We start from the raw sequence: 55,765 nt of genomic DNA, 5'->3' as shown, positions 1-55,765 counted from the left end.
CTCAGGATCAGATCGATTTCGTCACGCAGCCACAGGCGAATATCGGTGGCCACCTGATCGTTGCGGCTGCGACCGGTGTGCAGCTTCTTGCCGGTGATGCCGATGCGATCGGTCAGGCGTGCTTCAATGTTCATGTGCACGTCTTCCAGATCGACGCGCCACTCGAAGCTGCCGGCCTCGATTTCTGCCTGGATGGCGTTCAGACCGTCAATGATGGTATCGCGCTCGGCGTCGGTCAGAACGCCCACCTTGGCCAGCATTGTGGCGTGGGCGATGGAGCCCATGATGTCGTGGCGATACAGGCGTTGATCGAAGGTGACGGAGGCAGTGAAACGTGCGACGAATGCGTCGACGGGTTCACTGAAGCGGCCGCCCCAGGACTGGTTGGTCTTGTCGGTGCTCATGGATTCGCTCGTTGCTCAACAGTAAGTGGCGTGCCCGATACCTGGCACAAGGGCGGTAGCGATGATAACAGGGTTGATGCTTTTTTATTCCCGGATGGCTTGCTGCCGACGAGGCCAGGGCAGAGACTGAGGCCATGCAGACCGAACCGTTGAAACACCCTGCCAGGCCCGTTCCCGGCAAAGACTTTTTCCTCCCCGAACTGTGCCTGCCGCAGGCATTGCTGGTGCTTGTGGTACTGGCCGAGCTGCTGGTGGTGATTCTGGTGCTGGTAGAACCGATGCGCAGCGGGTTCGACTGGGTGCGCCTGGCGCTCATGTCACTGTTCGTGCAGTGGATCGTGCTGCTCTCGGCGGCGCTGCTCTGCGGGCTGCGGCCTTGGCTGGCGCGCCTGACGCCCGGGCTGGCCGGCATGCTCAGCTGCCTGTTGGTGGTCGGTTTGACGTTATTGTGCACGGCCGTCACCGATGTGTGTCAGCTTACCGGCAGAATCTCGGTCAGCGGGATGGTCGAGCGTTATCTGCGTTACTCGACCATCGCATTGATCATGTCAGCCCTGATGCTGCGTTATTTCTATCTTCAGAGCCAATGGCGCAAGCAGCAGCAGGGCGAGCTGCGGGCGAGAATCGAATCATTGCAGGCACGCATCCGCCCGCACTTTCTGTTCAACACCCTCAATAGTATTGCGAGCCTGGTCGCCAGCGACCCGGTCAAGGCGGAGCAGGCGGTACTGGATTTGTCTGACCTGTTTCGCGCCAGCCTGGCCAAGCCCGGCAGCCTGGTGACATGGGGTGAAGAACTGGCGTTGGCAAAACGATATTTATCGATTGAGCAATATCGTCTCGGCGAGCGTCTACAGTTGGACTGGAGGGTGAGCGCAATTCCCGATGACTTGCCGATTCCCCAGCTAACCTTGCAGCCATTACTTGAAAACGCTTTGATCTATGGCATTGCTCCGCGAGTCGAAGGGGGCGTAGTAACAGTCGAAGCAGATTATGAAGAGGGAGAGTTCATATTGAGCGTCAGCAATCCCTATGAAGAAGCTGCCACTCGGCAGACTTCCAACGGTACTCAGCAAGCCCTGACAAATATCGGTGCACGCATTGCGGCACTTTTTGGTCCGCACGCCAGTCTGAGCGTGGAGCGCCGTGACGGTCGTCACTACACCTGTCTACGCTATCCTTGTGCGAGACTCACGCAGGAAGCCAGAGCTATATGAATGTCCTGATCGTTGATGACGAACCCTTGGCCCGCGAGCGACTCAGCCGCATGGTCAACGAAATCGAGGGTTACCGAGTACTGGAATCCAGCGCCTCCAATGGTGAAGAAGCCTTGGCGCTGATCGAAACCCACAAGCCGGATATCGTGTTGCTCGATATTCGCATGCCGGGCCTTGATGGCCTGCAAGTCGCGGCGCGGCTGTGCGAGCGTGAAGCACCGCCAGCCGTGGTGTTTTGCACCGCACACGACGAGTTTGCCCTGGAAGCTTTTCAGGTCAGCGCGGTCGGCTACCTGGTCAAGCCCGTGCGCTCCGAGCATCTGATCGAAGCATTGCGCAAAGCCGAGCGCCCGAATCGCGTTCAGCTGGCCGCCATGACTCGCCCTGCTGCCGAAAGCGGCTCAGGCCCGCGCAGTCATATCAGCGCCCGGACCCGCAAGGGCATCGAGCTGATTCCGCTGGACCATGTGATCTATTTCATTGCCGATCACAAGTACGTCACCCTGCGACATGAAGGTGGCGAGGTCCTGCTCGACGAGCCACTGAAGGCGCTGGAAGACGAGTTCGGTGACCGGTTCGTGCGTATTCACCGCAACGCACTGGTGGCGCGTGACCGAATCGAGCGCATGCAACGCACGCCGCTTGGGCACTTTCAGTTGTTCGTGAGGGGCCTTCAGGCCAGCGACGCGCTGACTGTCAGCCGCCGTCATGTGGCGGGTGTTCGCAAAATGATGCAGCAGCTCTAGGGTTTTCACCCGCTCTGGGGCCACGAATGCCAAGGCCGAGTCACAGCACTGATCGACATCTCAGGACTGTGCGTTTTCCGGCTTCTGCATCGCCAACCCTTCTTGTCAGACCCCTCAGCCACTGGCCGATTCGCTGCCCGGAAACGGTGGACTGACGCAAGTTTTCAGGCAGCACTGAAGTCGTTCCGGCTGAGCTGTTATTATCCGTCGCATCTATTCAGTACGGATTGTTCAATGTCCTCTCGCGAAATCCGCATTGCCACCCGCAAAAGCGCGCTGGCCCTCTGGCAGGCCGAATATGTAAAAGCGCGCCTGGAGCAGGCTCATCCGGGCCTTATCGTCACTCTGGTGCCCATGGTCAGCCGTGGCGACAAGCTGCTGGACTCGCCATTGTCGAAAATCGGCGGCAAGGGCCTGTTCGTCAAAGAGCTGGAAACAGCGCTTCTGGAAGACCGTGCCGACATCGCCGTGCATTCGATGAAAGATGTGCCGATGGACTTCCCTCAGGGGCTGGGTCTGTTTTGCATCTGCGAACGGGAAGACCCGCGCGATGCATTTGTATCCAATACCTTCGCCAGCCTCGAAGCGCTGCCGCCCGGCAGCGTGGTCGGCACCTCCAGCCTGCGTCGCCAGGCCCAGTTGCTGGCGCGGCGCCCGGACCTGCAGATCCGCTTCCTGCGCGGCAACGTCAATACCCGGCTTGCCAAGCTGGATGCCGGTGAGTACGACGCAATCATCCTCGCTGCGGCCGGCCTGATTCGCCTGGGCTTCGAAGACCGTATCACCTCGTCGATCAGCGTCGACGACAGCCTGCCCGCCGGTGGGCAGGGCGCGGTCGGTATCGAATGCCGCAGTGTCGATGCCGAAATTCACGCGCTGCTTGCGCCCCTGCATCACGAAGACACTGCAGTGCGCGTGATTGCCGAGCGCTCGCTGAACAAGCACCTCAACGGTGGCTGCCAGGTGCCCATCGCCTGCTATGCCGTGCTGGAGGGCGATAATGTCTGGTTGCGAGGCCTGGTCGGCGATCCGTCCGGCAGCCTGTTGCTGCATGCAGAAGCCCGCGCACCGCAAACCTCGGCCCAGGCGCTGGGCGTGGAAGTCGCCGAAGCGTTGCTGGCGCAAGGTGCAGCCGAGATCCTCAAGGCGGTCTACGGCGAGGCCAATAACCCATGAATGGCTGGCGTCTGCTGCTGACCCGTCCGGCCGAAGAATCGGCGGCGCTGGCCAGACTGCTGGCCGACGCCGGAATCTTCAGCAATTGTCTGCCCTTGCTTGAAACCGAGCCTTTACCCTTGACGCCTGCGCAGCGTTCGATCATTTTCGAGCTGCTCAATTATTGTGCAGTGATCGTGGTCAGCAAGCCGGCGGCGCGTCTGGCCATCGAACTGATCGATGAAGTGTGGCCGCAGCCACCCATGCAACCCTGGTTCAGTGTGGGTTCAGCTACCGGACAGATACTGCTCGATTACGGCCTGGACACAAGCTGGCCGGAACAGGGTGACGACAGCGAGGCCTTGCTCGAACTGCCGCGCCTGAAGCAGGCGATTGCCACGCCCGGAAGCCGGGTGTTGATCATGCGTGGTGACGAGGGACGCGAACTGTTGGCCGAGCAATTGCGCAAGCAGGGAGCAGATGTCGAGTACCTGCCGTTGTACCGGCGTTACCTGCCGCAGTACGCTGCTGACACCCTGCTGCAACGCGTGACGTTGGAACGCTTGAACGGGCTGGTGGTCAGCAGTGGGCAGGGTTTTGAACATTTACTGCAAATGGCAGGTGACTCATGGCCGGATCTGGCCGGTTTGCCGTTATTTGTACCGAGCCCCAGGGTTGCCGACATTGCGCGAGCAGCCGGTGCCCGAACCGTTATTGATTGCCGTGGCGCCAGCGCCGCGGCATTGCTGGCAGCGTTGCGGAATCAGCCTCAGCCTGCCGTGAAGGCGTATTAATCGACACCTGTCGTTTACGCTATTACGCCAATATGCAAAGGATGGGATACGTGAGCGAAACAGCCTTGCCTAAAGACGAAGAATCGGTCTTGAAAACGTCGAATTCCACGCCCGACCCCGTGCGCGTCGAGCGTACCGGCAACCGCAGCAGTAGCCTGGTGATCCTTGCATTGCTGCTCGGCATCGCCGGCGTCGCCGTGGCAGGCTGGGGAGTCTGGCAACTGCGCATGCTACAGGCCGGCCACCAGCAACAGCGCGGACAGGTGCAAGACATCGCCGAACAGACGCTGGTGCTGGCTCAGAACGACCAGCAACTGAACGCACGTCTTGCGCAACTTCCGCCTGCCGACCAACTGGAAGACAGCCGGCGTCTGGTAGCGCAGTTGCAGGGCGACCAGCAACGCCTGAGCCAGCGTCTTGAAACCGTGCTGGGCGCCAGCCGCAAGGACTGGCGTCTGGCCGAGGCCGAACATTTGCTGCGTCTTGCCAGCCTGCGCCTGTCAGCGCTGCAGGACATCAACAGCGCCCAGGCGCTGGTTCAGGGTGCCGATGAAATTCTGCGCGAGCAGGACGATCCGGGGTCTTTCGCCGCACGCGAGCAACTGGCCAAGAGCCTGGCAGCCCTGCGCAGCGTCGAGCAGCCGGATCGTACCGGTCTGTTCCTGCAACTGGCCGCGCTGCGCGAGCAGGCCGTCCAGCTCAACACACTGGCCCCCGAGTACGAAGACAAGGGTCAGTCGCTATTGGGCCTGACCGAAGACAAGACTGAAAACAGTCAGTGGTCGCGCTGGTGGGATCAGATCTCCCATTACTTCCGTATCGACTTCAACGCCGACAAGGACATCCGCCCGGTGCTGGCAGGTCAGACCCTGTCGCAAGTGCGCCTGGCCCTGAGCCTTGCGCTGGAGCAGGCGCAATGGGCGGCGCTCAACGGTGAGCCGCAGGTTTACGCCAAGGCCGTTGCCGAAGCTCAAAGCGTGCTCAAGGCCAATTTCAATCAGGAAGACCCGCAGAGCAAAGCGTTGAGCCTTGGCCTAGACGACGTGGCCAACAAGCCGGTGTCGGTCAAGACTCCTGATCTGGCGCCAACGCTGAGCGCGGTGCAGGCCTACCTTGAGCGCCGTCATGCCGTCAGCCAGCCAGCCGAGGCGCAGCAGGGGACCAGCCGATGAAGCGCTTCTATGTGCTGTTGTTCATCGCTATCGTTGCGGCAGCGCTGATTGGCGTCGCCATAGCGGATCACTCCGGTTATGTGCTGATCGCCTATAAAAACTTCCGCTACGAATCGAGCCTGTGGGCAACCTTGGCACTGCTGCTCGCGGTGCTGCTGGTGATCTTCCTCGTCAGGTTGTTGATCACCTTGCTGACCACCTCCGGCCGCGTGGTCAACCCTTGGTCACGGCGTAACCGTCATCGTCGCGTGCAAATGGCCATTGAGCAAGGCCAGATGGACCTCGCCGAAGGCCGCTGGGCCAGCGCGCAGCGTCATCTGCAACGGGCAGCCGAAGCGGATGCGCATCCACTGCTGTACTACATCGGCGCCGCACGCGCCGCCAATGAGCAAGGGCGTTACGAAGACTGCGACAGCCTGCTGGAACGCGCGCTTGAGCGTCAGCCACAAGCCGAACTGGCGATTGCCCTGAACCACGCCCAGTTGCAGCAGGACCGTGGCGACACCGACGGCGCGCTGACCACATTGCAGGCCATGCACCAGCGTCATCCGCACAACCCTCAGGTGCTTCGCCAGTTACAGCGTCTTTATCAGCAACGGGGCGACTGGTCCGAGCTGATTCGTCTGCTGCCCGAGCTGCGCAAGGACAAGGTACTGCCCTCCAGAGAACTGGCCGAACTGGAACGCCGCGCCTGGGGTGAGAACCTGACGCTGGCGGGTTATCGCGATGACAGCGAAGGGGCGTTGACCGGTCTGCCGTCGCTGGAACAGGCCTGGCAGAGCCTGAGCTCCGCGCAGCGTCAGGAACCGCAACTGGTATTGGCCTATGCCGATCAGCTGCGCCGACTGGGCGCCGAGACCCAGGCTGAAGAGGTGCTTCGCGCAGCACTCAAGCGCGACTACCACAGTCATCTTGCACGTCTGTACGGACTGGTGCGCGGCAGCGACCCGCTGAAGCAGCTACAGACGGCTGAAGGCTGGCTCAAGCATCACCCGAGCGACCCGAGCCTGTTGCTGAGTCTGGGCCGCATTTGTCTGCAGGGACGGTTATGGGGCAAGGCGCGGGATTATCTGGAGAGCAGCCTGCGCCTGGAACGTAATCCTGAAACCTGCGCGGAGCTGGCGCGACTGCTTGCGCAACTGGGCGAAACGGATCGCAGCAACCAGTTGTTTCAGGAAGGTCTCGGCCTGCTGGACGAACGCTTCCTGTCCCGCCCGCTACCGGCACTGACCCAAGGCTGAATCTGTCGAGAGCCCTGAATCAGGGCTCTCTCGGCCCTAAAGCCAGCAAACATCGGCATGTGGGAATTCTCCTACGTAGATGTGTAAAAGAACCGCACTGCAGTGTGTTTGTTTTCGTGGTTAAACAGCGAAGCATCCGCACGCCGTCACCTTGAAAGCCCCGCATCCTTTCCTCTACCGTAATCGCCTCGTCCTTTGTTACGGATTTGCCATGTATCTGGCTCGCACACGCTTCCTGTATTTCCTGGCATCGCTGGCCTGCACACTGATCATCGGCACCGCCATTTACGTCCAGCATGCCTTTCGCCTCGAACCCTGCATCCTGTGTATCTTGCAACGTGCCGCCTTTGTCACCTGCGCTGTTCTGGCCCTGGCCGCTGCCTGCCACGCGCCTGGTGCCGAGGGTTTGCGTCGCTACAGCCTGGGGCTGCTGCTGTTTACCCTGGCAGGCATGGGCACCGCAGGCCTTCAAGTGTGGCTGCAAACCGCCTCGGTCGATCAATTGATACCTTTCATTTCAAGGCTCGAACATTTACTGAGCTTTCTGTCGCTGGACATGTGCATAGACCGCCTGCGCAGTGATGCAATATTTTGCGCCGAAATCACCTGGTCCCTGTTCGGCATGAGCCTGCCGGAGTGGAGCCTGCTGGCTTTTGCGGGCCTGGCAACGGTGGCGCTGTATCCACTTTCCAGCGAATTACTTGCCTGGCTGGCGGCCAAAAACCGGCAAGGGTATTAAACGCTTGTATGAACTTTATCTCCTGCGTACCTTGATGGCCTTACCGAGCGGGCATAATCTGGGCCGCACGCGTCACTGGAATCATGCTGTCCTGACGCATCATCAAGCCAGCTCCTTGTGCATCATCAAGGCTGGCACAGGACCGCACGCCCCCGAAGGGAAGAGAGAAGACCATGCTGGAAAGTTGTCAGAATGCTCAGGAACGCTGGGGCGGGGTCAACAAGCTGATTGATCGCTGGCTGGAAAGCCGTCTCGAACTGATCGAAGCCTACGATGCGCTGGGTGACACACCCGAAGCCCTGGCAGCCGATCTGGAAGGTTTACAGAATCTGTGCGGAATTCTGGTGGATTACGTTTCAGCCGGGCACTTCGAAGTCTACGAACAGCTTGGCGATGAGGCCAGGGCATTCAATGACGAGCGCGGGCTTGAGCTGGCGGACACCATCTACCCGCGTCTTGATGTCATCACCAAGTTCGCGCTGGCGTTCAATGACCGCTGCGACAAGGGCGATTGCTCGGACGCAGCAGTGGTCGCCAAAGAGTTCAACCAGCTGGGCCGCTTGCTGCATGAGCGTTTCGAGCTGGAAGACTGCCTGATCGAGGTACTGCATACCTCGCACAAGGAAGAACTCGCCGCGCAGGTGTGATGCTGCATATACACATGCCTGGGGTGCTTTTTGCACCCCTTTGCATGTCTGCCACAGGGCTTGTTGACGCTTACTGTGAGACAGCGACCAGCTCGATTTCGAATACCAGCGGCGTGAACGGGTCGATCAGGTCACCGGCACCTTCGGCCCCATAGGCCTGATCCGAAGGGATCACCAGCCGCCATTTCGCACCCGTCGGCATGTTCTGCAGGGCGCTGGTCCAGCCGCTGATCACGCTGTCGAGCCTGAACCACTGCGGTTGGGTACTCTGGTCGAAGATCGTGCCGTCCGGCAGACGCCCCACATAGCGCACTTCCACCCGGCCATTCGCGTCCGGTTTGGGGCCGCTGCCCGGTGTCAGCTCGGTCATGAGAATGCCGTCAGCCAGCACCTTGACGCCCGGTTTGGCCTTTTCAGCCTCCATGAAACGACGCTCCGCGCCCAGGGCCGCCTCGGTGGGCGCGTCTGTACCTGTTGTTTCGGCTTGCGCGATTGCCGCGTCATGCTCACGCAGAATCTGGTCGATGCGCTCCTGCTTGAGGGCCAGCGGCTTGCCTTGATAGGCCTGCCTCAAACCGTCTACCAGCGCCTTGAGATCAAGGTCCGGAACTTCCTGATGCAGACGCTCGCCAAGGCTTGCGCCCAGGCTGTAAGCCAGGTCGTGACTGTCACTGGAGGGCGGCGCTTCGGCAGCCTGGGCCAGGGGTAGCAAGAGGAACAACGACGTTAACAGGTAGCGCGACATTAATGCTCTCCGGCCTGGGAAGTTGGCGATTATGCCAGTGCCAGGACGTGTAGTGGCCAGTCTTGAGATGTGAATTTCACGATACCTGCGCATCGTCGTGCGGTAATCATTTTTTGCAGTATGCAACAGCGCCCCGTTAGTGGTGTCAAGATGCCCTAGCGGCGATGCGCGCAGAAGCCTAGTATGAGCCGCAATTTCGTCACCCAGGAGGTAAGTCATGTCGGCCAAAAAGAAGCCAGTAAATACTCCGTTGCATTTGCTCCAACAATTATCGGGCAGCTTGCTTGAACATCTGGAAGACGCCTGCTCCCAAGCTCTGGCTGATGCCGAGAAACTGCTCGCCAAGCTTGAGAAACAACGCGGCAAGGCGCAGGAAAAACTGCACAACGCCCGTATCAAATTGCAGGATGCTGCCACCGCAGGCAAATCCAAGGCCCAGAACAAGGCCAAAGGCGCTGTGTCCGAGCTGGAAGAATTGCTGGATGCGCTCAAGGAGCGTCAGACAGAAACCCGCACTTACATCCTGCACCTCAAGCGCGATGCTCAAGAGAGCCTGAAACTGGCCCAGGGTATCGGCCGGGTGAAAGAGGCGGTAGGTAAAGTTCTGAGCACTCGCAATGCCAAGCCTGCTGCGCCTAAAGTCGCTGCCAAGGCACCTGCTGCAAAAGCGCCGGTGAAAGCTGCCGCCAAACCCGTCGCCAAAACGGCGGCCAAGCCTGCTGCCAGCGCTAAAGCGGCGTCCGGCCCTGCCGTGACCAAGGCATCGGCTGCAACCAGAACGCCTGCAAAACCAGCCGCTAAACCGGCTGCCAAGCCCGCTACCCGGTCGACTGCCGCCGCCAAGCCAACCGCTGCGAAAACAGCGGCTGCCAAGCCAGTTGCAGCCAAATCGACTGCCGCCAGACCGGCTGCCAAACCTGCCGCGAGCAAAGCACCTGCTGTTGCCAAAACCACCGCAAGCAGTGCTGCCAAACCCGCAGCCAGCAAAGCTCCCGTTGCCAAGCCAGCAGCAAAGGCTCCTGCCAAAGCGCCGCTGAAAGCAGCGGCCAAGCCAGCCGCTAAACCGGCTGCGAAGCCTGCAGCCAAACCCGCTGCAAAACCGGCTGCCGCCAAAGCTGCACCGGCACCGGCAGCCACTGCGCCAGCCGCTGCACCGGCAACACCGAGCAACAGCGTAACGCCAACCAGCGCTTCCTAAGCCTGGTCAACGCTGAGATTGGCCGCGATGCGCAACACCAGTAGCGCATCGCGGTTCTCTGCCACATCCCCCTCCGCAAGTCCTTCAAGCCAGTCGCCTGTGTTACCTGCCTCGCCACCCGGCCAGCCATCAGTCAGCGTCTCAAGCCTCAGCAGCAGATTCTGCTCGGCCTCCAGTTCCAATGCCTTGACCCTGGTTCGCAAAGCGTTCAGCGCGGCATCCTGATGTGCCGAATCACGCCATTGATTGCGTAAATCCCGCAGTGGACGCACCACGTCATCGTGCCAAGGCGTGGCCAATTGTCCGATTTGCATTAATCGTTGCGCATTACAGGCCACGCCGCGCGACTCCAGCCAGACGCCGCAAAGCACCATGCACACGTTGGCCCCGTTGGCTTGTAGCGCAAGACAAGCCTGTTCCACACCCGGCCGGGCGTAGAAATCGAGGGTGAAACTCCAGAGCGCTGAAGGCATAGTGATCCACCTGTTCAGGACGAAGCTGGTAGACTCCGCCGCCATTATGATTCGACTTCAAAGCCTTACCTTACAGCGTGGTCCGCAACGTCTGCTAGAAGACGCCGAGCTGACCCTGCACGCCGGCCATAAAGCCGGTCTGATCGGCGCCAATGGCGCCGGTAAATCCAGCCTGTTCGCTTTGCTGCGCGGCGAGTTGACGCCTGACGCCGGAGACTGCCTGCTGCCCGCCGACTGGCGCATCGCACACATGCGTCAGGAGGTCGACACCCTCGAACGTCTGGCCGTGGACTACGTCCTCGATGGCGACGAGCGCCTGCGGGAAGTGCAGAGCTCGCTGGCAGCGGCCGAAGCCGCGCAGGACGGCGCCGCTCAGGCACGTCTGCACTCGGAGCTCGACAGCGCCGACGGTTATACCGCCGACGCCCGCGCTCGCAAGCTGCTGGCGGGTCTGGGTTTCACCAACGAACAGATGGAGCGTCAGGTCGGCAGCTTCTCCGGTGGCTGGCGGATGCGCCTGAACCTGGCGCAGGCGCTGATGTGTCCGTCAGACCTGCTGCTGCTCGATGAGCCCACCAACCACTTGGACCTCGATGCCATTCTGTGGCTTGAAGACTGGCTCAAGAGCTACCCCGGCACCTTGCTGCTGATTTCCCACGACCGGGACTTTCTCGACGCCGTGGTCGATCACATTGCCCATGTCGAGCAGCGCAAGATCACCCTTTATCGCGGTGGCTACAGCGCCTTCGAACGTGCCCGCGCCGAACGTCTGGCCCAGCAACAACAGGCCTACGAGAAGCAGCAGGTGCAGCGTGCGCACATGGAAAAATACATTGCGCGCTTCAAGGCCCAGGCCACCAAGGCCCGTCAGGCACAGAGCCGCATCAAGGCGCTGGAGCGCATGGAGGAGTTGTCCGCCGCGCACGTCGACTCGCCGTTCAACTTCGTCTTCCGTGAGTCCGACAAGATCTCCAGCCCGTTGCTGGACCTGTCCGATGCGCGCCTGGGCTACGGCGACAAGACCGTGCTGGAGAAGGTCAAGCTGCAACTGACTCCCGGTGCGCGCATCGGCCTGCTGGGCCCCAACGGCGCGGGCAAGTCGACACTGATCAAAAACCTCGCAGGCGAGCTTGAGCCGCAAAGCGGTCGACTGGTGCGCGGTGAAAACCTGACCGTGGGCTACTTTGCCCAGCATCAGCTCGACTCACTGGACGCCAAGGCGACGCCGTTGCTGCACTTGCAACGCCTGGCGCCCACCGAGCGTGAACAGACGCTGCGTGACTTCCTCGGCGGTTTCGACTTCCGGGGCGCGCGCCTCGACGAGCCGGTGCTGAATTTCTCCGGTGGCGAAAAAGCCCGTCTGGCGCTGGCACTGATCGCTTGGGAAAAACCCAATCTGTTGCTGCTCGACGAACCGACCAACCACCTGGACCTGGAGATGCGCCTGGCGCTGACCATGGCCTTGCAGGAGTTTGGCGGCGCGGTACTGGTGGTGTCTCACGATCGGCATTTGCTGAAGAGCACCACCGATGACTTCCTGCTGGTGGCCGACGGCCGCGTGCAGGAGTTCGATGGCGATCTGGATGACTACACCCGGTGGCTGGCCGACTACCGGCTGCGCAACGCGCCCGTCAGCAACACGCCGGTCAACGCTGACAAGACCGACAAGAAAGCCCAGCGTCAGCAGGCCGCCGCGCTACGTCAGCAACTGGCGCCGCACAAGCGCGAAGCCGACAAGCTGGAGCGCGATCTCGGGCTGGTGAATGAAAAACTCGCCAAGGTCGAAGAGGCCCTGGCAGACAGCAGCAATTACGACGCCGCCAACAAGGATAAGCTGCGCGACCTGCTGGCCGAGCAGGCAAAGCTGAAGGTCCGGGAAGCCGAGCTGGAAGACGCCTGGATGCAGGCGCTGGAGCTGCTGGAATCCATGCAGGCCGAACTGGAAGCATTGTCGTGAGTGAGGCAAGAGAGTGATGGAGATGTTGGGCTTGTCGATATCCGCATACTGGCTTGAGCCGTTGTTGATCGGCATGCAGATTCTACTGATCTTGCTGGCCGGCTATGTGTTGCAGCGGATCGTCGGAGGTTTTCTGACTGGTCTGGGCGAGCGTTATCCACTGCCGCCAGAGTTGCTGGTGCCGGTTCGCGGTGGTTTACGCTGGCTGATCATGGGCAGCGCATTCGTGTTCGTACTGGGCAGGCTCGGCGTTTCGGCAACGGTGCTGTGGACTGCATTGTCGGGCTTTGTTGCCGTCGCCGCCGTGGCGTTCTTCGCGATGTGGAGCGTGCTGTCGAACCTGCTCTGCGCCATCCTGATCTTCACCATCGGCCCGTTCCGCATCGGCGACATGGTCGAGCTGGTCGACACGCTGGACAAGCCCGGCGTCAAGGGCCGAGTGGTCGCCATCAACCTGATGTTCACCACCCTGATCGAAACCCCGGAAGCCGGCGGCGCGCTGGTTCAGGTGCCTAACAGCCAGTTTTTCCAGAAGTCGGTGCGTCGCTGGCGTGGCAGCGATCTGTTTCCGCAGATGGTGGTCGCAAAGCAGCCCGATGAGCAGGACTAGAAATAGTTAGCGTTGCAAAGCGACACGCATTAATTTATCGAGCATTGGACTTTGCCTGAGGTGCGTAATGGCGTTTGAAATGTGGCTGGGCTTTTTTGCGGCCTGCTGGATTATCAGTCTTTCCCCTGGCGCAGGCGCCATCGCCTCGATGTCCTGCGGGCTGCAATACGGCTTCTTGCGCGGCTACTGGAATGCGCTGGGGCTGCAAGTCGCACTGGTGGCGCAGATCGCGATTGTCGCAGCAGGGCTGGGCGCCGTGCTCGCAGCTTCAGAGATGGCGTTCACGCTGATCAAGTGGTTTGGCGTGGCATACCTGATCTATCTGGGCATCAGACAATGGCGCGCACTGCCCACCGACCTCGCGGATGAATCTGTCGTGCGCCCTGTCGGCAAACCGATGACGCTGGTCATGCGCGGCTTTCTGGTCAATATCAGCAACCCCAAGGCACTGATTTTCATATTGGCGATTTTGCCGCAGTTCATTGATCCGGCTGCGCCACTGCTGATCCAGTACGTCATCATTGCGGCGACCATGGTGGTGGTCGACCTGATCGTCATGGCGGGCTACACCGGACTGGCATCAAAGGTGTTGCGCCTGCTCAAGACCCCTCGCCAGCAACGGCGTCTGAATCGCACTTTTGCCAGCCTGTTCGTGGGCGCGGCGGGTTTTCTGGCGACGTTGCATCGCGGCACGGCCTGACGGCGGCCAGCGCCTAGCGCAGAATGCGCGGCGCTTCGTCGCGGGGCAGGCTGTTCTGCGGTTCGCGGCGCTCGTTGAGCTCGACTTCGCCACGCAGCTGCTCGCGCAACTGCCGGGCGACGTCTTCGCCAATTGATCTGGAGACTTCGCGCACCACCAGGCCGCGATTGAGCGAAACTTTGATATCCCGGCCGTTCACCAGTTTGGTGTCCTGACCTTCACCCATCGCGGTAAAGGCCGAGGTAATTTCGAACGTCCGCGTGTTGATGAGGCTGAAATCGGCCACCAGGGTCAGCCCCAGAATTGCCGAGTGGCTATTGGTATTGGCTATTTCGCCGACGTCCTGACGGAAGTCGATGTCCGAAACCGTGCCGAACAGCACGTAATCCGCACCCTTGAAGTTGCCGTTCTTGATGCGCTTGATAACGTCGTAGACGTCTTCCCGGGAGCCTGCGGTATAAGGCGTACCCTGCACCAGCTGGAACATCCCGGACTTGAGAATCTCACCCTTGATGTCACCGCTGAATTTACGCAACTCGCCCTGTTCGATGTAGCTGGTGCGCGACTCGTACTCGTCATAACTGGACGACGCACTGGCGCTGTAGCGATTGGCTTGCAGGTTGCTGCGGGCCGAAACGGTGTGAATGTATTGCTCCACCCGCTCCTGAAACGCCATGTCTGTCACAGCGACCTTGGGGGCGGCGTACGCACCCATCGCGCAAACCATGCTGATGATGCCGATCCATGCGCGCATTGATTAGCGCTCCGTGGTTTTGCGGATTTCTTTTTCGTCCATCCACTCGGCCAGACCGCTTTCGACGTCAATCAATTGCAGGCTGAACTTGTAGAAGACATCCTTGTAGTCGCTGCTGCGCTTGACGATGGAGCTGATCGAGCCTTCCAGGCGGTATTTGGCGGCGATCATGCTGCCAATTTTGGCCACGGTATTCTTCTTGTACAGACCGCTCTGATTTTGCAGCTTGAGCTGGTCGACCTGATTCTGCATCTGGTTGTCATCACTGGCGAAACGGGCAGCGCCGCTTTTCATCAGTTGGGTCTTGATCGACGTGGTGATTTCGCGGGTATCGATGTACTCGCTGGTCTTGTTCTTCACGTCATACACCTGAACCACCGGGCGACCTTGCAGGGTGCCGGACTGAGCCAGCGAGCGGGTCATGCTTTCCGCGATCATCTGCAGGTCGGTCGAACCGAATTCGTTGGTGATGGTTTCGACGGCCTTGGTATCGCCGTAACTGATGTTCTTGCTACCAAGACCCGGCGAGGTATTGGCACAGCCAGTGAGTAACAGGGTGATGGCGGCAATGGAGCAGAAGCGTCTGGACAGCATGGTTTGAATCTCCGGAACTGAAAAAGTGGGCAACAGGTCAAGGCGTATTGATTTCGATGCGGAAATCAGTCGCACGCGGAACAGGCGCGATGGCGGGCAGCACGGTGCTCTGCGAGCCATACAGCGTGATGCTTTTCCAGCTTTCTTCGTCGGCGACAGGGAAGCCGTCGTTACCCAGCCAGGCAAAACGGTAATACAGCATCGTGTTGCGGCTGCTGGTGTTGGTCAGTTGAGCCTTGACCGTCAGGAAGCCGTTTTCGCGTGCGACGCGCATCGCGCCGACTTCGATATTTTTCGTTTTACCCATCGATACCACCTTGCTGGCAGCACTGCCTGCAGCGGGTGGCGGCGGGGTCGCGCAGCCCGCCAGCAGGGCAAGTGCCAGCACGCCGAAAATCTTCATACGCATGGAAAGTCTCCGTTCAGGGTTATTTGGCGACGGCAATGGCTTGCGGCACGTTCGACGGCATGACCTGCGCCGCCAGACTGCCCGCAAATACCTGGCTGCCCAGGGCACGCAGGGAAACCACCTGATAGCGTTGATCGACCTTGACCCGTACATGCGACCCGCCGAGCGAATTGGGCAGGATGATCTGATGCTCGCCCTGAGTCAGACGCAGACGCGCTACCAGCGTGTTGTCCGGCAGCGTGCGCCAGGTGCGCGTGTCAGCACCCTCGGTTACCGCAGAAGCAATGCCTACAGCCAGGCCCGCCAGCGGGTTGACGTCGTTGAGCTGCTTTTGCGCAACGCCACGGGTGATGGCGCGCACCGTGGTGCGCAGGATGATGCCTGGCATGTCGTCTCGCAGTGCGCGACGCGACATGGCGGTCGTACTGTTGAGCAGGGTCAGGTTGAGGGGCTGGCCGTCCAGAATGATCTGGTTGAAGGTCGGCGTGGTGGTGTCCGGCTTGATCACCGGAAATGACAGTGGCGTGATCACCAGATTTCCGCTGATGGGCAGCGGCAGCGGGATGCGCACCGAGTCACGCGCAGGCGCGAAGCCGCTCTGTACGACAATCAGCACCTCGCTGTTACCGTCCTTGCTGGCGGCAGCGTCGAGGTCCTTGATGGCTTGTTCGAGCAACGGCGTGTTGGGGCGTAGCTCGGCAGCCTTGCGATAACCCGGCGCAGCGAGGCCTTTTTCGCCAAGTGCCTCGTAGACAAAGCCGGCCAGGTAATGACTGAACGCGCTCTGATAGCTGTTCTTGAGACTGACGACTTCCGGCGCATCCAGCGAAGCAACCGGGTAGCCATGCAGGTCCTTGAATCGGGTTTTCACACCGCGATTCTCGGCTTCCTGCTCGCTTTTGAGGTACTCCTTGTCACGCAGCCCGGCGATGACCGCTTCGCGTTCATGAGTCTTCTTGATCTCGGTCCGGGCACCGTCGAAATCGTTGCGAGCCAGAAGATTGAGCGCCATCTGAGTGGTCAGCATGACCTTTTCGTAGTCATAACCTTCGTAACGACGCACCTTGTCGTTGACCAGAAAACTGCCGAACTGGGCCAGGTACTTGTCGGTGTCGAGCCTGACTGACTCTTCCCACTTGAACACCACCTGATCAGCAGTGCGCCAGGCGGTCTGGCTGCCAGTGAAGTCGCCCTTGGCACGCAGCAGCTCGCCCTTCTCGAAGTAGTAGAGAAGGTCTTTGTCTTCACCCGTGTTGTTTTTTTCCAGCGTTCCCAATGCGGCGTCGACATTGCCGCTGGCCAGTTGCTGACTGGTTTCCTTGAGTTCGGTGTCATAGCTACGGAAAGCAGAACAGCCTGCCAGTTGCGTCGCAATGATCAATGCAAGCGCGGTCAAGGCACGAGGAGAGGACATGGTGCTTTCTATTCCCTTAGTGACAGCTGAGGCGAGAACGCCAGCCATGCGGTTCCGTGGTCAGACAGCGTGGCTGCCTGAGTACCTGCCTGCCCGGGTTGAGCGGGCCGACAGTGAAGGCGCGGGAGTATAAGCTGCAAAACGCTTAAAGCAATGGCGTTTTGATATCTCACAAGACTTTCAGACTTTTCCTACCTTCAGCGGGTTGTAGCCACGGCGGGGCCGGTTTTCAAACGTTCGTCGTAAGATTCGGTAACAAAAACACATCAAGGCTATTGAGATGCGCTCTTGCGGAGTTAACAATGCAATGAATCGTATTCTTATCGAGATTCTGCAATGCCCCTCCGTTCTCACTTGCTTGCCTGGCTGCTGACGCCGCTAGTGACGCTGTGCAGCCTCAGCGCGCTGGCCGACCCTGTCGAAGGTGCAGCCCAGGCGCTGCATCTGCTGGATTACCTCAGCGCTGATTACCCGGCTGCGGTGGCAGAGGGCAAGGTTGTGGCGACCGCCGAGTACCAGCAGCAACTTGAAAACCTGACCACGTTGCAAAGCCTGATCCTGACGCTGCCGCAACGTGCCGAACGCGCAGAGCTGGAGCAGGGCGTCGGCGAGTTGAAAAGCGCCGTGACCAGCCGCCAGGACGCTACGCAGGTGACGCGTCAGGCACGGCAATTGGGCGCCAGGCTGGCGCTGACCTATGAAGTCAGCCAGGCACCGGCCATCACACCGGACCCGGCCCGTGGCGCCCCACTGTATGCACAGCATTGCTCGGTCTGCCACGGCGACAGCGGCGCGGGTGACGGCCCGGCGGGCATCGGCCTGGAGCCTGCACCGTCTGACCTGCGTAACGCGACGCGTCTTGATCGCCTGAGCCTATACGACCTCTACAACGCAACCGGCCTCGGCATTGCCGGCACCGACATGCCAGCGTTCGCCGATCAACTCGACGATCGCCAGCGTTGGGACGTTGCGACCTATATCGCCAGCTTCAGTGCGAAGCCAGTCGCCAATCCCGTCAAGACCTTCAACATTGCCGACCTGGCACGTCAGACGCCCGCCGAGATTCTGGCCGCCGAAGGCCAGGACGCCGCCGCGACCTTCCGTGCCCAGCGCGCGCAGCCACCGCAAGTGCAGCGCGGCCCGGCGCAACTGCTGGATTACACCAGCGTAACGCTGGACAAGAGCCTGGCCGCTTACAAAGCAGGCGATCGCGAGCAAGCCTACGACTTGTCGGTTGCGGCCTATCTGGAGGGTTTCGAGCTGGTCGAAAGCTCGCTGGATAACGTCGATGCCAATGTCCGCAAGGACACTGAAAAGAGTCTGATGGCCTATCGTCAGTCGTTGCAGGACGGCTTGCCGTTGCCACAGGTCGCACAAAAACTGGAAGCGGCGAAGTCCAGGCTCAAGGAGTCGGCAGGGCTGTTGGGCAGCGATGGCCTCAGCCAGTCGCTGAGCTACATTTCCGGCCTGTTGATCTTGTTGCGCGAAGGGCTGGAAGCGATTCTGGTGCTGGCGGCGATTCTGGCGTTCCTGCGTAACACGGGACAACAGTCTGCCGTGCGCAGCGTCAACATCGGCTGGGGCCTGGCGCTGCTGGCCGGTCTGGGTACCTGGGCACTGGCGGCTTACGTGATCGATGTCAGCGGCGCGCAGCGTGAATTGCTGGAGGGCGCCACGGCCCTGTTCGCCAGCGTGATGGTGCTCTGGCTCGGCGTGTGGATGCATGACCGTCGCCACGCTGCCGCCTGGCAGGATTACGTCAAGAGCAGCCTGGTCGGCGGGGGCGGCCGATTCGGGTTCGCGGTACTGGCGTTCTTCTCGGTGTATCGCGAGCTGTTCGAAGTGATCCTGTTCTACGAAACCCTGTGGTTGCAGGCCGGTCCGGCCGGCCATGACGCCGTGCTGGCGGGTGGCGCCACCGCGCTGGTGCTGCTGGTCGGGCTGGCATGGGTGATCCTGCGCGGCTCGGCGAAGCTGCCGCTGTCGATGTTCTTCGGCATCAACGCCGCGCTGCTCTGCGCGCTGTCGGTGGTCTTTGCCGGGCATGGCGTCAAGGCGCTGCAAGAAGCAGGCATATTCGGCACCCGGCCGGTGCCGTTCTTCGAGTTCGACTGGCTGGGTATTCATGCCGACCTGTACTCGCTTAGTGCGCAGGCCATCGCCCTGCTCGCCATTGCAGTGCTGTACGGGCGCAGCCTGCTGGCGGAGAGACGCAGGGTTCAGGCGACCGACTGAGGCCATTGCATTGACCGGGCAAGCGACGTCGCTCGCTTGCCCGGTATCACCGGTGCGCCATTGCCGCGCACCCTCCGGATGTATTCAAAACCCTGTATAAACAACCACCTGCCATTTCTGTCAGTAGACGCTTTTTTACTTCATGCCTAGTGTAGGAATACGCCAACTCGGCTACCGGGTACTGGCGCATTTACCTGAGAACGGGGTGGGGGATGGCTAAGTATGAGATTCGGTTGTGGGCTGAAGATAGTGATGAACATGACCACCCAGAGATAGCCATTGAGTTTTATGAGGACGAAGATTTACAAGCGCATGCCTGGGTAAGGCTGCATTCGGATGGCACGTACAAGATTCGCGGTGAACTGGGAAGGGATGAGGAAGTGCTGACTCTTCTGGCGCTGGCGTTCAGGACGAAGGTGGCTGAATTGGCGGGCTGGTAATCGTGCGTTGATTGCGCCGACAGCCCGCAGCAATAAAAAAGGTCCGCTAACACGCGAACCTTTTTATTTGAAACACCGACCCATCAGTCCAGATCAACCGGCTTCTTCAGCTTGGGATTCGGAAAAAACTGCACGCCCTGCACCTTCGGATCGGCCGGTTTGACCGCCGCCTTGTTGACCCGCGTGCCCAGCTCCTTCGGAATCGAAATACCCTGGGCGTTGAGCGTATCGCTATAACCACAGCCCACGCATTCGCGGTGCGGCACGTCGTCTTCGCTCCACATCATCAACTTGTCAGGCTCGCTGCACGCCGGGCAGACAGCCCCGGCGATGAAGCGCTTCTTGGTAATGATTACCGGTGTATCGGTCATGCTGCCGCATCCTCACTCAAGCCACTGTGACGCAACAATGCGTCAATCGACGGCTCGCGTCCGCGGAAATCGACGAACAGCACCATCGGCGCCTGTGAACCGCCACGCGCCAGAATGGCCTCGCGGAAGGCGCGACCGGTTTCAGCATTGAGCACGCCGTCTTCCTCAAACTTCGAGAACGCATCGGCAGACAACACTTCGGCCCACTTGTAGCTGTAATAACCCGCTGCGTAGCCGCCTGCGAAGATGTGCGCAAAGCTGTTCGGGAAGCGGTTGTAGGCGGGCGGGCGCATCACCGACACTTCGTCACGAACGTCTTCCAGCACGTCAAGTACGCTGCGGCCATCGCCGTGCGTCGCATGCAGTTCGAAGTCGAACATCGAGAACTCAAGCTGACGCACCATCATCAGGCCGGACTGGAAGTTCTTGGCCGCGAGCATCTTCTCCAGCAGGTCCTGCGGCAGTGGCTCACCGCTTTCGTAATGACCGGAGATCAGCGCCAGACCTTCAGGCTCCCAGCACCAGTTTTCCATGAACTGGCTCGGCAACTCGACGGCGTCCCAGGCCACGCCATTGATACCGGAGGCACCGGCGTGCTCGACGCGGGTCAGCAGGTGATGCAGGCCATGACCGAACTCGTGGAACAGCGTGGTGACTTCATCGTGGGTCAGCAGCGCAGGCTTGCCCGCCACTGCCGGTGTAAAGTTGCACACCAGGTTGGCCACCGGGCTTTGCAAGGTGCCTTCAGCAGTACGACGACGGTCACGGGCGCCGTCCATCCAGGCACCGCCACGCTTGTTGGCGCGCGCATACAGGTCGAAGAAGAAGCGCCCGACGTGCTGGCCGTTTTCCTTGATCTCGAACAGGCGAACATCCGGGTGCCAGGTATCGAAACCTTTCTGCTCGGCGATCTCGATGCCGTACAGGCGCTGGACGATGGAGAACAGACCGTTCAGCACCGTGTCGATGGGGAAGTAGGCGCGCAGGATTTCCTGGGAAACGCTGTAACGCTGTTCGCGCAGCTTCTCGCCGTAGAAACCGCTGTCCCAGCTTTGCAGGTCCGGGCAGCCCTGTTCAGCCGCGTATGCCTTGAGCTGCTCAAGGTCCTGAGCGGCGAACGGCTTGCTGCGCTTGGCCAGATCACGCAGGAAGCTCAGCACCTGATCGCTGGACTCGGCCATCTTGGTGGCGAGACTCAATTCGGCGAAGTTTGCGTAGCCCAGCAGTTGCGCCAGCTCCTGACGCAGATCGAGAATCTGCTCCATGACCGGCGTGTTGTCGTTCTTGCCCGCGTTCGGGCCTTGATCCGAGGCACGAGTGCAATACGCCGCATACAGCTCTTCGCGCAGGGCGCGGTCTTCGGCGTAGGTCATCACCGCGTAGTAGCTCGGGAATTCCAGGGTAATCAGAAAGCCTTCGAGGTCTTTCGCCTTGGCGGCAGCGGCCATCTGCTGTTTGGCAGAATCGGTCAGACCGGCGAGGGCGGACTCGTCAGTGACCAGCTTGGTCCAGGCCTGAGTGGCATCGAGCAACTGATTGGAAAACTGACTGCCCAGCTCCGACAGCTTGCTCTGCACCTCGGCGTAACGCTTCTGCTGCTCGGGCGGCAGATCGATGCCGGACAACCGGAAGTCACGCAACGCTTGCTCAAGAATGGTCTTCTGCGCCACATCGAAGGTGGCCGCTTCAGGGCCATTGGCCAATGCTTCATAGGCCTGGAACAGTTCGCGATTCTGACCCATCTCGGTGGAGTAGGCGCTCAATGCCGGCAGGCAGGACTCGTAGGCTTCACGCAGTTCTACGCTGTTGCAGACGGCATTCAGGTGGCTGACCGGACTCCATGCCGCGCCGAGGCGGTCATTCAATTCGTCCATGGTCAGCACCAGCCCGGCCCAGGTCGGCGTCGAGCCCTGTTTCGCGAGGATGTCAGCAATCGCGGCACGGTTGTCGGCCAGGATTTGTTCGATAGCAGGTTTGACATGTTCGGCACGAATCGCCGAAAAGGGTGGCAGGTCGTACGATTGCAGAAGAGGGTTGTTCGCGCTCACAGTTTTGCACCTTGCCTGGAAGAAACACCCAGCCATCTTAATTACAATCGACGCCGACCGCAGCAACCAAACCCGATCCACACGCCTATCACTGTCAAAGAAGGAGCCTATCGTGGCCATTCGCAAGTTTCAGGACCACACCCCAGCCCTTGGCGAACGGGCCTTTGTCGATCATTCAGCGATAGTCATTGGCGACGTTGCCATCGGCGCCGACAGCTCTGTCTGGCCGTTAACGGTCGTACGGGGCGACATGCACCGCATCCGCATCGGCGCACGCACCAGCGTCCAGGACGGCAGCGTGCTGCACATCACCCACGCAGGCCCCTTCAACCCGGACGGTTTCCCGCTACTGATCGGCGACGAAGTGACCATCGGCCACAAATCGATGTTGCACGGCTGCACAATCGGCAACCGGATTCTGGTCGGCATGGGCACCACCATCATGGACGGCGCAGTTGTCGAAGACGAAGTCATCATCGGCGCAGGCAGCCTGGTGCCGCCGGGCAAAGTGCTGGAAAGCGGCTTTCTGTACGTCGGCCGTCCGGTCAAACAAGTGCGCGCATTAACCGAAAAGGAGATCGCCTTCTTTCCGTACAGCGCCACCAATTACGTGAAGCTCAAGGATCAGCACCTGGCGGAGGGGTTTGATCAGGGTTGAGGTTCGCTATCGTTCTTACGCTCCAGCGTAGGAATGCATCCCGTGACGCTCCGCGTCACACACCGCCCATCCTTGAGGGGGGACGAAAGGCATTACCACGCAGAGCGTAGTAACGAGAATTCATCAAGGCATCAATGCGCGCAGCGCCGCCTTGCGCGACTCGACCTGCATACCGCCCAGCTTCTCCACCGCCCGATAAAATGCCTGCCAATCCCCATTCTCCTGCCTGAACAACGCTTCAAACGCGGGCACCCACTGATCATAAAGACCAAACGGCAGCAGCTTCGCGTTGTTCATCGGGCTGTTGATCCAGCCATCAAAACGCTTGTCACCGGCCCACTGCCCATCACGCAACGTCCGATAATCACGGCGCAGCCGTTCAAACTCCGCAGCCTTGCGCACGCGCATCGCCTCAGCCGACAGCGGCTGACGATAAAGGTCCTTGAGCCGCTCCCGAGTGGCCAGCACCAACTGGATAAACTGATCACGCCGCGCCGACTGCGAAACACTCTCCGGCGGCAAACCCCGCGCTGCACGCCACTGCCGCGTACCTTCCTGCTCGACAAAACTGGCGTACGACTCGTTGAACTCAGTGTCGTCCTTCACATAAAAACGCTGATGCGCCAACTCATGGAAAATCAGCGTCGCCAGGCGCTCATCACCCCAGCCCAGCATCGAACTGAGAATCGGATCATCGAACCAGCCCAGCGTCGAATACGCCTCCACACCACTTAAATACACATCCTTGCCCGCCTGACGCTGCAACGCCGCCTCACCACGCGCCCCGCCAGGGCTGTAATAACCGCGATACGCGACACAGCCAGCAATCGGAAAACAATGCGTGACCGGCTCCAGCGAAAACTCATCCGTCGCAAACACATTCCACACCACATAAGGCCGCCCTAGATCCGCATACAGGCGATAACTCTGGTTATCCGGTAGATGCAAATGCTCACTGGCAAAGCTGCGCGCCAGTTGCGACCGGGCCAGATGCTCGCGCAAACCGGTATCCCGAGTCGGATCAGCAATGATCTTTTCCACAGGCTCACGCGCTTGCAACAACTGCCACTGCCCCTGCGCCAACTGGCTGTAATAGGAGAGGCTGGAGCAGCCGGTTAACAGCGTGATGGCGATCAGTGATAACAGGCGTAAGGCGTAGAGTGTGGGCATGGACGGGAGGGCTTTGGTGGTTTGGATGTGGTGATGTTATGCCGGACGGGTGCGGCGGTGTGCAACTGTGTGAGAGGACAGGACCCTGTGGCCCATCCCCGCATCCCATTGAGCAAATTTGATTGACAGCTTGCCAATGCATCAATAGCCTTGGCCGCAAGAATAACCCCCACGCCTCGGGCGGGACTCGTCCTGTACTGCGCACCAGGGGGTTAGTTTTTTCTACACCTTGCCAGCAGGAAGCTAAGGCTTGTCGCACCTCCCCATCCTTTTTGATAAGCCCGCCAAAACCCCTCACGCACTTCTACTCCATCTGCGTAAAAAAGGATTGGACACACGAGGTCAGACCCAAAAAGCGCTTCGTGCTCTTCAGTTTATCGGGCATTACCGATTGCTGATCTACATGCGTCCTCTGCAAGATTCAGGCAAGCAGTTTTACCCTGCTGTGCAGTTTGATGACATTTTGGCGCTCTACGATTTCGATCGAAGACTGCGTCTGCTTTGCCTGGATGGCATTGATCGTATTGAAGTGGCGTTTCGCTCACTAATAGCTAATACATTGGCTAATAATCGTGCCTGCGGCCCACATTTTTACTTAAATGCCATCCACTTCCGGAATATGGATGAGCATCGCGCCTTCCTGAAGCAAGTAATGGGGCTTCGGGGACAGAGTCTCGCGATTCAGCATTATTACAACAACTATAACACTCCTGCTTTTCCGCCCATCTGGGTTGTGCTCGAACAGATGACTATCGGGCAGTTATCGCGACTGTTCGCGGGCTTGCATCTTGATCACAAGAAAAAAATTGCAGCATGCTTTGGTTATAACGAAGGTGTGCTGAGCAGCTGGTTGAAAAGCCTGACGCTGTTACGCAATATCAGTGCTCATCATAGTCGGTTGTGGAACACATCCATCACATCCGATACCCCTCAGTTCGCGAAGTCAATCAAGGCAGAGTTTCCGACAGAGGCAGACCGAGGACGGTTGTTTGCACGAGCCGTGGCAGTGCAGGCTTTGCTGCAGGTAATTGACCCTACGGCAGACTGGAAACATCGGTTTAAGGCATTAATGGTAGAACTTCCCGTTCTTACACTTGAAAAAGCCGGGCTAACACCCGCTGCGTTAGGTTTACCCACTGGTTGGGAGACCCGCCCCTTTTGGAATTAATCAAACCGTTGTGACAGCGTTAGCTTTTCCGAGTGCGGCTAATAAATTGATACCCGTTATACCTATTAGCCTGACTTTACTTTTTGATCAAAGGCTTCAATTAGGGAAGCCGGTAAAGTAACTGGCCAACATTCAATACGCAGCCCCCGTGGAACCTTCCCCCTTCCCGACGCTCCCTTCTAATGCAGCAGTTGTACCCCTCCTCAACGCCCACCGCCGAAAGGATTCCGCATGCCTACAACCCCGCTTCCCGACATCACCCCCGTCCAACGCGAACTCAGCCTGCGTGCCGTCATCACCGGCATCGTTCTGGGCATTCTGCTCACCCCCTCCAACGTCTACGCGGGCCTGAAGATTGGTTGGTCGTTCAACATGTCGATCATCGCGCTGTTAATCGGTTACGCCATCTGGCAAGGCCTGGCCAAACGCTCGCCCAATCAGCCGCCGTGGACGCTGCATGAGAGCAACATCAACCAGACGGTAGCGTCGGCCGCTGCGTCGATCATTTCCGGCGGGTTGGTGGCGCCGATTCCGGCGTACACGTTGTTGACCGGGCAGCAGCTGGACGCTGTTCCGATGATGGCGTGGGTGTTTTCGGTGAGTTTTCTGGGAATCTGGATTGCGTGGTATTTGCGGCCTTCGTTGCTCAATGACAAGTCGCTGAAGTTTCCCGAGGGCATGGCGACGCTGGAGACGTTGTTGCACATTTACAATCAGGGTCGTGAGGCGGCGACGCGGTTGAAGGTGTTGCTAAGTGCTGCGTTGCTGTCCGGGCTGGCGAAGTGGGTCGACACCTTTGTGTGGGCGTTTCCGCGCTGGTCGCCGAGTGCGCAGCTGGAGCGGCTGACGTTTACTGCTGACCCTTCGCTGTTGTTGGTGGGGTTCGGCGCAATCATCGGGATTCGTGTGGGTGTGACGCTGTTGTTCGGTGCGCTGCTGGCGTGGGGCGGTCTGGCGCCGTGGTTGTTGGCGCAAGGGCTGGTGACGTTGCCAGCTGGCAGCAATGGTCCGCAGTTCGCGGCACTGGTGGCGTGGTTGTTGTGGCCGGGTGTGAGCTTGATGGTCTGCTCGACGTTGGCGTCGCTGGCGATTCGGTTGTGGGGATTGCATGCGTCCACCAAAGCGAGCAGTGGGACTGTCTGGGCGATGCCAAAGCCGGGGCCTGCGCTTGGTTTGCTGCTGTCGATCATCTTGGTGGTAAGCCTGCAGGCGCTGTTGTTCGGCATCAATCTGTGGATGGCGTTGCTGACCATTCCCTTGGCGATTTGCCTGGCTGCAGTGGCTGCGCGAGTGGTCGGCGCGACGGGCATTCCGCCGATTGGGGCCATCGGGCAGTTGTCGCAGTTGAGCTTTGGTATCGTCGCGCCCGGGCAGGTGACGATCAATCTGATGAGCGCGAATACGGCTGGCGGTTCGGCCGGGCAATGCACGGACTTGATGAACGACTTCAAGGTGGGCAAGGCGATTGGCGCCACGCCACGCAAGCAATTGGTCGCCCAGACGCTGGGGATCTTGGTCGGCAGTATCGTGGGCGTGCTGGCCTACATGGCGCTGATTCCGGACCCGCAAACCATGCTGCTCACCGAGGAGTGGCCAGCGCCGGCAGTGGCCACCTGGAAAGCCGTGGCGCAAACCCTGACGCACGGGCTGGACTCGTTGTCGGAGAGCATCCGCTGGGCTATTTTCATTGCCGGTATGGCGGGTACGTTGCTGGGCATCCTTGACAGCACTTTACCGACTCATCGCGCCCGCTATTTACCGAGCGCCGCTGCCTTGGGCCTGGCGTTTGTGCTGCCCGCTTCGGTGTCGCTGATGATGGCTCTGGGCGCGCTGCTCACGTGGGCAGTGAGCTGTCGCTGGGCGAGCCTCACCGAACGCTTCGCCATTACCGTTGCGGCGGGCTTGATCGCCGGGGAGAGCATGACGGGAGTGGGGGCGTCGTTGTGGCAGATGTTTGGTAGTAAGTGAGGACGAATTTTCTGGCGCTGATCAGCTCAAGAGTGGAGCTGATCTCCGTCCACGAGCTTCATTCATCCCAAACACATCATGTTCAGCGCTTTTTCCAAAAGGCTGCTTACATTGACGCACACAACAAAAAGCCCACCGTATAGGTGGGCTTTGAGTGTTGCTATATCATCTGTCCGTGGGGGGAGGCATAAGCCAGCTAGGCCCTCGGCAAGTGAATGGACTATAAGGAGATTTGCAGTTGTCGTCAATGTCAACGTTAGACGTTGCAAAGGCAATCAGATTATCCCTTTCCTCTGCCCGGATTTCGACGTACGAACACGCAGCACTCGCTGTGGGCCGGGGTCTAGATGAGGCCATCACTTTATATGCCTGGAACGCTCTCGTCTCTGCAGCGTTCCTTACACCTCTGCACCTGTGCGAGGTGATTGTCCGTAACGGTGTTGCAGACGCAATCGCTTCGGTCTATGGCCCCCAGTGGCCTTGGAGCCCTGGTTTCGAGCAGAGCCTGCCACATGTCACAGGCGCCGTTTTCAAACCGAAACAAGAGCTTGCAAGGGCCAGACAGAAATGCGCTACAACCGGAGCCGTGATTGCAGAACTGAAATTTGTCTTTTGGGAAAAAATGTTTACGAAACGGTTTGAGGGCCGTATCTGGACCCCTTATCTACACAGCTTTTTCCCAAACCTTGAAAAGTGTTTCACTGTATCTGCCCACCGAGCAAAGATCGCGGCTGATCTCGAACAGATTCGACTGCTCCGTAATCGAATCGCTCATCATGAGCCGATCTTTTCACGAAACCTGAAAAGCGATTTTGCTGTGATTCAACGCCTGACTGAAACACGTTGCATCATTTCTGCAGATTGGATGCATGGCCAGCAACAAGTCATGTCAACGGTCGCCACTAAACCTTTTTAAGCAGAGGAACACCTCAGGTGCCAATCCGTTTTCTCACTCTGCCAATCGCATTAACCCTCGCAACGCTTGCCGGATGCGCGGGCCCTTTGCCAGCCGTCGACCCGAACATGGCGTGGGTCGACATGCGCACCATCACCGGCCAGCTGATCATGGCCGACAAGCTTGATGGCGAGAACACTTATGACGGGCGCTATTTTCAGGTGACGCCGGGCAGTCACGAGTTGCAGGTACGTTATGACTACGAATACCGGTCGGGCGGGATGGGCATGATCGGCGATGAGTACACCGAGATCACCTGTTACGTCAGTGTTCGTTATGACCACTTCGCCGCTGGGCAGCATTACATGCTGGAGGTGCGCTCAATGGCCAACAGTGTCGACGCCTGGCTTTACGATGCAGAACGCAAGGTGGTGGCCGAAGAGGAAGAAGAGGGCGGCGTACACTGCATCTGATCAGCGCATTCGGTCAGCGGTCATTACGCTGGTAGATGATTTTTTTCGTGCCGTTATCGCAGGTGCCGACAACCATGTTGGGATCGGTGGCTTCTTCGTTGGCGACGATTTCCAGCGTGTAAGACGTCACGTTGTTGGCCTGGATCTTGGCTTCGATTTCATCCTTGAGTTCTTCACAGGATTTCGGCGCCGCCAGCGCGCTGGTCGCCAGCACGGTACAGGTCACTGCCAGAATAAAACGTTTCATGCTCGACTCCTGATCAAAATCAAACCATGCGTCGATAACGCATGACCGATGAAGCAAGCCAGCTTTATACAGTAGATACAGGAGCGCACAAGGCGCTCCCGCAACGCTCGTGGTGGATCAGCTCACCAATGTGGCGTCCAGCGTGATCTTGGCGTTCAACACTTTCGAAACCGGGCAGCCTTCTTTGGCCTGCTTGGTCAGTTCGTCGAACTTCTCTTGGGTTGCACCCGGCACTTTGGCCTTGAGGGTCAAATGCACAGCGCTGATCGCAAAACCGCCTTCAACCTGATCCAGCGTGACGTCGGCTTGCGTATCGATGCTTTCAGCGGTAAGGCCTGCGCCGCCCAGAATCATGGACAATGCCATCGAGAAACAGCCTGCGTGAGCTGCACCGATCAGTTCTTCAGGGTTGGTGCCCTTGCCGCCTTCAAAACGCGCCTTGAAGCCGTAAGGTGCTTCACGCAAAACGCCGGTTTCCGTGGAGATGCTGCCGATACCGCTTTTCAGATCACCTTCCCAGTGGGCGGATGCTTTCTTGACGATGCTCATGGTGGCTCCTTTTGGAATGAATTTGGATCATTGCTGTTACAAGGTTCTGAGGATAGACCGTGCTGGAAAGTTCAACCGTCGGAAAGACCTAGCGTTTAAGTAGGTTTTTACCCGCCTGCCATTGAAAAGCGCGACTTGCGCCCGCACTGCTGTTTCATCGTGGGCAGCTCCAGCAGCCAGCCCATCTCAATTCGAGGAGCTACCCCGGCCTATGAAACGTCTGGCAGATGTAAAGATTTCCACCCTTGATCTGGTGCCCGTGCGCCATGACCGAGGTCCCGCCGAGTCCCTGCGCAATTCCCTGAGCCTGGCTCAACACGTTGAAAAACTGGGCTATAACCGCTTCTGGGTGGCTGAACACCACAACATGGATGGCATCGCCAGTTCGGCGACTGCCGTGCTGCTTGCGTACCTGGCCGGTGGTACGTCGACCATTCGTGTCGGGGCGGGCGGGATCATGCTGCCCAACCACGCGCCGCTGGTGGTGGCCGAGCAGTTCGGCACCCTGGCGAGCCTCTATCCCGGTCGAATCGATCTGGGTCTGGGCCGCGCACCGGGTTCCGATCAGATGACCGCCCGCGCCCTGCGCCGTGAACGTTCCGGCAGCGCCGAGGATTTCCCGGATGATGTGAACGAGCTGATGGAATACCTCGGGCCGCGCACGCCTGATCAAAAAGTGATCGCCGTACCGGGCTCGGGCACCAATGTGCCAGTCTGGCTGCTGGGATCGAGTCTGTTCAGCGCGCAATTGGCGGGCATGCGCGGGCTGCCGTATGCCTTCGCATCGCACTTTGCGCCGCGCTATATGCATGAGGCGATTCGCGTCTATCGCAATCACTTCCAGCCCTCGGCAGTGCTCGACAAGCCGTATGTGATGCTCGGCGTACCGCTGTCGGCGGCAGACACCGATGAGCAGGCCGAATACCTGGCCACCTCGGTCTACCAGCGTATTCTGGCCTTGATGCGCGGGCACAGCCTGATGCAGCGGCCACCGGTCGACTCGATGGATGGCCTGTGGCTGCCGCACGAACGTGAAGCGGTGGCGAGCTTCCTCGGGCTGGCGATGGTCGGCGGCCCGGATAAAATCCGCGCCAAACTGGACGTGTTGCTGGAGCAGACTGATGCCGATGAGCTGATCTTCACCTGCGACATGTACGAGCACGAGGATCGACTGCGGTCCTACGAGATCCTCGCGCAGGTTGCACACGGCTAAGCGACTTTCCGAATCGGAAAAAAACAGCCAGAAACAGAATCGCCCCGGACTGGATGACAGTCCGGGGCGATTCTGTTCGTGAAACCTGCAAACGGGATCAACCCGGCGTACCGGCCTGAACCGGGCCCGGTTGGCAATCAACCGCGCTGGTAAACGATTTCCTTGCTGCCGCCTTCGCAAGTACCGACGACTTGCTTGCCGGCCGCGCTGCCTTTCTCGACCACTTCCAGCGTGTAGGACGTTACGCCCTTCGCCTGGAGCTTGGCGTCGAGTTCACTTTTCAACTCTTCACATGGCTTGCCTGCCGCGAAGGCAGTGCCTGCAATGCTCAACAAGCCTACAGCCAACAAAAACTTCTTCATGGGTAATCCCTCTCGTCCGGCCAGATACAGACGCCATCGGAACAGGCGCCCATTGAACATCCCCGCGCTCATACCCGCCCGTTGACGGGTCACGTGGTATATAGCGCAGGTTATGGCAATCGGCCAGCCGAAAGGTTCAGCGCTGCTTAGCTGTTGGCGATACGGAAGCCGACTTTCAGGGTGACCTGAAAATGCGCCACTTTGCCATCTTCGATGTGACCACGGGTTTCAGTCACTTCAAACCATTCCATATGGCTGAGGCTTTTGCTGGCTTCAGCCAGGGCATTGTTGATGGCATCTTCGATGGTGGTGGTGGAAGAGCCGACGATTTCGACTTTTTTGTACGTGTGGTGATCGGTCATGGCAGTTCTCCTGAGGGTCTGAAAAAGACGCGATATAGAGCGCGCTCCCTGCTTCTGTCAGGGGAACGCGCGCAAAAGTTCAGCTCTTTGTACAAATCGCATCGCACTTTCCAAAAAGCCCGCAGTCGGAAACAACACACGCTCACTCATCATTGCAGGAGAAACACCATGGCTACCACTTCACTACGTAAGGCCTCGTTGCAGAGCATGGAAGCTGAGATCGAGAGCCTCCTGAAGTCGCTCGAAGGCCTGAAAGCCGATGCTACCGACGAGTCGCGCAAGACCCTGAAGAATCTGAAAGCCAACGCTGAAAGCGCGCTGAGCCATTCGCGCAGCCTGCTGAGCGATGTCTACGAAGACGTCAAAGAGAAAACCCGCGAAAACGCACTGGCTACTCGTGACTACGCTCAGGAACACCCATGGACTACCGCCGGCGTTGCTGTAGGTGCCATCGGCCTGATCGCAGCCTACATGCTGTTCAAGCGCGGCAACTGATCAGATTCTGATCGGGTCCCCGGACTGCTTCAGCTCATTTTTTAACCACTGAGCCAACTGTTGCGCCCGACCATCGGCCGCACGTCTGGGTACCCACAACGCCAGCTGCGCCGGGGTTTCACTGAAACCCCATGGCGCAGCCAGGCGTCCGGCTTTCAGGTCATCAATGACCAATGGCTCCGGCGCAATCGCAATACCGAGGCCAGCCACAGCCGCCTCCAGCAAATAATACAAATGCTCAAAACCCTGACCGTAGTGCAATGCTTGCGCATCGATACCGTTCTGCTGCGCCCAGCTTGGCCAGGCTTGCGGGCGCGAGGTGGTTTGCAGCAACGGTTCGTCGAGCAGGGACCTGGCGGGAGCATTACACAGGCTCTCGAATCGCTCGAACCGAGGGCTTAAAACCGGGCCGATGCGCTCGCTGACCAGTTCGAAGACCTGCATGTCGGCAGGCCAGGGCGGCTCGGCGAATACCAGCAGTGCGTCCAGCCCCGGACGACGTGGATCAAGATCACCTTCGCCAGCCGACAAGTGCAAGCGCAGGTCTGGCAGGTCAGCATTCAAGCGGCTCAGACGCGGAATGAACCAGCGTGCCAACAGGCTGCCGGAACAGCCCAGGACGAACGGCGCGTCGGCGCTGCCCTTGCTCAGCTCGGCGCACACGCCGCGCAACCGGTCAAACGCGTCGCCGCTGACATCACGCAACCGAAGGCCTGCATCTGTGAGTTTCAGGCCACGCCCGTCCTTGCTGAACAGGCTGACGCCCAAATGCTCTTCAAGCACCTTCAATTGGCGGCTGACCGCGCCGTGCGTAACGCTCAGCTGCTCGGCGGCGAGGCTGACGCTGCCCAGTCGAGCAGTGCTTTCGAAGGCGCGCAAAGCATTCAGGGGAGGGAGGTCGCGGCTCATGATCTGTGAGTTTTCCTGACAGGTTGTGGCGATCTTATCGGTTTTCATCCGGGCGCGCGCTGGTTAAAGTGGACTCATTGCCGATCCGGCTCACCCAATTCGCCCATTACTGCAACTGGAGCACTTCATGACCCAGACCAATCTCCGCAGCGGCCCCGACGCCAACGGCCTGTTCGGCTCATTTGGCGGCCGCTACGTGGCTGAAACCCTGATGCCGCTGGTGCTAGACCTCAACCGCGAGTACGAAGCGGCTAAAGCCGACCCGGAATTCATCAAGGAGATGGCCTACTTTCAGCGCGATTATGTGGGCCGTCCAAACCCGCTGTACTTCGCCGAGCGCCTGACCGAGTTCTGCGGCGGCGCGAAGATCTACTTCAAGCGTGAAGAGCTCAACCACACCGGCGCGCACAAGATCAACAACTGCATCGGCCAGGTGCTGCTGGCCAAACGCATGGGCAAAAAACGCCTGATCGCGGAAACCGGTGCCGGTATGCACGGCGTTGCGACTGCCACCGTTGCTGCACGTTTCGGCCTGCCTTGCGTGATCTACATGGGCGCCACCGACATTGAGCGCCAACAGGCGAACGTGTTCCGCATGAGGCTGCTGGGTGCTGAAATCGTCCCGGTCACTTCCGGCACCGGCACCCTGAAAGATGCGATGAACGAAGCCCTGCGCGACTGGGTCACCAACGTCGAGGACACCTTCTACCTGATCGGCACCGTGGCAGGCCCGCACCCGTATCCGGCGATGGTGCGTGACTTCCAGGCCATCATCGGCAAGGAAACCAAAGAGCAGATGCAGGAGAAAGAAGGCCGCCTGCCGGACAGCCTGATCGCCTGCGTCGGTGGCGGCTCCAACGCCATGGGCCTGTTTCATCCGTTCCTGGATGACGCCAGCGTAGAAATCATCGGCGTCGAAGCGGGCGGCCACGGCGTCAACACTGACAAGCACGCAGCCAGCCTGAATGGCGGCGTACCGGGTGTGCTGCACGGCAACCGCACCTACCTGCTGCAGGATGGCGACGGACAGATCACCGATGCGCACTCGATTTCTGCCGGTCTGGACTACCCGGGCATCGGCCCGGAGCACGCCTTCCTGCACGAAGTGAAGCGCGTCGAATACGTCAGCATCACCGACGAAGAAGCGCTGGACGCATTCCATCAGTGCTGCCTGCTTGAAGGCATCATCCCGGCGCTGGAAACCGCTCACGCACTGGCCGAGGCCATGAAGCGGGCAACCAACCTGCGTGACGATCACTTGATGGTCGTGTGCCTGTCCGGGCGCGGCGACAAAGACATGCAAACCGTCATGAACCACATGGCAGCCGCTGAAAAAACTCAGGAGACGCTGGTATGAGCCGTCTGGAACAACGTTTCGCCCAGCTGAAAACCGAAGGTCGTGCGGCGCTGGTGACCTTCATCACTGCCGGTGATCCTGGCTACGACACCTCCCTGAAAGTCCTCAAGGGCCTGCCGGCTGCCGGCGCTGACGTGATCGAGCTGGGTATGCCGTTCACCGATCCGATGGCCGACGGTGTAGCCATTCAGCTGGCCACGCTGCGCGCTCTGGACGCGGGCCAGACTCTGCAGAAAACCTTGCAGATGGTCAGCGAATTTCGTGTCGACGATCAAACCACGCCGATCGTGCTGATGGGTTACTACAACCCGATTCACCGTTTTGGCGTTGAAGCGTTCGTGGCCCAGGCCAAGGAGGCGGGCGTCGATGGCCTGATCATCGTTGACCTGCCGCCCGAGCACGACGCCGAGCTGGCAACGCCTGCGCAGGCGTCCGGCATCGACTTCATCCGCCTGACCACGCCGACCACCGACGATGCGCGCCTGCCGCGTGTGCTGGAGCGCAGTTCCGGGTTTGTCTATTACGTGTCGGTGGCCGGTGTGACCGGTGCCGGTTCGGCGACCACCGAGCATGTGACCGAAGCCATCGCACGTCTGCGTCGCCATACCGACCTGCCGATCAGCGTCGGCTTCGGCATTCGCACACCCGAGCAGGCCGCCGCCATTGCTCGTCTGGCTGACGGTGTGGTGGTGGGCTCGGCGTTCGTCGACAAGATCGCCACTGCCGAATCGCCAGAACAGGCAATCGACGGTGTACTGACCCTGTGCGCCGCCTTGGCCGAGGGTGTACGTAACGCACGCGTCAGCTGAGGGTAAAGTTTCTGATACAGAGGAATCAAAGCGCTATCAACGGTTCTATGTAGCAAGACATAAGGGGTTCATGACCAGCGTCATGAACCCCTTTTTGCTGCATTGAGTGAAGCCGAGGAAGCACCCATGAAACTGCCAAACCGTTTTATCACTGGACTGGGCATCTTGATGATCAGCGCCAGCCCGCTGCTGCAAGCTGCGCCGCCAGACCAGCGCGGCGGGGGCCCGGACGATAACCGTGGCGGTCAGCAACAGGGCCCGCAGAACAACGGCGGGCATAACGAGCGTGGCAATGACCGTGGTCCGGGCAATGATAACGGCAAGGGTCCGGACAAAGGCCCGGCTAAAAAGCCAGGTAATCAGGGCCCGCAGGCAAACCGTGGCGGCAACCGTCCGCCGCAGGATTTCGGCGACGTACGCCAGACCTTCCAGCAGCACCGCGACGTCATCGGCCGAGGCCAGCCCCTGCCGCCGGGCGTACACATCGCCAAGGGCCGTCCATTGCCACCGGGTTACGGCAAACGCCTGGACAGCCGCTCGCTGCAATACCTGCCACGTTATGACGGCTACGAATGGCGCCGCCTGGGCACCGACGTGGTGCTGATCGCCGTGGGTTCGGGAATTGTGTACGCGATTCTGGATGGGGTGTTGAATTGATGGCCTGCTGACGCCCTTGAATGCGCGACGACGCGCAGGGCGTTCCCAAGCTGGAGCGTCAGGAACGATAATCTCGACTATCGTGCGACGCTCCGCGTCGCATGCCGTTCTGGACGCTCTGCGTCCGGTCTTGAGCGCCTGACGTGCTCAACCCTGCTTCTGATTCACCCGCGCCAAAAACGTCATCAGCGCCCCCGACACAAACGCCGGGTTTTCCAGATTGGCGATATGCCCGGCCCCAGGTACCAGCACGTAAGGGCAGCCGATCAAACCGGCCATCTCACGCGTCTCCTCAGGCGGGCGCGGGATGTCTGCATCGCCACACATCACCAGCGTGGTGTCGGCATTCAGTTGTTCAATCAACCCAAGCCGGTCATCGCGACCAAAGATCATCCGCCCCAGCGGCACCACCGACTGACGCAATTGCTCTGCATTCATGCCCGCCAACGCCGCTCGAAAGGCCTGATAAACAGGCGACTGCGGATCAATGCCGGGACGGAAAAAGATCGGCACCACGATATCCAGCAGCGGCGCAGGGAAAGCACCGGTCTCTTCCAGCTTGTCGAGCAGCGAAAAGTAATAGGCCTTCTTGGCCTCGCTCTCTTTGCCCAGATAGGTGTCCATCAGCACCAGACCGGTAATGCGCTCCGGCGCGAGCAGCGCAGCAATTGCGCCCCACATACCGCCGACCGACAGCCCGACGATGCTGCAACGCTCGATATTCAAATGATCCAGCAGCGCCAGCGCATGCCGCGCCAGGTCATCGAGATTGCGCGTGCCCTCTGGGAAACCGCTGGAATCCCCGTGCCCCCAAAGGTCCGGCGCAATCACCCGATACTGGCTGGCCAGCGTATCGATCTGCGCACTCCACATCGCCTTGTCCCAGAGATAACTATGACCCAGCAAGACAACCGGCCCGGTGCCTTGGTCAGAATAGTGAAGGGTCTTACCGTCGATGAGTAGATCCGGCATTTCTGATGATCCTCTGTCCTGGTCTTTCAGCATTCAGCTCAAACAGCCTGTCGCTGGCGGCTGATGATTTTAAAACGTATGCATGACCATTTTGTTGAAGTTAGCGCTGTAACGGACCGCTCGGTCATTTTTCAGCGGGACAATATTACACCGCAATCGACGGCAACGGCCTACCCGCCAACGAGACCCCGCTCAACGCCTGTTCACTCGCCAGCCAGTCCATGAACTGCTGAACGATCTGCACTCGCCGTTTGCGCTGGGGCAAAACCACGTAATAGCCGTGCCCGGAAATTGCCGATCCGGCGATGGGCCGGCAGAGCAGGCCTTGGTCGAGGAGGTCGTCGACCAGGTGCTTCCAGCCGATGGCGATGCCTTGTCCACCTATCGCGGCCTGGATCAGCAGGGTGTAATTGTCGAAGCGCAACTGACCGGGCGCGGGAGCCTGGGGAATATCGAGTGCGCGGAACACACCCGCCCAGTCAAACCAGTTGTTGATGCTTTCGCCGCGCAGGTGCAGCAGCGGAAAGTCGCGCAAGGCGTCGTTGGGCAAAGGCGTCTGGCGGCCGGCAATCAGCAGCGGACTGCACACCGGGAAGACTTCTTCGCTGAACAGCCAGTGGCTTTCGCCCTGTTTGAAGCGTCCGTCGCCGAACAGTACGGCAACGTCGATGTCGGCGCGTAACATGCTGTGGGTCCGCTCACTGGTCACCAGGCTGACGTCCACGTCGGGGTTGACTTTGTGGAAGCGGTGCAGGCGCGGCATCAGCCAGTAGGCGGCGAAGGCAAAGTCAGTGGCGACTTGAAGCACCTCGTGCTGGTGCTGTTCGGTGATGGCTATCAACCCGCTGTCGATGGATTGCAAGCCAGCCTGCACATGGCTGAACAATATTTCACCGGCGTCGGTCAATTCGATGCCACGATAGATCCGGTCAAACAGCCGGGTATTTAGCTGTTCTTCGAGGCGCTTGATCTGTTGGCTGACGGCGGGCTGTGTGGTGCCCAGTTCGATAGCCGCGGCGGTAAAACTGCGCAGGCGGGCCGCGACTTCAAAAGCTCGCAACAGATCGAGGGACATATCGCCAAACGCTTCAAACATAAGCGGTGCTTATCCTAGGCATTGCTGCACATGGGCTTTACCATCAAACACGAGGGCTTCATCCTCACGTCCAGCACTTTCGCATAACTTTTCACAATGGGATGCAGCGATTACATGAAGCGCAAAAATATTCTGTTCATCATGGCCGATCAAATGGCCGCGCCAATGTTGCCGTTCTACGCCCGCTCGCCAATTCTGATGCCGAACCTGAGCCGCCTCGCCGCCAACGGCGTGGTGTTCGACTCGGCGTATTGCAACAGCCCGCTGTGCGCGCCATCGCGTTTCACTCTGGTCAGCGGTCAGCTGCCGAGCAAGATCGGCGCGTACGATAATGCGGCCGACTTTCCGGCGGATATCCCGACCTACGCGCATTACCTGCGCGCACTGGGCTACAAGACCGCGCTCGCGGGCAAGATGCATTTCTGCGGCCCGGATCAGTTGCACGGTTACGAAGAACGCCTGACCAGTGATATTTACCCCGCCGACTACGGCTGGTCGGTGAACTGGGACGAACCGGATGTACGGCCGAGCTGGTACCACAACATGTCATCGGTTTTGCAGGCGGGCCCGTGCATTCGCACCAACCAGCTGGATTTCGATGAAGAGGTGCTGTTCAAGGCGCAGCAGTACCTCTATGACCATGTGCGGCAGGACGGTGACGCGCCGTTCTGCCTGACTGTGTCCATGACTCACCCACATGACCCGTACACCATTCCGCTGCCGTTCTGGGACTTGTACAGCAACGACGAAATCCCGATGCCGACGCCGCACGCCAATCAGGCCGCGCTGGACCCGCATTCGCAACGGCTGCTCAAGGTCTACGACCTGTGGGACAAGCCGCTGCCGACCCACAAGATTCGTGATGCGCGCCGCGCCTACTTTGGCGCCTGCAGCTACATTGACCTTAACGTCGGCAAACTGATGCAGACGCTGGATGAAGTCGGGCTGGGAGAAGACACCATCGTGGTGTTCTCCGGCGATCATGGCGACATGCTCGGCGAGAAGGGCCTCTGGTACAAAATGCACTGGTTTGAAATGGCCGCTCGCGTGCCGCTGGTGGTGTATGCACCAGGGCAGTTCAAGCCGGGCCGGGTCAGTGCTTCGGTGTCGACGGCCGACCTGTTGCCGACCTTTGTCGAGATGGCCAACGGCAAACTGGACGCCGGCTTGCCGCTGGACGGACGCTCGCTGATGCCGCACCTGAAACGTAAAGGCGGGCACGATGAGGTCTTCGGTGAATACATGGCCGAAGGCACGAACAGTCCGCTGATGATGATCCGTCGTGGCGCTTACAAATTCATCTATTCGGAGCGGGATCCGTGTCTGCTGTTCGATGTGAAGAAGGACCCGAAAGAGCAGAAGGATCTGAGCCAGTCACCCGCCCATGAAAAGCTGTTCAATGACTTCCTGGCCGAAGCTCGGGCCAAATGGGACATCCCGGCGATACACCAACAGGTGCTCGCCAGCCAGCGCAGAAGGCGCTTTGTCGCCAAGTCGCTGGCAACCGGCAAGCTGAAGAGTTGGGATCACCAGCCACTGGTCGACGCCAGTCAGCAGTACATGCGCAACCACATTGATCTCGACGATCTGGAGCGCAAGGCACGTTTTCCGCAACCTTGACCCTGCCCACACCAAAAAAATCAAAAGGGGTACATCAATGAAGAAGTTATCCACAGCCGTTGCCGCCGCAGTCATGACGTTCGGCAGCCTTGCGGCGCAGGCAGAGGACGCCAGTTGCAGCACCGTCAAGATGGCCGATCCGGGCTGGAGCGACATAGCTGCCACCAATGCCATCACCAGCGTGGTGCTTGAAGGCCTGGGCTACAAGGCCAAGGTCGACACGCTGGCGGTGCCGATTGCCTATGGCGGTTTGAAAGACGCCAAGCTGGACGTCTTTCTGGGTAACTGGATGCCGGCGCAGCAGGGCTTCTACGACAAGTTCGTGGCCACCGGCGATGTGACGCAACTGGCAAAGAACCTTGAGGGCACCGAGTTCACGCTGGCGGTGCCGGATTACGTCTGGGACGCAGGCGTGCACGACTTTGCCGACCTGAGTAAATTTGCCGACAAGTTCGACAAGAAGATCTATGGCATCGGCTCGGGCGCACCCGCTAACCTGTCGCTGCAAGAGATCATCAAGAAGAACGAGTTCGACCTGGGCAAATGGAAGCTGGTTGAATCCAGCGAGCAGGCGATGCTCGCCGAGGTCAATCGCAACGTGAAGAAGAAAGCGTTTGTGGTCTTCCTGGGCTGGACGCCGCACCCTATGAACGTGCAGATCAAAGGCATGCACTACCTCAAGGGCGGCGAAAAATACTTCGGCGACACCGGCTCGGTCTTCACGCTTACCCGCAAAGGTTATGCACAGGCCTGCCCGAACGTCGGCAAGCTGTTGACCAACCTGAGCTTCACCCTGGACATGGAAAACAGCATCATGGCCGAAGTGACCAACAAGAAGGTCAGCAACAGCGACGCGGCCAAAGCCTGGATCAAGGCCAACCCGGCGGTGCTGGACAAGTGGCTGGATGGCGTACAGACCGTTGATGGCAAGGAAGGGCTGGCGGCGGTGAAGGCCAAATTGTAGGCGTACAACCTTGGGTGCACTGCGTGGCGCAGATTTGTGACGCGGAGCGTCACGAAGGGCATCCCACGCTGGAGCGTGAGGAGCGATAGCCATCAACTATCGTGCCCATGCTCCGCGTGGGCATGCAGTTCTGGACGCTCTGCGTCCGGTCTTGAGTATCCAGCGTGGCGCAGATTTGTGACGCGGAGCGTCACGAAGGGCATCCCACGCTGGAGCGTGAGGAGCGATAGCCATCAACTATCGTGCCCATGCTCCGCGTGGGTATTCAGTTCCGGACGCTCTGCGTCCGGTCTTCATGCTGCGCGACGCAGGTTGTGACGCGGAGCGTCACGAAGGGCATTCCCACGCTGGAGCGTGAGGAACGATAGGCGTCTCAGGACGTACGCTGATCGTGCCCATGCTCCGCGTGGGCATGCAGTTCCGGACGCTCTGCGTCCTCTACGTTATTCATCCGAGGGACCGATGCGCTGGCTCAATCACCATAAATTCCTGCCGTTTCTCGCTTGGCTGCCGCGTCAGACCCGCAGCAGCGTCGGGCGGGATGCGCTGGTGGGTTTGAGTGGAGCCATTCTGGCGCTACCGCAATCCATCGCTTACGCACTGATCGCCGGGCTGCCGCCGGAGTACGGCCTGTATGCCGCGATTGTTCCGGTCATCATCGCCTGCCTGTGGGGCTCGTCCTGGCATCTGATCTGCGGGCCGACCGCCGCTATTTCCATCGTGCTGTATGCCAGTGTCAGTCCGCTTGCCGTTCCGGCCAGTCAGGACTACATCATGCTGATCCTGCTGCTGACCTTCATCGCCGGAGTCTTCCAGTTATTACTGGGGATGATGCGCTTCGGCGCGCTGGTGAATTTCGTGTCCCACTCGGTGGTACTCGGTTTCACGCTGGGCGCTGCCGTCGTGATTGCCCTCGGACAGATGCCCAATCTGCTGGGCCTCGATCTGCCGAGCCAGACCACTGCCCTCAACAGCCTGAACGCCGTGCTCGGCCATCGCGGCGATGTCGATATGCCTTCGCTGGTCCTTGGACTGCTGACCCTTGCGCTGGGTATCGGTCTCAAGGCGCTGGTGCCACGCTGGCCTACGTTGCTGATCGCGCTGGTATCGAGCGGTTTGCTGGTCTGGCTGTGGCCGGCAATGTTTGGTGATGTGCGGGTGGTCAGCGCCTTCGTCGGGCATCTGCCGCCATTCAGCCCGCTGTCGCTGGACCTCGAGTTGATTCTCAGGCTGCTGCCGACGGCCGTGGCGGTGGGCATGCTCGGGCTGGTCAACAGCCTGTCGATTGCCCGCTCGCTGTCGGCACGCTCGCAACAGATGCTCAACGCCAATCAGGAAGTCCGTGCTCAGGGGCTGTCAAATATGGTCGGCTCGCTGTTTTCCGGCTACCTGTCGGCGGGCTCGTTCACCCGTGCGGCGCTGAACTATGAAGCGGGGGCTCGCTCGCCGTTGGCCGGAGTGTTTTCGGCGCTATGGGTCGCGTTGTTCGCGGTTGCCGGGGCCTTGCTGATCTCGCACATTCCGCTCCCGGCCATGGCCGCCTCAATCCTGCTGATTTGTTGGGGGCTGGTGGACCGACGTGGCATTCGCGCGCTGTTCCGGGTCAGTCGCGCCGAGTTTTTCGTGATGGCGCTGACCTGTCTGGCGACGCTATTGCTGGAACTGCAAACCGCGATCTACGCAGGCGTGCTGGCTTCGCTGTTCTTCTACCTCAAACGCACCTCACAACCGCGCGTCCAGCAGTGGCGCGAGGGTGATGAAGATGTCCTGCGCGTGGGCGGCTCGATCTTCTTCGGCGCCAGTCACTACCTGCAAACCCGCCTGCAACGCACCGAGGCGCAGCGCGTGGTGATCGACGCGCAGCAGATCAACTTCATCGATTACTCGGGCGTCGAGATGCTTCATCAAGAAGCCAGACGCCTGGCTCAGCAAGGCCGGGTGCTGGTTCTGCGCAATGCCCGACCACAGGTGATCGAGGAATTGCACAAACTCGAAGGCGCGGAGAAATGCCCGATTCTGTTTGAGGATTGAGCCCTGACTCATCGTCCCGACGCTGTGCGTGGGAACGAGAGACAGGCTTCAGCCCGTCGCCAGCAACCTGCGCAACTCAGCCAGTACCGGCGCTGAATCCGGGCGCACGCCGCGCCAGAGCAGGAAGGCTTCTGCCGCCTGTTCCACCAGCATGCCCAAGCCGTCAACCGATTGCGCCGCGCCGTGTTCGGTGGCCCAGCGGCAAAAGGCGGTGGGCTCTTTGCTGTACATCATGTCGTAGCAGAAGGTCGCGCCGGGCTGGATAAGACTCGGGGAAATCGGCGGCAGTTCTCCAGCCAGACTGGCAGAGGTTGCGTTGATGATCACATCCACTGACTCTTCAAGCCAGTCGAAACTGCTGGCGAACACTGGACCCAGATCAGCAAACTCCTGCGCCAGTCGTTCGGCTTTTTCGACGGTACGATTGGCGATGACCAACGCTGCAGGCTGTTGCGCAAGCAACGGCTCCAGCGCACCGCGAACCGCACCGCCTGCGCCCAGCAACAGAATCCGCTGGCCTCGCAGACCAATCCCGCAATTAACCGTCAGGTCGCGCACCAGTCCCGCACCGTCGGTGTTGTCACCCAGCAGCGTACCGTCGTCGAGTTTGCTCAAGGTGTTGACCGCTCCGGCACGCTGCCCGCGCCCGGTCAGGCTGTCAGCCAGGCGATACGCCTCTTCCTTGAACGGCACCGTGACGTTGGCACCACGCCCGGTCTGGAAAAAAGCCTGGGCGAACGCGGTGAAATCATCCAGTGGCGCCAGCGAAGTCTGGTAATCCAACTGCTGCCCGGTCTGCTCGGCAAACAGACGATGAATCAACGGCGACTTGCTATGACCAATGGGATTACCGAAGACGACGTAGCGGTCCATCAGTTTTCCGCCAACCAGTCGCGATCGGTCAGGAAGTACTCGGTCAGGCGCGCTTCTTCGCTGCCCGGCGCGGCTTTCCAGTCGTAGCCCCAACGGACTTGCGGCGGCAGCGACATCAGAATCGATTCGGTCCGGCCACCGGACTGCAAGCCAAACAGCGTACCGCGGTCATACACCAGGTTGAACTCGACATAACGCCCGCGACGGAACTCCTGAAACTCGCGCTGCTGCACGGTGTAAGCCGCAGCCTTGCGACGTCGCACGATCGGCAGGTAGGCATTGATGAAGGCATCACCGATGGCGCGAATGAACGCGAAGCTGGTCTCGAAATCCCACTGGTTCACGTCGTCGAAAAACAGACCGCCGATGCCGCGCGGCTCGTCGCGATGCTTGAGGTGGAAGTAGCTATCGCACCACGCCTTGTAACGCGGATAGACGTCATCACCGAAGGGGGCACAGGCGCGCTCGGCAACCCGGTGCCAATGCACGCAATCTTCCTCGACGCCGTAGTAGGGCGTCAGGTCGAAACCACCACCGAACCACCAGACCGGCTCTTCGCCTTCTTTCTCGGCGATGAAGAAGCGCACGTTGGCGTGGGACGTCGGCACGTGCGGGTTGTGCGGGTGGATTACCAGCGACACCCCCAGCGCCTCGAAACCACGCCCGGCCAGTTCAGGACGATGCGCACTGGCAGACGGCGGCAGGTTGCTGCCAAACACGTGGGAGAAGTTAACGCCGCCTTTCTCGATGACCGCGCCGCTCTCGATCACCCGCGTCCGACCGCCGCCGCCCGCTGGACGTGTCCAGGCATCCTCAACGAAGTGTGCGCTGCCATCTTCCTGCTCAAGCGCAGTGCAGATGCGATCCTGCAGGTCGAGCAGATAAGCTTTTACGGCCTCGGTGCGGGTACTCATGGCGATCCCTTACGGCTGACGTCAAACGGCTGGCCCCCGGAACAAAGGGGGGCGCAGGCAAATTGGCGCGTAGCATACCATCGGCAGCGCGGGCTGGCAGTTGACGAAGGTCGGGCGAAGGAGTCCGATAGGTTCTTTTTGCAGCCCTTTTACCATCAAGGAGAGAGCACATGGCAAAGCGTATCCAGTTCAGCACTGTCGGAGGACCCGAGGTTCTTGACTATGTCGATTTCGAGCCGGAGGCTCCGGGGCCGCAGGCGGTGGTTGTGCGTAACAAGGCCATCGGCCTGAACTTCATCGATACCTATTACCGCAGCGGGTTGTATCCGGCGCCGTCTTTGCCATCCGGTCTGGGCGCTGAAGGCGCCGGCGTGGTCGAGGCGGTGGGCGATGAGGTGACGCGTTTCAAAGTCGGTGACCGGGTTGCGTATGGCACCGGGCCGCTGGGGGCGTACAGCGAAGTGCACGTGCTGCCCGAGGCGAATCTGGTCAAGCTGGCCGACTCGGTGAGTTTCGAGCAGGCTGCAGCGCTGATGCTCAAGGGACTGACCGTACAATACCTGCTACGTCAGACCTATCAGGTGAAGCCGGGCGAAATCATTCTGTTTCACGCCGCTGCGGGTGGTGTCGGCTCGCTGGCCTGCCAATGGGCCAAGGCGCTGGGGGCGAAGCTGATCGGCACGGTCAGTTCGCCGGAGAAAGCCGCCCACGCCAAGGCGCTCGGTGCGTGGGAGACCATTGATTACAGCCATGAAGATGTCGCCAAACGTGTACTGGAGCTGACCGACGGCAAGAAATGCCCGGTGGTCTACGACGGCGTGGGGCAGGACACCTGGCTGACGTCGCTCGACAGCGTGGCCCCGCGTGGGCTGGTGGTCAGTTTCGGCAATGCGTCAGGGCCGGTTGCAGGCGTGAACCTGGGCATTCTGGCGCAGAAGGGCTCGGTGTACGTCACGCGTCCGACGCTGGGCAGCTACGCCAATAACGCACAGAACCTGCAAACCATGGCCGACGAGCTGTTCGACATGCTCGCCAGCGGCAAACTCAAGGTCGACGGCGTTCAGCAATACGCCCTCAAAGATGCCGCACAAGCGCACATCGAGCTGTCAGCACGGCGCACCACGGGCTCGACCATTCTGATTCCGTGAGCCGTCTGCTTCAGCCAGCGCGCATGACCTGACCGGTTGCGATGTCACGGATCACGCTGGGGTTTCGGCGGCCGCCCAGGCTGCCGCCGAGTACACCATCGATCTGACCACGGAAGTACTGCTCGACGCGCAACCGCGAACGCGCCGCCGGACGTCCCGCCGGGTTGGCCGATGTCGAGATCAGCGGGCCGACCAGCGCGCACAACTCGCGTACGGTCGGGTGATCGGTGACGCGCAACGCCACGGTTTCATGAATACCGGTGATCCACTCGGGCAACAGATTCTGATGCGGCACCAGCCAGGTGTTGGGCCCCGGCCAGGTACTGGCCATACGGTCGAGCCACAGTTCGGGGAAGTCTTCGAACAGAAAATCGAACTGGCGAATGTTGTCAGCGATCAGGATCAGGCCTTTTTCCACTGGCCGGGATTTGATCGCCAGCAGGCGATAAACCGCTTCTTCATCCCACGGATCGCACCCCAGCCCCCAGACTGCTTCGGTCGGGTAGGCAATCACCGCACCGGCTCGAATATCCTGAGCGGCTTGCTGCACACGCCAACTGCTGACCATTGTTTGTCTCTCCACTGGATCCTGGCCGCAGTTTAACCTCAGGGCGCGCTGGCGAACCATCGTCCCGCTTCACAGCTTATTCTTCCGTCCAGTTCCAGCTCGGTCAGGCCTGCCAATACCTTGGGCAACGGCCAGCCACTGGAAACCGACAGCCCCTCGCTGGTATGGGGTGCGGCGTGCAACAGCGCCAGCAACGGATGATCACAAGGCGTGGGTTGTGCGGGTTCAGAGTCAGAGCCGGGCGCTACGCGCTTCCAGTGCTGCAGGCCTTCAAGAATGTGGTCGACGGTCTCGACCAGCGTTGCACCGTCACGTATCAACTGGTGACAACCCTTGGCGCCTGGGTGGTGAATCGAGCCCGGTATCGCATAAACCTCGCGACCGTGTTCGGCTGCAAGCCGGGCCGTGATCAATGATCCGCTGGCAACGCTGGCCTCGACCACCAGCACGCCCAGTGACAGGCCGCTGATGATCCGGTTGCGACGCGGAAAGTTGCTGGGCTGTGGTCCGGCGTCCAGCGGGAACTCGGAAATCACTGCGCCGCCCTGTGCCGCCATCTGTGCTGCGAGGGCGCGATGCTGCTGTGGATAAAGTTTTTCAAGCCCGGTGCCCAGCACGCCGATTGTATGCCCACCGACATCCAGTGCGCCCTGATGCGCGGCGCCGTCAATGCCGCGAGCCAGACCGCTGGTGATCACAAAACCGGCACCTGCCAGGCTGCGCGCAAACGCCCTGGCGGTATCCAGTCCGGGGCGGGAGGCGCGACGACTACCGACCATGCCCAACTGCGGACGTTCGAGAATGGAAGGGTCGCCGGCAATGAAGATCAGCGGCGGCGGATCGGCGATCTCGGCCAGCAGGGCGGGGTAGCCAGGGTCGTCCCACATCAGCAAATGCTGGCCCGGACGCTCAAGCCAGGCCAGGGCAGCGCTCGCACCATCACGAACGCCAGCCTCACGACGGGCCTCGGCACAGGCACCCGGAATGCCGAGCGCACGCCATGCGCTGGCAGGTGCGCTGAGCGCCGAAGAGGCTGAACCAAACGCATCGATAAGCCTGGAAAAGCGTTTCGGTCCGACCTCCGGCAAGCGATGCAGACGCAAGCGCGCTTCCAGCTCTGCTGGCGAAGAGAGGGCTTTTTCGAACAATGGCATGAGATCGTCCCTGATCCGTTGCGCATCTCAAATGATGCGCAAACCTGTGGATAACTCTGTTGACAACAATTTGATAACTGGCTCGCTCGTAACACAAATCCGTGTCGGAACTGAAACATGGCGCTATGGGTTGCGAACCTTGTCCATGATGGCCAAAGATCGGTTGGCTTGCAGGACCAAGGCGTAACTAAGCTTGTCGTAGGTGCGGAAAACCATCAGCAGGCCAGCCCGTTCGTCGGGGATTTTCACGTATTCACCCGAGACCCGATCGCGCACTGTTTCGCTGGTCTTGTAGATCGCCAGCACGTTGCCCTCGGTCAGGCCGTCAAGCTTGCCTCTGTTCAAGGTCACCACGTCCATCACGCCAACCTGAGTCACTCCACGCGGCACATCCAGAATCAAACCGTCTACCGGGGCCTGCGGAGCGCTGGGCAGGAAGGTCGAGTTGATGGCCCGCTCTTCGCTGGCGAACAGACGATCACCGGGCCGCACTTCCTGGGTGGTACGCTGCAACGTCAGGGTCGAAATGTCGCCCCCAGCGGCAATCACCTCCGCGCTGCCGACATCATCGGCGTTGATCCCCAGCACTTCATTGGTCTGCGGATCAGCGTAGACCTTGCCCTGACGAAAGATGCCGTAGACGGAGTGGGCCGGGTCCAGCCTGCCGCGCGCATAGGCGCGATCGCCCGCGCCGCTGAGTACCCGCTCGGCATTGCCGGCGACGATGTACGGCGCCAGGTCGAACTGTTCGGCACTGTCGACAATCCGGTTGCTGATCAGGAATGCGTTGATCGCGCCCAGCGGAATGCTCGGGATGGCCTCGACCGTCGGCGTGCTGCGCACACGCGGTGACAATTTGATGGTGCCACGCGACTCGCCGCGATTGAGCGTCACACGCGGCTGACCGTCGACCCAGGTCAGCGCAAGGGTGTCGCCGGGGTAGATCAGGTCGGGATCGCGGACTTGCGGATTAGCCCGCCAGATCTCGCGCCACTTCCACGGTTCGCGCAAAAACTTGCCGGAAATATCCCAGAGCGTGTCTCCGGCGACGACGGTGTAGCTCTGCGGATAGCCTTCCCTGAGTTGCACTTGCGCCTGGGCAAGACCACTGGCGGTCAGGAACAGCAGGGCGAGTAGTGATTTCCTCATGCGGTGAATCCCTTTATCATGTTGCCTTGCGTGAACCCTAGAGTCCCATCATGGGCTGCCTGCCTTGAATTCCCGAGCCCGGCACCCGACCCTGACTTTACCTTAACAGTGCAGCTCTTACGTATATGGCCATTCTAAACATCCTCGAATTTCCCGATTCGCGCCTGCGTACCCTCGCCAAACCTGTGGCGATGGTAGACGACGGCATTCGCCAGTTGGTCGACGACATGTTTGAAACCATGTACGAAGCGCCCGGCATCGGCCTGGCCGCGACGCAGGTCAACGTCCACAAGCGCGTGGTCGTCATGGACCTCAGTGAAGACCGCAGCGAACCCATGGTCCTCATCAATCCTGAAATAGAAAAGCTGACCGATGAAATGGATCAGTATCAGGAAGGCTGCCTGTCGGTGCCGGGTTTCTACGAAAACGTCGACCGCCCGCAAAAAATTCGCGTCAAGGCACTCGACCGCGACGGCAAGCCTTACGAACTGGTTGCCGAAGGCCTGCTCGCGATCTGCATTCAGCACGAGTGCGATCACCTGAACGGCAAGCTGTTCGTCGATTATCTGTCCAACCTCAAGCGTGACCGGATCAAGAAAAAGCTCGAAAAGCAGCACAAGCTCAACGCCTGATCCGTGGTTACCCCAAAAGGCCTGCATAAGGCCTTTTTGTTTTTTCATAACGAGAACTCCATGACTGAGCCACTGCGCATCGTCTTCGCCGGCACCCCGGAATTTGCCGCCGAACACCTCAAGGCCCTGCTCGACAGCCCTCACCAGATCGTGGCCGTGTACACCCAGCCTGATCGCCCGGCCGGTCGTGGACAAAAGCTGATGCCCAGCCCGGTCAAACAACTGGCGCTGCAACATGATGTGCCGGTGATGCAACCGCCAACGCTGCGTGACCCCGCAGCACAGGCAGAACTGGCGGCCCTCAAACCGGATTTGATGGTGGTGGTCGCCTATGGCCTGATCCTGCCGCAAGTGGTGCTGGATATTCCGCGCCTGGGCTGCATCAACAGCCACGCGTCGCTGCTGCCACGCTGGCGCGGTGCGGCGCCGATTCAGCGTGCCGTGCAGGCCGGTGATGGCGAAAGCGGCGTGACCGTGATGCGCATGGAAGCGGGTCTGGACACCGGGCCGATGCTGCTCAAGGCCGTGACACCGATCACCGCGCAGGATACCGGCGGCACGTTGCATGATCGCCTGGCCGAACTCGGCCCACCCGCTGTGTTGCAGGCTATTGCCGGTCTGGCGGAGGGTTCGCTGGTCGGCGAGGTTCAGGACGACAGCCTGGCCAATTACGCTCACAAATTGAACAAGGATGAAGCGCGCATCGACTGGACTCGCCCGGCGGATGAGCTGGAGCGTCTGGTGCGTGCCTTCAACCCGTGGCCGATCTGCCACAGCACGCTGAACGAAGAAACCCTGAAAGTGCTGGCGGCCGATCTCGCCGAAGGGCAGGGCGCGCCGGGGACTATCCTCAGCGCCAGCAAGGACGGCCTGATCGTCGCGTGCGGCGAGAGCGCCCTGCGTTTGACCCGCCTGCAACTGCCGGGCGGCAAACCGTTGAATTTCACTGACCTGTTCAACAGCCGCCGCGAGAAATTCGCCATCGGTACGGTGCTTGGCCAATGAACCCTCGTCTGGCCGCCGCCAAGGCACTGGCTGCCGTGCTCAGCGGCAAGGCGTCGCTGAACAGCTCGCTGCCGACCCAGCTGGACAAGGTCGAGCTGCGTGATCGTGGCCTGACCCAGGACCTGGCGTTCGGCACGGCGCGCTGGCAGCCGCGGCTGTCGGCACTGGCCGCCAAACTGTTGCAAAAGCCGTTCAAGGCCGCCGATGCCGACGTCGAAGCCTTGCTGCTGGTCGGTCTCTATCAGCTGTTCTACAGCCGTATCCCTGCGCATGCGGCCATCGGTGAAACCGTTGGCTGCGCCGACAAGCTGAAAAAACCATGGGCCAAAGGCCTGCTCAATGCCGTGCTGCGCAACGCGCAACGCGACGGCGAAGCGCTGCTGATCGAGCTGGAACACGACCCTGTGGTGCGCACCGCTCATCCGCGCTGGCTGCAAAAAGCCCTGAAAGCCGCATGGCCGGAACACTGGGAAGCCATTTGCGCGGCCAATAACGCGCATCCGCCGATGATTTTGCGGGTCAACCGTCGCCACAACAGCCGCGATCAGTACCTTGAGCGGCTGAAGACTGCCGGTCAGGAAGCCATTGGCTGCACGTTCAGTCAGGACGGTATCGTGCTGGCCGAGCCGTGTGACGTGCGCTCGCTGCCCGGTTTTGCCGAAGGCTGGATCAGCGTTCAGGACGAAGCCGCGCAACTGGCCGCCGACCTGCTGGAACTGGCGCCCGGCCAACGCGTACTCGACGCCTGCTGCGCGCCAGGTGGTAAAACCTGCCATTTGCTAGAGGTGCAGCCACAGCTGAGCGGCGTGGTGGCAGTGGACCTGGAAGCCAAGCGTCTGGTGCGTGTGCGGGAAAACCTCGACCGTCTGGGCCTCGACGCCGAACTGATCGCCGCCGACGCCCGTGACACCGCAACCTGGTGGGACGGCCAGCCCTTCCAGCGCATTCTGCTCGACGCGCCATGTTCGGCCACCGGCGTGATCCGTCGCCACCCGGACATCAAACTCACCCGCCAGGCTGACGACATTGTCGCGCTCGCCACCTTGCAGGGTGAGCTGCTGGACGCCTTATGGCCTACGCTGCAAGTAGGCGGCATGCTGGTGTACGCAACATGCTCGACATTGCCGACCGAAAACACCGACGTCATCGAGGCGTTCCTGGCCCGGACTTCGGGGGCCAGAGAACTGGACATCGCCGGGCAGGGCGGACAGCCAGCGGCTGGCATCAAGCAAGCGCATGGTCGCCAGTTGCTGGCCCGGCAGGGTGGCCACGACGGTTTCTACTACGCCAAACTGATCAAGATCGCGGCGGCGCGGGAGTAAGCAGTTGAAAATCATCATTCTGGGTGCAGGTCAGGTGGGCGGTACGCTGGCCGAGCATCTGGCGGGCGAAGCCAACGACATCACGGTGGTCGACACCGATGGCGACCGATTGCGCGATCTGGGCGACCGTCTGGACATCCGCACCGTGCAGGGCAAGGGCTCGTACCCGGCGGTGCTGCGCCAGGCAGGTGCCGACGATGCCGACATGCTGGTGGCGGTCACCAGCAGCGACGAAGCCAACATGATCGCCTGCCAGGTCGCCTACACGCTGTTCCACACGCCTACCAAGATCGCACGGATCCGGGAGGCGGCGTACCTGACACGCGCAGGCCTGTTCGACAAGACCGCGATCCCGGTCGACGTGCTGATCAGCCCGGAACAAGTGGTGACCAACTACATCAAGCGGCTGATCGAATACCCCGGTGCGTTGCAGGTGATCGACTTCGCCGACGGCAAGGCGCAACTGGTCGCGGTCAAAGCCTATTACGGCGGGGCTTTGGTGGGTCAGCAACTGCGCCAGTTGCGCGCGCACATGCCCAATGTCGATACCCGCATCGCCGCCATCTACCGGCGCGACCGGGCGATTCTGCCGCAGGGCGATACGGTCATCGAAGCCGACGACGAAGTGTTCTTCATCGCCGCCAAGGCCGATATCCGCGCAGTCATGGGCGAGCTGCGGCGTCTCGACGAAAACTATAAACGCATTGTCATCGCTGGCGGCGGCAACATCGGTGAGCGCCTGGCCGAGGCTATCGAAAGCCGTTATCAGGTCAAGATCATCGAAATGAATCCGGCGCGCTGTCGTTACCTGTCGGAGAACCTCGACAGCACGGTGGTGCTGCAAGGCAGTTCATCGGACCGCGACCTGCTGCTGGAAGAAAACATCGGCAACACCGACCTGTTCCTGGCCCTCACCAACGACGACGAAGCCAACATCATGTCGTCGCTGCTGGCCAAACGGCTGGGCGCTCGCAAGGTGATGACGCTGATCAACAACCCGGCCTATGTCGATCTGGTGCAGGGTGGCGAGATCGACGTTGCGGTCAGCCCGCAACTAGCAACCATCGGCACGCTGCTGGCCCACGTGCGACGCGGCGACATTGTCAGCGTTCACTCGCTGCGCCGTGGCGCGGCGGAAGCCATCGAGATCGTTGCCCACGGCGATGCAAAATCCAGCAAGGTGGTTGGCCGCGCCATCAAGGACATCAATCTGCCGACCGGCACGGCAATCGGCGCGATCATCCGCGACGAACAGGTGCTGATTGCCCACGACATCACCGTGATCGAATCCGGCGATCACGTGATCATGTTTCTTGTGGATAAAAAGTGCATTCGCGAGGTGGAGCGGCTGTTTCAGGTAGGGCTGAGCTTTTTCTGAACAGGGCCTGAACAGGTGCCATCCTGACTGAACCTCTTGCCGATCTGCCCGGTCGGCAACGCTCGTCGACTCGGACGAATTCTCTCTGGACGCGTGTATCTCAGACACACGTGCATCATGCCCTCGCGGGCTTTATGAGGGAGAACACAGCCAATGTCCGAGTCAAAAAATGCCCAGGCCCCGCTTCAAGGTTCACAGACCGACGGCTCGGCTGCTGGCGGCTGGCCCGCGCTGACTGCCGTCAACAAACACTTGCTGCATCAGCATGTTCTGCTCAAGGGCAATCGCACCCTGTTATCCATGAACAAGCCCGGCGGCTTCGATTGCCCCAGCTGCTCCTGGCCGGACCCGAAGAAGCCACACACCTTTGAATACTGTGAGAACGGTGCCAAGGCCCTCGCCTGGGAATCGACCAAGAAACGCGTAACGCCTGAGTTCTTCTCCCGGTACACGGTCAGCGAGCTGGCCACCTGGAGCGATCACGACCTGGAAGCAGAAGGCCGTATCAGCGAGCCGATGCGCTATGACGCGGCCAGCGACAAATACCTGCCCGTGACCTGGGATCAGGCGTTCGCCGAGATCGGTGAAGAGCTGCGCCATCTGAGCGACCCATGGAAACTGGAGCTGTACACCTCCGGGCGCACGTCCAACGAAGCCGCATTTCTGTATCAGCTGTTTGGCCGTCTGTACGGCATGGCCAATTTTCCTGATTGCTCGAACATGTGCCATGAAACCACCACCGTGGCGCTTCCCGAGTCGATCGGGGTCGGTAAAGGCACCACGACGCTGGAAGACTTCGAGAACGCCGACGCTATTTTCATCATTGGTCAGAACCCCGGGACCAACAGCCCGCGCATGATGTCCGAGCTGCATGCTGCAGCACGCCGGGGCGCCAGCATCATCTCGTTCAACCCGTTGCGCGAAAAGGCGCTGGTACGTTTCGCGGCGCCACAGGACCCGCGCGACATGCTCAGTCGCGGCGGCGTGGAGATCAGTTCTCAGTATCATCAGGTCCGGATCGGCGGCGACATGATTGCGCTGCAGGGTGTCTGCAAGGCCGTCATCGAAGCAGACGACGCGGCGCAGCGGGAAGGCCTGCCACGTGTGCTGGATGTACCGTTCATTGAAGAGCACACCCACGGTTTTGAGCGCTACGCCGATTATTGCCGACAGTTGCCCTGGGAAACCATCGAGCGTCATTCGGGCCTGACACGCCAGGCCATGGAAGAGGTGGCGGCGGTGTATAAGCGCTCGGAGGGGGTCATCTGCTGCTGGGGCATGGGCGTCACACAGCACATGCGTGGCGGCGACGCGATGCAGCAGATCATCAACCTGCTGCTGTTACGCGGCAACATCGGCAAGCCCGGTGCCGGAGCCTGCCCGGTACGTGGGCATTCCAACGTTCAGGGCGACAGGACGATGGGCATCTATGAAAAAGCCGGCGAGCCGTTTCTGGCCAGCATGAGCAAGGTATTCGGTTTCGAAGCGTCCAGAAAAAAAGGCCACGCCGTGGCCGAGACCTGCGAAGCCTTGTTGCGTGGCGAGGTGGAAGCGCTGATTTCCATGGGCGGCAATTTCTTCCGCGCCATTCCGGATACCGATGTGATCTGCCCGACCGTCAGCCGCTTGAGAATGACCGTGCTGGTCAACACCAAACTCAACCGCAGCGCGACGGTGCATGGCCAGAAAGCCTTCTTGCTGCCGTGCGTGGCGCGTTCGGAACTGGACATGCAGAACGGCGTGGCGCAAACCATTACGGTCGAAGACTCGATGTCGATGGTGCACGGCTCGACCGGCATGCTGGAACCCGCGTCGAAGCATCTGATTTCCGAAGTGGCGATCATCGCCGGTATCGCCAAGGCGACGCTTGAACCCAATCCCAAGGTGGACTGGGACAGCTACGTCAACAATTACGCCCGGATTCGCGACAAGATCGAAGAGGTATTGCCCGAGCAGTTCCATGACTTCAATCAGCGCATCCTCGAACCTGGAGGTTTCCGTCTGCCCAATGCCGCCAGTGAGCGTAAGTGGGACACCGAGTCGGGCAAGGCCAATTTCCTGTTTCCCGAGGGGATCTATGACGAGGACGACACGCCACCGGGCGCAAAGCATCTGCAGTTGATGACGATCCGCAGCCACGACCAGTTCAACACCACGGTGTACTCCAACGATGATCGTTACCGGGACATCTACGGCGACCGCATGGTGGTGATGCTCAACCCGCTGGATATTGAACGTCTGGGGCTGAAGGCCGGGGATTACATCGAATTCCAGACCGCGCAGGACCTGGCCACGCCACGCCGCGCACCGGGTTTCAAGGTCATCCCCTACGACGTGCCGCAGGGCTGCTGCGCGGCGTACTACCCGGAAACCAACGGCCTGGTACCACTGGCCAATCGGGATAAGCGCAGCAACACACCTGCGTCCAAATCCATCCCGGTGAACCTGGTGCGGATGAGCGCAGAAGGAATGCAGGTGGCACTGGAGCGGCGCGGGTTGATCGCCGCGGCCAGTTAGCGCTTCACCTCTCGTTCGCGCGCTGCGAAACGAGAGGTGTCTGGGCTGGGGCGTAAGGAGCGAGAGGTGTCTGGACTAGAGCGTGAGGAACGAGGAGTCACTGAAGAAACACTATTGTGCCCATGCTCCAGCGTGGGCACGCCGTTCTGGACGCTCTGCGTCCGGTTTTGAGCACTGTGGCGTGGCGCAGATTTGTGACGCAGAGCGTCACGCAAGGCATTCCCACGCGGAGCGTGAGGAACGAGAAGTGACTGCAGGAACACCATCGTGCCCACGCTCCAGCGTGGGCATGCCGTTCTGGACGCTCTGCGTCCGGTTTTGAGCACTGTGGCGTAGCGCAGATTTGTGACGCAGAGCGCCACGCAAGGCATTCCCACGCGGAGCGTGAGGAACGATAGGTGTCTGGATTGGAGCGTGAGGAGCGAGAAGTGTCTGGACTGGAGCGTGAGGAACGAGGAGTCACTGAAGAAACACTATTGTGCCCATGCTCCAGCGTGGGCACGCCGTTCTGGACGCTCTGCGTCCGGTTTTGACCACTGTAGCGTGGCGTAGAATAGGTGTCTCGGCCGCGGCCGGCCTTTCTTAATACCAGCGCGCCTCACCCGCCGGGCGTTTCTTGAAGCGTTTCATGGTCCACATGTACTGGCTCGGGTAAGCCCGCACGTATTTCTCGACCACTTTGCTCATCGCCGCGGCCGAAGTTTCGGTGTCGGTGCTGTACATCGCTTCGGGGGCGGCTTCGAGTACCACTTTGTAGCCCGAACCATCCGGCAGGCGCATGGCGTGCAGGAATACGCCGACTGCCTTGCCACCGGCCAGCATATTCGGCACAAACTTGCTGGTCAGCGCCTGGGTGCCACAGAAGGGGACAAAGATACCCGCCGACTCAGCCGGCTCCGGATCGGCCGGAATACCCACCGAACCGCCTTTGCGCACTTCCTTGATAACGCTGAGAATGCCTTCCTTGGTCGACGCCGCCACCCGGTTGCCCAACTGCACACGCTGCTTGCGCAACAGGTCATCCACCGCTTTCAACTTGGGTGGACGATAGAAAATGATCGGCTTGC

Annotated in this window: 56 protein-coding genes (2 of these 56 only partly in view); 33 read left to right on the top strand and 23 right to left on the bottom strand. The window is 60.2% G+C overall.

The features are described from left to right. Positions 1-404, bottom strand: partial view of an argininosuccinate lyase gene (gene argH, locus I9H07_RS24485; protein WP_236425166.1) — the beginning only. Its footprint begins 991 nt before the window's first position; 404 of the gene's 1,395 nt are visible here — the first part of the coding sequence; its start codon is at positions 402-404; the stop codon falls past the left edge of the window. A gap of 134 nt (positions 405-538) precedes the next feature. Between argH and I9H07_RS24480 the strand changes: the two genes are divergently transcribed. The 8 genes from I9H07_RS24480 to I9H07_RS24445 all read left to right on the top strand — a co-directional run bounded on the left by I9H07_RS24480 (position 539) and on the right by I9H07_RS24445 (position 8,115). Then, positions 539-1,621, top strand: a complete 1,083-nt coding sequence (locus I9H07_RS24480; RefSeq protein WP_024674505.1) for a sensor histidine kinase — start codon at positions 539-541, stop codon at positions 1,619-1,621. Further along, positions 1,618-2,367 (top strand): LytR/AlgR family response regulator transcription factor, encoded by a 750-nt coding sequence (locus I9H07_RS24475; RefSeq protein WP_024646727.1) that lies wholly within the window; start codon positions 1,618-1,620, stop codon positions 2,365-2,367. The genes I9H07_RS24480 and I9H07_RS24475 overlap by 4 nt, the downstream gene beginning before the upstream one ends. A gap of 234 nt (positions 2,368-2,601) precedes the next feature. Beyond that, positions 2,602-3,543 (top strand): hydroxymethylbilane synthase, encoded by a 942-nt coding sequence (gene hemC / locus I9H07_RS24470; RefSeq protein WP_024674506.1) that lies wholly within the window; start codon positions 2,602-2,604, stop codon positions 3,541-3,543. Beyond that, on the top strand, positions 3,540-4,316 hold the full coding sequence (locus I9H07_RS24465; RefSeq protein WP_024674507.1) for a uroporphyrinogen-III synthase: 777 nt from the start codon (positions 3,540-3,542) through the stop codon (positions 4,314-4,316). The genes hemC and I9H07_RS24465 overlap by 4 nt, the downstream gene beginning before the upstream one ends. Positions 4,317-4,366: 50 nt before the next feature. Then, positions 4,367-5,488 carry a uroporphyrinogen-III C-methyltransferase gene (locus I9H07_RS24460; protein WP_024674508.1) on the top strand — a complete coding sequence of 374 codons (1,122 nt, stop codon included), beginning with the start codon at positions 4,367-4,369 and terminating at the stop codon, positions 5,486-5,488. Then, on the top strand, positions 5,485-6,729 hold the full coding sequence (locus tag I9H07_RS24455) for a heme biosynthesis protein HemY (RefSeq protein WP_024674509.1): 1,245 nt from the start codon (positions 5,485-5,487) through the stop codon (positions 6,727-6,729). Before I9H07_RS24460 ends, I9H07_RS24455 begins: the two co-directional genes overlap by 4 nt. A gap of 211 nt (positions 6,730-6,940) precedes the next feature. Next, on the top strand, positions 6,941-7,468 hold the full coding sequence (locus I9H07_RS24450; RefSeq protein WP_024674510.1) for a disulfide bond formation protein B: 528 nt from the start codon (positions 6,941-6,943) through the stop codon (positions 7,466-7,468). Positions 7,469-7,641: 173 nt separating this feature from the next. Further along, positions 7,642-8,115 (top strand): Rsd/AlgQ family anti-sigma factor, encoded by a 474-nt coding sequence (locus tag I9H07_RS24445; protein WP_024674511.1) that lies wholly within the window; start codon positions 7,642-7,644, stop codon positions 8,113-8,115. Positions 8,116-8,185: 70 nt separating this feature from the next. On the opposite strand, the gene I9H07_RS24440 is transcribed toward I9H07_RS24445, so the two are convergent. Then, positions 8,186-8,860, bottom strand: a complete 675-nt coding sequence (locus tag I9H07_RS24440) for an FKBP-type peptidyl-prolyl cis-trans isomerase (RefSeq protein ID WP_024674512.1) — start codon at positions 8,858-8,860, stop codon at positions 8,186-8,188. 217 nt (positions 8,861-9,077) lie between these two features. Between I9H07_RS24440 and I9H07_RS24435 the strand changes: the two genes are divergently transcribed. Next, on the top strand, positions 9,078-10,058 hold the full coding sequence (locus I9H07_RS24435) for an AlgP family protein (RefSeq protein WP_024674513.1): 981 nt from the start codon (positions 9,078-9,080) through the stop codon (positions 10,056-10,058). Here the strand turns inward: I9H07_RS24435 and I9H07_RS24430 are convergent. Beyond that, positions 10,055-10,531, bottom strand: a complete 477-nt coding sequence (locus tag I9H07_RS24430; protein ID WP_024674514.1) for a TIGR02444 family protein — start codon at positions 10,529-10,531, stop codon at positions 10,055-10,057. The genes I9H07_RS24435 and I9H07_RS24430 overlap by 4 nt on opposite strands. 46 nt (positions 10,532-10,577) lie before the next feature. On the opposite strand from I9H07_RS24430, the gene I9H07_RS24425 reads away from it, so the two are divergent. The 3 genes from I9H07_RS24425 to I9H07_RS24415 all read left to right on the top strand — a co-directional run bounded on the left by I9H07_RS24425 (position 10,578) and on the right by I9H07_RS24415 (position 13,798). Next, positions 10,578-12,488 carry an ATP-binding cassette domain-containing protein gene (locus I9H07_RS24425; RefSeq protein WP_024674515.1) on the top strand — a complete coding sequence of 637 codons (1,911 nt, stop codon included), beginning with the start codon at positions 10,578-10,580 and terminating at the stop codon, positions 12,486-12,488. Positions 12,489-12,504: 16 nt separating this feature from the next. After that, complete coding sequence (locus I9H07_RS24420) at positions 12,505-13,098, top strand: mechanosensitive ion channel family protein (RefSeq protein WP_058391172.1); 594 nt, start codon at positions 12,505-12,507, stop codon at positions 13,096-13,098. Positions 13,099-13,165: 67 nt separating this feature from the next. Further along, complete coding sequence (locus I9H07_RS24415) at positions 13,166-13,798, top strand: LysE family transporter (protein WP_024674517.1); 633 nt, start codon at positions 13,166-13,168, stop codon at positions 13,796-13,798. A gap of 13 nt (positions 13,799-13,811) precedes the next feature. Here the strand turns inward: I9H07_RS24415 and I9H07_RS24410 are convergent, their stop codons facing one another. Genes I9H07_RS24410 through I9H07_RS24395 form a run of 4 tightly spaced genes read right to left on the bottom strand, consistent with a single transcriptional unit; the run spans position 13,812 to position 16,969 of the window. Next, positions 13,812-14,552: a hypothetical protein gene (locus I9H07_RS24410; RefSeq protein WP_024674518.1), complete on the bottom strand. Its 741-nt coding sequence runs from the start codon at positions 14,550-14,552 to the stop codon at positions 13,812-13,814. A gap of 3 nt (positions 14,553-14,555) precedes the next feature. Continuing rightward, the gene (lpoB, locus tag I9H07_RS24405; protein WP_236424328.1) at positions 14,556-15,146 is read right to left on the bottom strand and encodes a penicillin-binding protein activator LpoB; all 591 of its coding nucleotides are present in this window, start codon (positions 15,144-15,146) and stop codon (positions 14,556-14,558) included. A 37-nt stretch (positions 15,147-15,183) separates the two neighbouring features. Then, positions 15,184-15,555 (bottom strand): YcfL family protein, encoded by a 372-nt coding sequence (locus tag I9H07_RS24400; protein WP_024674520.1) that lies wholly within the window; start codon positions 15,553-15,555, stop codon positions 15,184-15,186. A gap of 19 nt (positions 15,556-15,574) precedes the next feature. After that, positions 15,575-16,969: a COG3014 family protein gene (locus I9H07_RS24395; RefSeq protein WP_236424330.1), complete on the bottom strand. Its 1,395-nt coding sequence runs from the start codon at positions 16,967-16,969 to the stop codon at positions 15,575-15,577. A gap of 336 nt (positions 16,970-17,305) precedes the next feature. Here I9H07_RS24395 and I9H07_RS24390 point away from each other — a divergent pair, with 336 nt between their 5' ends. Together I9H07_RS24390 and I9H07_RS24385 are read left to right on the top strand one after the other, a co-directional pair. After that, complete coding sequence (locus I9H07_RS24390; protein ID WP_236424332.1) at positions 17,306-19,204, top strand: cytochrome c/FTR1 family iron permease; 1,899 nt, start codon at positions 17,306-17,308, stop codon at positions 19,202-19,204. A gap of 212 nt (positions 19,205-19,416) precedes the next feature. Continuing rightward, the gene (locus tag I9H07_RS24385) at positions 19,417-19,644 is read left to right on the top strand and encodes a hypothetical protein (RefSeq protein WP_024674522.1); all 228 of its coding nucleotides are present in this window, start codon (positions 19,417-19,419) and stop codon (positions 19,642-19,644) included. A gap of 83 nt (positions 19,645-19,727) precedes the next feature. Here the strand turns inward: I9H07_RS24385 and I9H07_RS24380 are convergent, their stop codons facing one another. Both I9H07_RS24380 and prlC read right to left on the bottom strand, forming a co-directional pair. Then, on the bottom strand, positions 19,728-20,015 hold the full coding sequence (locus I9H07_RS24380) for a YheV family putative zinc ribbon protein (RefSeq protein ID WP_058391179.1): 288 nt from the start codon (positions 20,013-20,015) through the stop codon (positions 19,728-19,730). After that, the gene (gene prlC, locus I9H07_RS24375; RefSeq protein ID WP_236429031.1) at positions 20,012-22,099 is read right to left on the bottom strand and encodes an oligopeptidase A; all 2,088 of its coding nucleotides are present in this window, start codon (positions 22,097-22,099) and stop codon (positions 20,012-20,014) included. The genes I9H07_RS24380 and prlC overlap by 4 nt, the downstream gene beginning before the upstream one ends. A 76-nt stretch (positions 22,100-22,175) precedes the next feature. Here prlC and I9H07_RS24370 point away from each other — a divergent pair, with 76 nt between their 5' ends. Next, entirely contained in the window at positions 22,176-22,721 is a 546-nt protein-coding gene (locus I9H07_RS24370; RefSeq protein WP_024674524.1) for a gamma carbonic anhydrase family protein, read from the top strand. A gap of 123 nt (positions 22,722-22,844) precedes the next feature. Here the strand turns inward: I9H07_RS24370 and I9H07_RS24365 are convergent, their stop codons facing one another. Further along, the gene (locus tag I9H07_RS24365) at positions 22,845-23,891 is read right to left on the bottom strand and encodes an aminopeptidase (protein ID WP_236424336.1); all 1,047 of its coding nucleotides are present in this window, start codon (positions 23,889-23,891) and stop codon (positions 22,845-22,847) included. Positions 23,892-24,141: 250 nt separating this feature from the next. Between I9H07_RS24365 and I9H07_RS24360 the strand changes: the two genes are divergently transcribed. From I9H07_RS24360 to I9H07_RS24345, 4 genes are all read left to right on the top strand, one after another. Continuing rightward, complete coding sequence (locus I9H07_RS24360) at positions 24,142-25,059, top strand: Abi family protein (protein WP_236424338.1); 918 nt, start codon at positions 24,142-24,144, stop codon at positions 25,057-25,059. A gap of 231 nt (positions 25,060-25,290) precedes the next feature. Beyond that, entirely contained in the window at positions 25,291-27,027 is a 1,737-nt protein-coding gene (locus tag I9H07_RS24355) for an OPT family oligopeptide transporter (protein ID WP_236424340.1), read from the top strand. Positions 27,028-27,274: 247 nt separating this feature from the next. After that, positions 27,275-27,943, top strand: a complete 669-nt coding sequence (locus tag I9H07_RS24350; protein ID WP_236424342.1) for a hypothetical protein — start codon at positions 27,275-27,277, stop codon at positions 27,941-27,943. 107 nt (positions 27,944-28,050) lie between these two features. After that, a complete protein-coding gene (locus I9H07_RS24345; protein WP_032606457.1) occupies positions 28,051-28,395 on the top strand; it encodes a hypothetical protein in 345 nt (114 codons plus the stop codon). Between the two features lie 13 nt (positions 28,396-28,408). Here I9H07_RS24345 and I9H07_RS24340 read toward each other — a convergent pair whose 3' ends face one another. Together I9H07_RS24340 and I9H07_RS24335 are read right to left on the bottom strand one after the other, a co-directional pair. Then, the gene (locus tag I9H07_RS24340) at positions 28,409-28,642 is read right to left on the bottom strand and encodes a DUF1161 domain-containing protein (RefSeq protein ID WP_005894724.1); all 234 of its coding nucleotides are present in this window, start codon (positions 28,640-28,642) and stop codon (positions 28,409-28,411) included. Positions 28,643-28,759: 117 nt separating this feature from the next. Continuing rightward, positions 28,760-29,191, bottom strand: a complete 432-nt coding sequence (locus I9H07_RS24335) for an OsmC family protein (RefSeq protein WP_024647577.1) — start codon at positions 29,189-29,191, stop codon at positions 28,760-28,762. 211 nt (positions 29,192-29,402) lie between these two features. Here I9H07_RS24335 and I9H07_RS24330 point away from each other — a divergent pair, with 211 nt between their 5' ends. Then, on the top strand, positions 29,403-30,404 hold the full coding sequence (locus I9H07_RS24330) for an LLM class flavin-dependent oxidoreductase (RefSeq protein WP_058391183.1): 1,002 nt from the start codon (positions 29,403-29,405) through the stop codon (positions 30,402-30,404). 137 nt (positions 30,405-30,541) lie between these two features. On the opposite strand, the gene I9H07_RS24325 is transcribed toward I9H07_RS24330, so the two are convergent. Beyond that, positions 30,542-30,766, bottom strand: a complete 225-nt coding sequence (locus I9H07_RS24325) for a DUF1161 domain-containing protein (protein WP_024674530.1) — start codon at positions 30,764-30,766, stop codon at positions 30,542-30,544. A gap of 146 nt (positions 30,767-30,912) precedes the next feature. Then, positions 30,913-31,128, bottom strand: coding sequence for a dodecin (locus I9H07_RS24320; protein WP_024647574.1), 216 nt, complete (start codon positions 31,126-31,128; stop codon positions 30,913-30,915). Positions 31,129-31,296: 168 nt separating this feature from the next. On the opposite strand from I9H07_RS24320, the gene I9H07_RS24315 reads away from it, so the two are divergent. Next, positions 31,297-31,623: a DUF883 family protein gene (locus I9H07_RS24315; protein WP_003318456.1), complete on the top strand. Its 327-nt coding sequence runs from the start codon at positions 31,297-31,299 to the stop codon at positions 31,621-31,623. On the opposite strand, the gene I9H07_RS24310 is transcribed toward I9H07_RS24315, so the two are convergent. Beyond that, positions 31,624-32,580, bottom strand: a complete 957-nt coding sequence (locus I9H07_RS24310; RefSeq protein ID WP_024674531.1) for a LysR family transcriptional regulator — start codon at positions 32,578-32,580, stop codon at positions 31,624-31,626. A 79-nt stretch (positions 32,581-32,659) separates the two neighbouring features. Between I9H07_RS24310 and trpB the strand changes: the two genes are divergently transcribed. The 3 genes from trpB (at position 32,660) to I9H07_RS24295 (ending at position 35,355) form a co-directional block, all read left to right on the top strand. Then, positions 32,660-33,889, top strand: coding sequence for a tryptophan synthase subunit beta (gene trpB / locus I9H07_RS24305; protein ID WP_024674532.1), 1,230 nt, complete (start codon positions 32,660-32,662; stop codon positions 33,887-33,889). Continuing rightward, positions 33,886-34,698 carry a tryptophan synthase subunit alpha gene (gene trpA, locus I9H07_RS24300; protein WP_024674533.1) on the top strand — a complete coding sequence of 271 codons (813 nt, stop codon included), beginning with the start codon at positions 33,886-33,888 and terminating at the stop codon, positions 34,696-34,698. The genes trpB and trpA overlap by 4 nt, the downstream gene beginning before the upstream one ends. A 126-nt stretch (positions 34,699-34,824) precedes the next feature. Further along, positions 34,825-35,355: an anti-virulence regulator CigR family protein gene (locus I9H07_RS24295; protein WP_236424344.1), complete on the top strand. Its 531-nt coding sequence runs from the start codon at positions 34,825-34,827 to the stop codon at positions 35,353-35,355. Positions 35,356-35,502: 147 nt separating this feature from the next. Here I9H07_RS24295 and I9H07_RS24290 read toward each other — a convergent pair whose 3' ends face one another. Together I9H07_RS24290 and I9H07_RS24285 are read right to left on the bottom strand one after the other, a co-directional pair. Beyond that, positions 35,503-36,327, bottom strand: coding sequence for an alpha/beta fold hydrolase (locus I9H07_RS24290; RefSeq protein ID WP_236424346.1), 825 nt, complete (start codon positions 36,325-36,327; stop codon positions 35,503-35,505). 145 nt (positions 36,328-36,472) lie between these two features. After that, on the bottom strand, positions 36,473-37,423 hold the full coding sequence (locus I9H07_RS24285; RefSeq protein ID WP_024647565.1) for a choline sulfate utilization transcriptional regulator: 951 nt from the start codon (positions 37,421-37,423) through the stop codon (positions 36,473-36,475). Between the two features lie 114 nt (positions 37,424-37,537). Here I9H07_RS24285 and betC point away from each other — a divergent pair, with 114 nt between their 5' ends. From betC to I9H07_RS24270, 3 genes are all read left to right on the top strand, one after another. Beyond that, the gene (gene betC / locus I9H07_RS24280; RefSeq protein WP_236424347.1) at positions 37,538-39,043 is read left to right on the top strand and encodes a choline-sulfatase; all 1,506 of its coding nucleotides are present in this window, start codon (positions 37,538-37,540) and stop codon (positions 39,041-39,043) included. Positions 39,044-39,080: 37 nt separating this feature from the next. Then, positions 39,081-40,007, top strand: coding sequence for a choline ABC transporter substrate-binding protein (locus I9H07_RS24275; protein ID WP_024673485.1), 927 nt, complete (start codon positions 39,081-39,083; stop codon positions 40,005-40,007). 462 nt (positions 40,008-40,469) lie between these two features. Continuing rightward, positions 40,470-42,038 carry a SulP family inorganic anion transporter gene (locus I9H07_RS24270; protein WP_236424349.1) on the top strand — a complete coding sequence of 523 codons (1,569 nt, stop codon included), beginning with the start codon at positions 40,470-40,472 and terminating at the stop codon, positions 42,036-42,038. Between the two features lie 48 nt (positions 42,039-42,086). Here I9H07_RS24270 and aroE read toward each other — a convergent pair whose 3' ends face one another. Next, positions 42,087-42,911: a shikimate dehydrogenase gene (aroE, locus tag I9H07_RS24265; protein WP_024675495.1), complete on the bottom strand. Its 825-nt coding sequence runs from the start codon at positions 42,909-42,911 to the stop codon at positions 42,087-42,089. Next, positions 42,911-43,825 carry an oxygen-dependent coproporphyrinogen oxidase gene (gene hemF / locus I9H07_RS24260; RefSeq protein WP_024675494.1) on the bottom strand — a complete coding sequence of 305 codons (915 nt, stop codon included), beginning with the start codon at positions 43,823-43,825 and terminating at the stop codon, positions 42,911-42,913. The genes aroE and hemF overlap by 1 nt, the downstream gene beginning before the upstream one ends. 170 nt (positions 43,826-43,995) lie before the next feature. On the opposite strand from hemF, the gene I9H07_RS24255 reads away from it, so the two are divergent. After that, on the top strand, positions 43,996-44,973 hold the full coding sequence (locus I9H07_RS24255; protein ID WP_024675493.1) for an NADPH:quinone reductase: 978 nt from the start codon (positions 43,996-43,998) through the stop codon (positions 44,971-44,973). Between the two features lie 10 nt (positions 44,974-44,983). Here I9H07_RS24255 and I9H07_RS24250 read toward each other — a convergent pair whose 3' ends face one another. From I9H07_RS24250 to I9H07_RS24240, 3 genes are all read right to left on the bottom strand, one after another. Further along, positions 44,984-45,541, bottom strand: a complete 558-nt coding sequence (locus I9H07_RS24250; protein ID WP_005894760.1) for an L-threonylcarbamoyladenylate synthase — start codon at positions 45,539-45,541, stop codon at positions 44,984-44,986. Between the two features lie 38 nt (positions 45,542-45,579). Next, on the bottom strand, positions 45,580-46,695 hold the full coding sequence (dprA, locus tag I9H07_RS24245) for a DNA-processing protein DprA (protein ID WP_236424351.1): 1,116 nt from the start codon (positions 46,693-46,695) through the stop codon (positions 45,580-45,582). A 123-nt stretch (positions 46,696-46,818) separates the two neighbouring features. Next, the gene (locus tag I9H07_RS24240; protein ID WP_236424353.1) at positions 46,819-47,844 is read right to left on the bottom strand and encodes a LysM peptidoglycan-binding domain-containing protein; all 1,026 of its coding nucleotides are present in this window, start codon (positions 47,842-47,844) and stop codon (positions 46,819-46,821) included. 125 nt (positions 47,845-47,969) lie between these two features. Between I9H07_RS24240 and def the strand changes: the two genes are divergently transcribed. From def to I9H07_RS24215, 5 genes are all read left to right on the top strand, one after another. Then, positions 47,970-48,476 (top strand): peptide deformylase, encoded by a 507-nt coding sequence (def, locus tag I9H07_RS24235; RefSeq protein ID WP_024675490.1) that lies wholly within the window; start codon positions 47,970-47,972, stop codon positions 48,474-48,476. Positions 48,477-48,536: 60 nt separating this feature from the next. Next, entirely contained in the window at positions 48,537-49,481 is a 945-nt protein-coding gene (fmt, locus tag I9H07_RS24230; RefSeq protein ID WP_236424355.1) for a methionyl-tRNA formyltransferase, read from the top strand. Continuing rightward, positions 49,478-50,803 (top strand): 16S rRNA (cytosine(967)-C(5))-methyltransferase RsmB, encoded by a 1,326-nt coding sequence (gene rsmB, locus I9H07_RS24225; RefSeq protein WP_058391192.1) that lies wholly within the window; start codon positions 49,478-49,480, stop codon positions 50,801-50,803. The genes fmt and rsmB overlap by 4 nt, the downstream gene beginning before the upstream one ends. A 4-nt stretch (positions 50,804-50,807) precedes the next feature. After that, entirely contained in the window at positions 50,808-52,181 is a 1,374-nt protein-coding gene (gene trkA / locus I9H07_RS24220) for a Trk system potassium transporter TrkA (protein WP_024675487.1), read from the top strand. A 153-nt stretch (positions 52,182-52,334) separates the two neighbouring features. Continuing rightward, on the top strand, positions 52,335-54,698 hold the full coding sequence (locus tag I9H07_RS24215) for an FdhF/YdeP family oxidoreductase (RefSeq protein ID WP_024675486.1): 2,364 nt from the start codon (positions 52,335-52,337) through the stop codon (positions 54,696-54,698). A gap of 582 nt (positions 54,699-55,280) precedes the next feature. On the opposite strand, the gene I9H07_RS24210 is transcribed toward I9H07_RS24215, so the two are convergent. Next, on the bottom strand, positions 55,281-55,765 hold the 3' portion of the coding sequence (locus tag I9H07_RS24210; protein ID WP_058824910.1) for a lysophospholipid acyltransferase. Its footprint extends 403 nt past the window's final position; 485 of the gene's 888 nt are visible here — the last part of the coding sequence; its start codon lies beyond the right edge, outside the window; the stop codon is at positions 55,281-55,283.

It is taken from the genome of Pseudomonas syringae (assembly GCF_023278085.1).
Taxonomy (GTDB): Bacteria; Pseudomonadota; Gammaproteobacteria; order Pseudomonadales; family Pseudomonadaceae; genus Aquipseudomonas; species Aquipseudomonas syringae_Q.
Note: the sequence above shows the minus strand (reverse complement) of the source record. Positions and strands in the feature narration are given on the sequence as shown.

Excerpts from the sequence above, each read along its gene's own strand:
- I9H07_RS24480 (WP_024674505.1), top strand. The coding sequence starts at position 539 with ATGCAGACCGAACCGTTGAAACACCCTGCCAGGCCCGTTCCCGGCAAA.
- I9H07_RS24475 (WP_024646727.1), top strand. The coding sequence starts at position 1,618 with ATGAATGTCCTGATCGTTGATGACGAACCCTTGGCCCGCGAGCGACTC.
- hemC (WP_024674506.1), top strand. The coding sequence starts at position 2,602 with ATGTCCTCTCGCGAAATCCGCATTGCCACCCGCAAAAGCGCGCTGGCC.
- I9H07_RS24465 (WP_024674507.1), top strand. The coding sequence starts at position 3,540 with ATGAATGGCTGGCGTCTGCTGCTGACCCGTCCGGCCGAAGAATCGGCG.
- I9H07_RS24455 (WP_024674509.1), top strand. The coding sequence starts at position 5,485 with ATGAAGCGCTTCTATGTGCTGTTGTTCATCGCTATCGTTGCGGCAGCG.
- I9H07_RS24450 (WP_024674510.1), top strand. The coding sequence starts at position 6,941 with ATGTATCTGGCTCGCACACGCTTCCTGTATTTCCTGGCATCGCTGGCC.
- I9H07_RS24445 (WP_024674511.1), top strand. The coding sequence starts at position 7,642 with ATGCTGGAAAGTTGTCAGAATGCTCAGGAACGCTGGGGCGGGGTCAAC.
- I9H07_RS24440 (WP_024674512.1), bottom strand. The coding sequence starts at position 8,860 with ATGTCGCGCTACCTGTTAACGTCGTTGTTCCTCTTGCTACCCCTGGCC.
- I9H07_RS24435 (WP_024674513.1), top strand. The coding sequence starts at position 9,078 with ATGTCGGCCAAAAAGAAGCCAGTAAATACTCCGTTGCATTTGCTCCAA.
- I9H07_RS24430 (WP_024674514.1), bottom strand. The coding sequence starts at position 10,531 with ATGCCTTCAGCGCTCTGGAGTTTCACCCTCGATTTCTACGCCCGGCCG.
- I9H07_RS24425 (WP_024674515.1), top strand. The coding sequence starts at position 10,578 with ATGATTCGACTTCAAAGCCTTACCTTACAGCGTGGTCCGCAACGTCTG.
- I9H07_RS24420 (WP_058391172.1), top strand. The coding sequence starts at position 12,505 with ATGGAGATGTTGGGCTTGTCGATATCCGCATACTGGCTTGAGCCGTTG.
- I9H07_RS24415 (WP_024674517.1), top strand. The coding sequence starts at position 13,166 with ATGGCGTTTGAAATGTGGCTGGGCTTTTTTGCGGCCTGCTGGATTATC.
- I9H07_RS24410 (WP_024674518.1), bottom strand. The coding sequence starts at position 14,552 with ATGCGCGCATGGATCGGCATCATCAGCATGGTTTGCGCGATGGGTGCG.
- lpoB (WP_236424328.1), bottom strand. The coding sequence starts at position 15,146 with ATGCTGTCCAGACGCTTCTGCTCCATTGCCGCCATCACCCTGTTACTC.
- I9H07_RS24400 (WP_024674520.1), bottom strand. The coding sequence starts at position 15,555 with ATGCGTATGAAGATTTTCGGCGTGCTGGCACTTGCCCTGCTGGCGGGC.
- I9H07_RS24395 (WP_236424330.1), bottom strand. The coding sequence starts at position 16,969 with ATGTCCTCTCCTCGTGCCTTGACCGCGCTTGCATTGATCATTGCGACG.
- I9H07_RS24390 (WP_236424332.1), top strand. The coding sequence starts at position 17,306 with ATGCCCCTCCGTTCTCACTTGCTTGCCTGGCTGCTGACGCCGCTAGTG.
- I9H07_RS24385 (WP_024674522.1), top strand. The coding sequence starts at position 19,417 with ATGGCTAAGTATGAGATTCGGTTGTGGGCTGAAGATAGTGATGAACAT.
- I9H07_RS24380 (WP_058391179.1), bottom strand. The coding sequence starts at position 20,015 with ATGACCGATACACCGGTAATCATTACCAAGAAGCGCTTCATCGCCGGG.
- prlC (WP_236429031.1), bottom strand. The coding sequence starts at position 22,099 with ATGGCTGGGTGTTTCTTCCAGGCAAGGTGCAAAACTGTGAGCGCGAAC.
- I9H07_RS24365 (WP_236424336.1), bottom strand. The coding sequence starts at position 23,891 with ATGCCCACACTCTACGCCTTACGCCTGTTATCACTGATCGCCATCACG.
- I9H07_RS24355 (WP_236424340.1), top strand. The coding sequence starts at position 25,291 with ATGCCTACAACCCCGCTTCCCGACATCACCCCCGTCCAACGCGAACTC.
- I9H07_RS24350 (WP_236424342.1), top strand. The coding sequence starts at position 27,275 with ATGTCAACGTTAGACGTTGCAAAGGCAATCAGATTATCCCTTTCCTCT.
- I9H07_RS24345 (WP_032606457.1), top strand. The coding sequence starts at position 28,051 with ATGGCGTGGGTCGACATGCGCACCATCACCGGCCAGCTGATCATGGCC.
- I9H07_RS24340 (WP_005894724.1), bottom strand. The coding sequence starts at position 28,642 with ATGAAACGTTTTATTCTGGCAGTGACCTGTACCGTGCTGGCGACCAGC.
- I9H07_RS24335 (WP_024647577.1), bottom strand. The coding sequence starts at position 29,191 with ATGAGCATCGTCAAGAAAGCATCCGCCCACTGGGAAGGTGATCTGAAA.
- I9H07_RS24330 (WP_058391183.1), top strand. The coding sequence starts at position 29,403 with ATGAAACGTCTGGCAGATGTAAAGATTTCCACCCTTGATCTGGTGCCC.
- I9H07_RS24325 (WP_024674530.1), bottom strand. The coding sequence starts at position 30,766 with ATGAAGAAGTTTTTGTTGGCTGTAGGCTTGTTGAGCATTGCAGGCACT.
- I9H07_RS24320 (WP_024647574.1), bottom strand. The coding sequence starts at position 31,128 with ATGACCGATCACCACACGTACAAAAAAGTCGAAATCGTCGGCTCTTCC.
- I9H07_RS24315 (WP_003318456.1), top strand. The coding sequence starts at position 31,297 with ATGGCTACCACTTCACTACGTAAGGCCTCGTTGCAGAGCATGGAAGCT.
- I9H07_RS24310 (WP_024674531.1), bottom strand. The coding sequence starts at position 32,580 with ATGAAAACCGATAAGATCGCCACAACCTGTCAGGAAAACTCACAGATC.
- trpB (WP_024674532.1), top strand. The coding sequence starts at position 32,660 with ATGACCCAGACCAATCTCCGCAGCGGCCCCGACGCCAACGGCCTGTTC.
- trpA (WP_024674533.1), top strand. The coding sequence starts at position 33,886 with ATGAGCCGTCTGGAACAACGTTTCGCCCAGCTGAAAACCGAAGGTCGT.
- I9H07_RS24295 (WP_236424344.1), top strand. The coding sequence starts at position 34,825 with ATGAAACTGCCAAACCGTTTTATCACTGGACTGGGCATCTTGATGATC.
- I9H07_RS24290 (WP_236424346.1), bottom strand. The coding sequence starts at position 36,327 with ATGCCGGATCTACTCATCGACGGTAAGACCCTTCACTATTCTGACCAA.
- I9H07_RS24285 (WP_024647565.1), bottom strand. The coding sequence starts at position 37,423 with ATGTTTGAAGCGTTTGGCGATATGTCCCTCGATCTGTTGCGAGCTTTT.
- betC (WP_236424347.1), top strand. The coding sequence starts at position 37,538 with ATGAAGCGCAAAAATATTCTGTTCATCATGGCCGATCAAATGGCCGCG.
- I9H07_RS24275 (WP_024673485.1), top strand. The coding sequence starts at position 39,081 with ATGAAGAAGTTATCCACAGCCGTTGCCGCCGCAGTCATGACGTTCGGC.
- I9H07_RS24270 (WP_236424349.1), top strand. The coding sequence starts at position 40,470 with ATGCGCTGGCTCAATCACCATAAATTCCTGCCGTTTCTCGCTTGGCTG.
- aroE (WP_024675495.1), bottom strand. The coding sequence starts at position 42,911 with ATGGACCGCTACGTCGTCTTCGGTAATCCCATTGGTCATAGCAAGTCG.
- hemF (WP_024675494.1), bottom strand. The coding sequence starts at position 43,825 with ATGAGTACCCGCACCGAGGCCGTAAAAGCTTATCTGCTCGACCTGCAG.
- I9H07_RS24255 (WP_024675493.1), top strand. The coding sequence starts at position 43,996 with ATGGCAAAGCGTATCCAGTTCAGCACTGTCGGAGGACCCGAGGTTCTT.
- I9H07_RS24250 (WP_005894760.1), bottom strand. The coding sequence starts at position 45,541 with ATGGTCAGCAGTTGGCGTGTGCAGCAAGCCGCTCAGGATATTCGAGCC.
- dprA (WP_236424351.1), bottom strand. The coding sequence starts at position 46,695 with ATGCCATTGTTCGAAAAAGCCCTCTCTTCGCCAGCAGAGCTGGAAGCG.
- I9H07_RS24240 (WP_236424353.1), bottom strand. The coding sequence starts at position 47,844 with ATGAGGAAATCACTACTCGCCCTGCTGTTCCTGACCGCCAGTGGTCTT.
- def (WP_024675490.1), top strand. The coding sequence starts at position 47,970 with ATGGCCATTCTAAACATCCTCGAATTTCCCGATTCGCGCCTGCGTACC.
- fmt (WP_236424355.1), top strand. The coding sequence starts at position 48,537 with ATGACTGAGCCACTGCGCATCGTCTTCGCCGGCACCCCGGAATTTGCC.
- rsmB (WP_058391192.1), top strand. The coding sequence starts at position 49,478 with ATGAACCCTCGTCTGGCCGCCGCCAAGGCACTGGCTGCCGTGCTCAGC.
- I9H07_RS24215 (WP_024675486.1), top strand. The coding sequence starts at position 52,335 with ATGTCCGAGTCAAAAAATGCCCAGGCCCCGCTTCAAGGTTCACAGACC.